The organism is Polaribacter porphyrae, assembly GCF_002954685.1.
GTDB classification, from domain to species: domain Bacteria; phylum Bacteroidota; class Bacteroidia; order Flavobacteriales; family Flavobacteriaceae; genus Polaribacter; species Polaribacter porphyrae.
This window is the reverse complement of record NZ_MSCN01000001.1, coordinates 3,522,071-3,579,741: the sequence shown is the minus strand read 5'-3', so window position 1 is coordinate 3,579,741 and position 57,671 is coordinate 3,522,071. Positions and strand designations below refer to the sequence as shown.

At 29.3% G+C, this 57,671-nt stretch carries 57 protein-coding genes (2 of these 57 running past the window's edge); 21 read left to right on the top strand and 36 right to left on the bottom strand.

Annotated elements, in window-relative coordinates:
• On the top strand, nt 1–1,593 hold the 3' portion of the coding sequence (dnaE, locus tag BTO18_RS16000) for a DNA polymerase III subunit alpha (RefSeq protein ID WP_105017195.1). The gene continues 2,748 nt to the left of window position 1, outside the view; the window shows 1,593 of its 4,341 coding nt (coding positions 2,749–4,341); its start codon lies off the left edge, out of view; the stop codon is at nt 1,591–1,593.
• Here dnaE and gldA read toward each other — a convergent pair.
• The 7 genes from gldA to BTO18_RS17740 all read right to left on the bottom strand — a co-directional run bounded on the left by gldA (nt 1,590) and on the right by BTO18_RS17740 (nt 8,404).
• On the bottom strand, nt 1,590–2,486 hold the full coding sequence (gene gldA / locus BTO18_RS15995; RefSeq protein WP_105017194.1) for a gliding motility-associated ABC transporter ATP-binding subunit GldA: 897 nt from the start codon (nt 2,484–2,486) through the stop codon (nt 1,590–1,592). The two genes, dnaE and gldA, sit on opposite strands and share 4 nt — an antisense overlap.
• A 90-nt stretch (nt 2,487–2,576) precedes the next feature.
• Nucleotides 2,577–3,338: a hypothetical protein gene (locus BTO18_RS15990; protein WP_105017193.1), complete on the bottom strand. Its 762-nt coding sequence runs from the start codon at nt 3,336–3,338 to the stop codon at nt 2,577–2,579.
• 76 nt (nt 3,339–3,414) lie between these two features.
• Nucleotides 3,415–6,186 (bottom strand): carboxypeptidase regulatory-like domain-containing protein, encoded by a 2,772-nt coding sequence (locus tag BTO18_RS15985; RefSeq protein ID WP_105017192.1) that lies wholly within the window; start codon nt 6,184–6,186, stop codon nt 3,415–3,417.
• A gap of 35 nt (nt 6,187–6,221) precedes the next feature.
• Complete coding sequence (locus BTO18_RS15980) at nt 6,222–7,100, bottom strand: GLPGLI family protein (protein ID WP_105017608.1); 879 nt, start codon at nt 7,098–7,100, stop codon at nt 6,222–6,224.
• Nucleotides 7,101–7,212: 112 nt separating this feature from the next.
• The gene (locus BTO18_RS15975; protein ID WP_105017191.1) at nt 7,213–8,058 is read right to left on the bottom strand and encodes a GLPGLI family protein; all 846 of its coding nucleotides are present in this window, start codon (nt 8,056–8,058) and stop codon (nt 7,213–7,215) included.
• Nucleotides 8,059–8,064: 6 nt separating this feature from the next.
• Nucleotides 8,065–8,217, bottom strand: coding sequence for a hypothetical protein (locus BTO18_RS17745; protein WP_170063297.1), 153 nt, complete (start codon nt 8,215–8,217; stop codon nt 8,065–8,067).
• A 10-nt stretch (nt 8,218–8,227) separates the two neighbouring features.
• Nucleotides 8,228–8,404 (bottom strand): hypothetical protein, encoded by a 177-nt coding sequence (locus tag BTO18_RS17740; protein WP_170063296.1) that lies wholly within the window; start codon nt 8,402–8,404, stop codon nt 8,228–8,230.
• Nucleotides 8,405–8,524: 120 nt separating this feature from the next.
• Between BTO18_RS17740 and BTO18_RS15965 the strand changes: the two genes are divergently transcribed.
• From BTO18_RS15965 to BTO18_RS15955, 3 genes are all read left to right on the top strand, one after another.
• Nucleotides 8,525–10,108, top strand: coding sequence for a sensor histidine kinase (locus tag BTO18_RS15965; protein WP_105017189.1), 1,584 nt, complete (start codon nt 8,525–8,527; stop codon nt 10,106–10,108).
• A complete protein-coding gene (locus BTO18_RS15960) occupies nt 10,095–10,772 on the top strand; it encodes a response regulator transcription factor (RefSeq protein ID WP_105017188.1) in 678 nt (225 codons plus the stop codon). The genes BTO18_RS15965 and BTO18_RS15960 overlap by 14 nt, the downstream gene beginning before the upstream one ends.
• A gap of 66 nt (nt 10,773–10,838) precedes the next feature.
• Entirely contained in the window at nt 10,839–11,453 is a 615-nt protein-coding gene (locus BTO18_RS15955; protein WP_105017187.1) for a deoxynucleoside kinase, read from the top strand.
• Between the two features lie 120 nt (nt 11,454–11,573).
• Here BTO18_RS15955 and BTO18_RS15950 read toward each other — a convergent pair whose 3' ends face one another.
• From BTO18_RS15950 to BTO18_RS15940, 3 genes are read right to left on the bottom strand one after another with little or no spacing between them, the layout of a single operon-like run.
• Nucleotides 11,574–12,407, bottom strand: a complete 834-nt coding sequence (locus BTO18_RS15950) for a mechanosensitive ion channel family protein (protein WP_105017186.1) — start codon at nt 12,405–12,407, stop codon at nt 11,574–11,576.
• A 12-nt stretch (nt 12,408–12,419) separates the two neighbouring features.
• Complete coding sequence (locus BTO18_RS15945) at nt 12,420–12,608, bottom strand: hypothetical protein (protein WP_105017185.1); 189 nt, start codon at nt 12,606–12,608, stop codon at nt 12,420–12,422.
• A 3-nt stretch (nt 12,609–12,611) separates the two neighbouring features.
• Nucleotides 12,612–13,181 carry an RNA polymerase sigma factor gene (locus tag BTO18_RS15940; RefSeq protein WP_211295617.1) on the bottom strand — a complete coding sequence of 190 codons (570 nt, stop codon included), beginning with the start codon at nt 13,179–13,181 and terminating at the stop codon, nt 12,612–12,614.
• Between the two features lie 191 nt (nt 13,182–13,372).
• Between BTO18_RS15940 and BTO18_RS15935 the strand changes: the two genes are divergently transcribed.
• Complete coding sequence (locus BTO18_RS15935) at nt 13,373–14,236, top strand: sigma-70 family RNA polymerase sigma factor (RefSeq protein ID WP_105017184.1); 864 nt, start codon at nt 13,373–13,375, stop codon at nt 14,234–14,236.
• An 83-nt stretch (nt 14,237–14,319) separates the two neighbouring features.
• Here BTO18_RS15935 and prfA read toward each other — a convergent pair whose 3' ends face one another.
• Nucleotides 14,320–15,396: a peptide chain release factor 1 gene (gene prfA / locus BTO18_RS15930; RefSeq protein ID WP_105017183.1), complete on the bottom strand. Its 1,077-nt coding sequence runs from the start codon at nt 15,394–15,396 to the stop codon at nt 14,320–14,322.
• Between the two features lie 68 nt (nt 15,397–15,464).
• Between prfA and BTO18_RS15925 the strand changes: the two genes are divergently transcribed.
• A complete protein-coding gene (locus BTO18_RS15925) occupies nt 15,465–15,899 on the top strand; it encodes a DUF6265 family protein (protein ID WP_105017182.1) in 435 nt (144 codons plus the stop codon).
• On the opposite strand, the gene BTO18_RS15920 is transcribed toward BTO18_RS15925, so the two are convergent.
• Entirely contained in the window at nt 15,896–17,197 is a 1,302-nt protein-coding gene (locus BTO18_RS15920; RefSeq protein WP_105017181.1) for a GAF domain-containing sensor histidine kinase, read from the bottom strand. The genes BTO18_RS15925 and BTO18_RS15920 overlap by 4 nt on opposite strands.
• A 225-nt stretch (nt 17,198–17,422) precedes the next feature.
• Here BTO18_RS15920 and BTO18_RS15915 point away from each other — a divergent pair, with 225 nt between their 5' ends.
• The 3 genes from BTO18_RS15915 to BTO18_RS15905 all read left to right on the top strand — a co-directional run bounded on the left by BTO18_RS15915 (nt 17,423) and on the right by BTO18_RS15905 (nt 20,183).
• Nucleotides 17,423–18,073: a T9SS type A sorting domain-containing protein gene (locus tag BTO18_RS15915; RefSeq protein WP_317197600.1), complete on the top strand. Its 651-nt coding sequence runs from the start codon at nt 17,423–17,425 to the stop codon at nt 18,071–18,073.
• Nucleotides 18,074–18,233: 160 nt separating this feature from the next.
• Nucleotides 18,234–18,845: a hypothetical protein gene (locus tag BTO18_RS15910; protein WP_105017179.1), complete on the top strand. Its 612-nt coding sequence runs from the start codon at nt 18,234–18,236 to the stop codon at nt 18,843–18,845.
• 441 nt (nt 18,846–19,286) lie between these two features.
• Nucleotides 19,287–20,183, top strand: coding sequence for a hypothetical protein (locus tag BTO18_RS15905; RefSeq protein ID WP_105017178.1), 897 nt, complete (start codon nt 19,287–19,289; stop codon nt 20,181–20,183).
• Here the strand turns inward: BTO18_RS15905 and BTO18_RS15900 are convergent.
• Together BTO18_RS15900 and BTO18_RS15895 are read right to left on the bottom strand one after the other, a co-directional pair.
• Nucleotides 20,180–21,358, bottom strand: a complete 1,179-nt coding sequence (locus tag BTO18_RS15900; RefSeq protein ID WP_105017177.1) for an AIR synthase related protein — start codon at nt 21,356–21,358, stop codon at nt 20,180–20,182. The genes BTO18_RS15905 and BTO18_RS15900 overlap by 4 nt on opposite strands.
• Nucleotides 21,359–21,427: 69 nt before the next feature.
• A complete protein-coding gene (locus tag BTO18_RS15895) occupies nt 21,428–23,611 on the bottom strand; it encodes a glutamine synthetase III family protein (RefSeq protein ID WP_105017176.1) in 2,184 nt (727 codons plus the stop codon).
• A gap of 166 nt (nt 23,612–23,777) precedes the next feature.
• Here BTO18_RS15895 and BTO18_RS15890 point away from each other — a divergent pair, with 166 nt between their 5' ends.
• Entirely contained in the window at nt 23,778–24,800 is a 1,023-nt protein-coding gene (locus BTO18_RS15890; RefSeq protein WP_105017175.1) for a glutamine synthetase beta-grasp domain-containing protein, read from the top strand.
• 87 nt (nt 24,801–24,887) lie between these two features.
• Here the strand turns inward: BTO18_RS15890 and ade are convergent, their stop codons facing one another.
• Nucleotides 24,888–26,510, bottom strand: coding sequence for an adenine deaminase (gene ade / locus BTO18_RS15885; protein ID WP_105017174.1), 1,623 nt, complete (start codon nt 26,508–26,510; stop codon nt 24,888–24,890).
• Between the two features lie 257 nt (nt 26,511–26,767).
• Between ade and BTO18_RS15880 the strand changes: the two genes are divergently transcribed.
• Complete coding sequence (locus BTO18_RS15880; protein ID WP_105017173.1) at nt 26,768–27,475, top strand: peptidoglycan DD-metalloendopeptidase family protein; 708 nt, start codon at nt 26,768–26,770, stop codon at nt 27,473–27,475.
• A gap of 138 nt (nt 27,476–27,613) precedes the next feature.
• Nucleotides 27,614–30,892: an amidohydrolase family protein gene (locus BTO18_RS15875; RefSeq protein ID WP_170063295.1), complete on the top strand. Its 3,279-nt coding sequence runs from the start codon at nt 27,614–27,616 to the stop codon at nt 30,890–30,892.
• Nucleotides 30,893–30,966: 74 nt separating this feature from the next.
• Here BTO18_RS15875 and BTO18_RS15870 read toward each other — a convergent pair whose 3' ends face one another.
• From BTO18_RS15870 to BTO18_RS15850, 5 genes are all read right to left on the bottom strand, one after another.
• The gene (locus BTO18_RS15870) at nt 30,967–31,545 is read right to left on the bottom strand and encodes a 5-formyltetrahydrofolate cyclo-ligase (RefSeq protein WP_105017171.1); all 579 of its coding nucleotides are present in this window, start codon (nt 31,543–31,545) and stop codon (nt 30,967–30,969) included.
• Between the two features lie 10 nt (nt 31,546–31,555).
• Complete coding sequence (locus BTO18_RS15865; protein ID WP_105017170.1) at nt 31,556–32,803, bottom strand: NAD(P)/FAD-dependent oxidoreductase; 1,248 nt, start codon at nt 32,801–32,803, stop codon at nt 31,556–31,558.
• 191 nt (nt 32,804–32,994) lie between these two features.
• A complete protein-coding gene (locus BTO18_RS15860; protein ID WP_105017169.1) occupies nt 32,995–34,005 on the bottom strand; it encodes a 4-hydroxyproline epimerase in 1,011 nt (336 codons plus the stop codon).
• Nucleotides 34,006–34,008: 3 nt separating this feature from the next.
• Nucleotides 34,009–35,592 carry an aldehyde dehydrogenase (NADP(+)) gene (locus BTO18_RS15855; protein ID WP_105017168.1) on the bottom strand — a complete coding sequence of 528 codons (1,584 nt, stop codon included), beginning with the start codon at nt 35,590–35,592 and terminating at the stop codon, nt 34,009–34,011.
• A 64-nt stretch (nt 35,593–35,656) separates the two neighbouring features.
• Nucleotides 35,657–36,613 carry a dihydrodipicolinate synthase family protein gene (locus BTO18_RS15850; RefSeq protein ID WP_105017167.1) on the bottom strand — a complete coding sequence of 319 codons (957 nt, stop codon included), beginning with the start codon at nt 36,611–36,613 and terminating at the stop codon, nt 35,657–35,659.
• Between the two features lie 239 nt (nt 36,614–36,852).
• On the opposite strand from BTO18_RS15850, the gene BTO18_RS15845 reads away from it, so the two are divergent.
• Entirely contained in the window at nt 36,853–37,692 is an 840-nt protein-coding gene (locus BTO18_RS15845) for an AraC family transcriptional regulator (RefSeq protein ID WP_105017166.1), read from the top strand.
• On the opposite strand, the gene BTO18_RS15840 is transcribed toward BTO18_RS15845, so the two are convergent.
• A complete protein-coding gene (locus tag BTO18_RS15840) occupies nt 37,687–38,055 on the bottom strand; it encodes an MmcQ/YjbR family DNA-binding protein (RefSeq protein WP_105017165.1) in 369 nt (122 codons plus the stop codon). The two genes, BTO18_RS15845 and BTO18_RS15840, sit on opposite strands and share 6 nt — an antisense overlap.
• A gap of 45 nt (nt 38,056–38,100) precedes the next feature.
• Between BTO18_RS15840 and BTO18_RS15835 the strand changes: the two genes are divergently transcribed.
• Nucleotides 38,101–39,081 carry a CorA family divalent cation transporter gene (locus BTO18_RS15835; protein WP_105017164.1) on the top strand — a complete coding sequence of 327 codons (981 nt, stop codon included), beginning with the start codon at nt 38,101–38,103 and terminating at the stop codon, nt 39,079–39,081.
• 23 nt (nt 39,082–39,104) lie between these two features.
• Here BTO18_RS15835 and BTO18_RS15830 read toward each other — a convergent pair whose 3' ends face one another.
• From BTO18_RS15830 to BTO18_RS15795, 8 genes are all read right to left on the bottom strand, one after another.
• Nucleotides 39,105–39,332 carry a hypothetical protein gene (locus BTO18_RS15830; protein ID WP_105017163.1) on the bottom strand — a complete coding sequence of 76 codons (228 nt, stop codon included), beginning with the start codon at nt 39,330–39,332 and terminating at the stop codon, nt 39,105–39,107.
• On the bottom strand, nt 39,329–40,270 hold the full coding sequence (locus BTO18_RS15825; protein WP_105017162.1) for an alpha/beta fold hydrolase: 942 nt from the start codon (nt 40,268–40,270) through the stop codon (nt 39,329–39,331). Before BTO18_RS15825 ends, BTO18_RS15830 begins: the two co-directional genes overlap by 4 nt.
• Nucleotides 40,271–41,023, bottom strand: a complete 753-nt coding sequence (locus BTO18_RS15820) for a cyclase family protein (protein ID WP_105017161.1) — start codon at nt 41,021–41,023, stop codon at nt 40,271–40,273.
• The gene (gene hemW, locus BTO18_RS15815; RefSeq protein ID WP_105017160.1) at nt 41,020–42,153 is read right to left on the bottom strand and encodes a radical SAM family heme chaperone HemW; all 1,134 of its coding nucleotides are present in this window, start codon (nt 42,151–42,153) and stop codon (nt 41,020–41,022) included. The genes BTO18_RS15820 and hemW overlap by 4 nt, the downstream gene beginning before the upstream one ends.
• A gap of 36 nt (nt 42,154–42,189) precedes the next feature.
• Nucleotides 42,190–42,555, bottom strand: a complete 366-nt coding sequence (locus BTO18_RS15810; protein ID WP_105017159.1) for a four helix bundle protein — start codon at nt 42,553–42,555, stop codon at nt 42,190–42,192.
• Between the two features lie 35 nt (nt 42,556–42,590).
• The gene (ruvC, locus tag BTO18_RS15805; protein ID WP_105017158.1) at nt 42,591–43,145 is read right to left on the bottom strand and encodes a crossover junction endodeoxyribonuclease RuvC; all 555 of its coding nucleotides are present in this window, start codon (nt 43,143–43,145) and stop codon (nt 42,591–42,593) included.
• 194 nt (nt 43,146–43,339) lie between these two features.
• Nucleotides 43,340–44,002, bottom strand: coding sequence for a tRNA (5-methylaminomethyl-2-thiouridine)(34)-methyltransferase MnmC2 (gene mnmC2 / locus BTO18_RS15800; protein WP_105017157.1), 663 nt, complete (start codon nt 44,000–44,002; stop codon nt 43,340–43,342).
• A 101-nt stretch (nt 44,003–44,103) separates the two neighbouring features.
• Nucleotides 44,104–44,610: a DUF4920 domain-containing protein gene (locus BTO18_RS15795; RefSeq protein WP_105017156.1), complete on the bottom strand. Its 507-nt coding sequence runs from the start codon at nt 44,608–44,610 to the stop codon at nt 44,104–44,106.
• A 119-nt stretch (nt 44,611–44,729) separates the two neighbouring features.
• Between BTO18_RS15795 and BTO18_RS15790 the strand changes: the two genes are divergently transcribed.
• The 6 genes from BTO18_RS15790 to BTO18_RS15765 all read left to right on the top strand — a co-directional run bounded on the left by BTO18_RS15790 (nt 44,730) and on the right by BTO18_RS15765 (nt 49,366).
• Nucleotides 44,730–45,785, top strand: a complete 1,056-nt coding sequence (locus BTO18_RS15790; RefSeq protein WP_105017155.1) for a branched-chain amino acid aminotransferase — start codon at nt 44,730–44,732, stop codon at nt 45,783–45,785.
• Between the two features lie 98 nt (nt 45,786–45,883).
• Entirely contained in the window at nt 45,884–46,084 is a 201-nt protein-coding gene (locus BTO18_RS15785) for a (4Fe-4S)-binding protein (protein ID WP_105017154.1), read from the top strand.
• Between the two features lie 11 nt (nt 46,085–46,095).
• Nucleotides 46,096–47,043 (top strand): MBL fold metallo-hydrolase, encoded by a 948-nt coding sequence (locus BTO18_RS15780; protein ID WP_105017153.1) that lies wholly within the window; start codon nt 46,096–46,098, stop codon nt 47,041–47,043.
• Nucleotides 47,037–47,498 (top strand): nuclear transport factor 2 family protein, encoded by a 462-nt coding sequence (locus BTO18_RS15775; protein ID WP_105017152.1) that lies wholly within the window; start codon nt 47,037–47,039, stop codon nt 47,496–47,498. Before BTO18_RS15780 ends, BTO18_RS15775 begins: the two co-directional genes overlap by 7 nt.
• Nucleotides 47,499–47,531: 33 nt before the next feature.
• A complete protein-coding gene (locus BTO18_RS15770) occupies nt 47,532–48,440 on the top strand; it encodes a helix-turn-helix domain-containing protein (RefSeq protein ID WP_146106966.1) in 909 nt (302 codons plus the stop codon).
• A 71-nt stretch (nt 48,441–48,511) separates the two neighbouring features.
• Entirely contained in the window at nt 48,512–49,366 is an 855-nt protein-coding gene (locus BTO18_RS15765; RefSeq protein WP_105017150.1) for a DUF5694 domain-containing protein, read from the top strand.
• A 128-nt stretch (nt 49,367–49,494) separates the two neighbouring features.
• Here BTO18_RS15765 and BTO18_RS15760 read toward each other — a convergent pair whose 3' ends face one another.
• A complete protein-coding gene (locus BTO18_RS15760) occupies nt 49,495–51,414 on the bottom strand; it encodes an ABC-F family ATP-binding cassette domain-containing protein (RefSeq protein WP_105017149.1) in 1,920 nt (639 codons plus the stop codon).
• A 50-nt stretch (nt 51,415–51,464) separates the two neighbouring features.
• On the opposite strand from BTO18_RS15760, the gene BTO18_RS15755 reads away from it, so the two are divergent.
• Entirely contained in the window at nt 51,465–51,860 is a 396-nt protein-coding gene (locus tag BTO18_RS15755) for a DUF983 domain-containing protein (protein ID WP_105017148.1), read from the top strand.
• A gap of 2 nt (nt 51,861–51,862) precedes the next feature.
• Here the strand turns inward: BTO18_RS15755 and BTO18_RS15750 are convergent, their stop codons facing one another.
• The 6 genes from BTO18_RS15750 to BTO18_RS15725 form a co-directional block, all read right to left on the bottom strand.
• Nucleotides 51,863–52,903 carry an NAD(P)/FAD-dependent oxidoreductase gene (locus BTO18_RS15750; RefSeq protein ID WP_105017147.1) on the bottom strand — a complete coding sequence of 347 codons (1,041 nt, stop codon included), beginning with the start codon at nt 52,901–52,903 and terminating at the stop codon, nt 51,863–51,865.
• Between the two features lie 104 nt (nt 52,904–53,007).
• Nucleotides 53,008–53,862 (bottom strand): type IX secretion system ring subunit PorN/GldN, encoded by an 855-nt coding sequence (gene porN, locus BTO18_RS15745; RefSeq protein ID WP_105017146.1) that lies wholly within the window; start codon nt 53,860–53,862, stop codon nt 53,008–53,010.
• Nucleotides 53,863–53,875: 13 nt separating this feature from the next.
• Nucleotides 53,876–55,411, bottom strand: coding sequence for a type IX secretion system motor protein PorM/GldM (gene porM, locus BTO18_RS15740; RefSeq protein WP_105017145.1), 1,536 nt, complete (start codon nt 55,409–55,411; stop codon nt 53,876–53,878).
• A 44-nt stretch (nt 55,412–55,455) separates the two neighbouring features.
• Complete coding sequence (gene porL / locus BTO18_RS15735; RefSeq protein ID WP_105017144.1) at nt 55,456–56,091, bottom strand: type IX secretion system motor protein PorL/GldL; 636 nt, start codon at nt 56,089–56,091, stop codon at nt 55,456–55,458.
• A gap of 25 nt (nt 56,092–56,116) precedes the next feature.
• The gene (porK, locus tag BTO18_RS15730) at nt 56,117–57,478 is read right to left on the bottom strand and encodes a T9SS ring complex lipoprotein PorK/GldK (RefSeq protein WP_105017143.1); all 1,362 of its coding nucleotides are present in this window, start codon (nt 57,476–57,478) and stop codon (nt 56,117–56,119) included.
• Between the two features lie 106 nt (nt 57,479–57,584).
• A protein-coding gene (locus BTO18_RS15725) for a formimidoylglutamase (RefSeq protein ID WP_105017142.1) crosses the window boundary here: on the bottom strand, nt 57,585–57,671 show its 3' end. 1,074 nt of this gene lie beyond the right edge of the window; the window shows 87 of its 1,161 coding nt (coding positions 1,075–1,161); its start codon lies off the right edge, out of view; the stop codon is at nt 57,585–57,587.

The window sequence follows — 57,671 nt, the reverse complement described above, 5'->3', positions numbered from 1 at the left end:
ATGAATGCTTTGTACAGACCTGGACCAATGGAATATATTCCGAGTTTTATCAACAGAAAACACGGAACAGAAGATATCGAATACGATCTACCAGCAATGGAAGAGTATTTGGCAGAAACTTACGGAATTACAGTCTATCAAGAGCAAGTGATGTTACTTTCACAAAAGCTGGCAGATTTTACCAAAGGTGAAGCAGATGTTTTACGAAAAGCAATGGGTAAAAAGCAGGCTGCAGTTTTGGCAAAAATGAAACCAAAATTTATTGAGCAAGCTGGTAAAAATGGTCATGATGAAGAAAAATTAGAAAAAATTTGGAAAGACTGGGAAGCCTTTGCAAGTTATGCTTTTAACAAAAGTCACTCTACTTGTTATGCTTGGATAGCATACCAAACAGCATACTTAAAAGCACATTATCCTGCAGAATACATGGCATCTGTACTTTCTAATAATATGAAAGATATTAAAGCTGTTTCCTTTTTTATGGAAGAATGTAAACGAATGGGATTAGAAGTTTTGGGACCAGATTTAAATGAATCTTATCTAAAATTTTCTGTAAATGATAAAGGTGCTGTTCGTTTTGGAATGGCTGCTGTAAAAGGTGTTGGAGCTGCTGCAGTGAGAGCAATAATTAAAGAAAGAAAAGAAAATGGAAACTACAGCTCTATTTTCGATTTGGCAAAACGAGTAGATTTAAGAGCTGCTAACAAAAAGTCTTTTGATAGTTTGGTAAAAGCTGGTGCATTCGATTCGTTTTCTGATACTCACAGAGCGCAATATTTTGCAGTAGATGAAAAAGGATTGACATTTTTAGAACGTGCTATGAAATTTGGTAGTAAGTATCAAGAAAATTTAAATTCTTCTCAAGTTTCTTTATTTGGCGAAGCTTCTACTGTTCAGTTTCCAGAGCCAGATATTCCAGAATGTGAAACTTGGGGAACTATGGAATTGTTATCTCAAGAAAAAGAAGTAATAGGTATTTATATTTCTGCACATCCTTTAGATGATTTTAAAAATGAAATGATTTTTTGTAACTCAAAACTTAAAAACTTTAAAAGTGATTTAAATAAAATTGTAGGAAATAATTTGTCTTTTGCAGGCATAGTTACAGATGTTCAGCATAGGGTTTCTAAAGCAGGTAAAGGTTGGGCTGCTTTTACCATAGAAGATTATGGAGATAGTCATGAATTTAGAATTTTTGGGGAAGAATATTTAAAAATGAAACACTTTTTAGTTCCTAATTCTTTCTTGTTTATTCGTGCAACAATTCAACCAGGTTGGATGAATAAAAATACTGGAATTATGGGTGAGCCACGTTTGAAGTTTACAGAAATGAAACTCTTACACGATATTATGGATGAGCTTTGTAAAAAAATCACTATAAAAATTCCTTTAGAAGAAATTAAAGAAAATACGATTTTAAATCTAGAAACTATCTTAAAGAATAATATTGGAAAACAAAACTTAAATTTTACAATTTGGGATGCTAAAGAAAAAATTGAAGTAAGTTTACCAAGTAGAAATACTAAAATTAAAGTATCAAATGAGTTGTTAGCTACTTTAGAGAGTCAACAAATTAATTTTAAGTTGAATTAATTAGAAGTTAATTCTGTAAACAAATTTTCTAGTGTTTTATTTTCTAAACTTAATTCTAAAATTTTAAAGTTGTTTTTTTGAGCAAAATCAAATACTTTAGAACGCATATCTTCATTAGTTTTAAAGGTAAGATACCACGAATTTTTATCTATTTTTTCTGATAAAATTAAATTTTCTAGTTGAAGAAATTGAGAGTTTTCTAATTCAACATTTAAAATAACTTTAATAATTTGTTGATTTTTATTTTGAAGTTCAGAAAGTTTTTTATCAATAATTATTTCGCCTTTTTTAATTATGATAACATGATCGCAAACCGCTTCTACTTCTTGCATAATATGTGTAGAAAATAACACTGTTTTATCTTTACCCAATTCTTTTATTAAAGCTCTTATTTCTACCAATTGATTTGGGTCTAAACCTGTTGTAGGTTCGTCTAAAATTAAAACTTTAGGATTGTGTAAAATTGCAGCTGCTATACCAACTCGTTGTTGATACCCTTTAGATAATTGATGAATCTTTTTATGAGCTTCAACTTCTAATCCTACTTTCTTAATGCATGTTTCTATCTCATTTTTATCAACCTTAAAAATAGCTGCTTGAAATTGGAGGTATTCTCGAATATACATATCATTATACAAAGGATTATGTTCTGGCAGGTATCCAATAACTTTTTGAGCTTCTAACGTATTTTGTAAAACATCAATATCATTAACAAATACTTTACCAGAGTTTGGTTTTATAAAACCTGTTAAGATTTTCATCATTGTAGATTTCCCTGCTCCATTTGGTCCTAAAAACCCAATAATTTGTCCTTTATCCGCAGAAAATGAAACTTCATTTAACGCTTTTTGAGTTTTATAAATTTTAGTTACTGATGTTACTTTTATAGACATTGGTTAACTTATATTTATATAAATTATTTGCGATATATCTTTTATCAAAATTACTCGAACTAATAATAAAATAACGAAAATACTATTTTTTTAGTTTACTAAATTTAATCTAATTTTTCTGATATTTTTCATTCTTTTCCAAGCTGTTTTATGAAACTGTTTATACATCCATAAAGTACCTAAATCTAACAAAAAGTAGAATAAACTAATGCCACTTGGTGGGTTATGACTTGGCAAAAATGGAATAATATTCCAAGCTGTTTTTGGCCACCACCAACATTGATAATTGGTACCAATTATTTCTAAACAAGCTACAGAAATGTACATGGTTAAGTAAAAAAGACGTTCTCTAGGTTTTTTCCTTAAAATTAAAAGTGTTGCAATTGTCATTACAAAACCAAATACATCATTCTTAAAAATTAAGAATATACTTGCGTAGATAAAAATGAAAATAATAAGGAATTTTTCAATTTTAATATGATGCTTTTTTATAGATGATGCTTTTGCAAAAAGTAAAACAGCTATATAAACAAATGCATGACCAAATGGAATATAATGAGGTACATTTTCTAATCTGTAAGTGTACATGCCTAATAAAACAGAAAACAAATATTCGCCAAAAAAGCCAATAAGTACAGCAAAAATCATTTGCTTTTTTAGCCTCAAATTCACATTTAAAATTGTAATTAAAAAAACTGTGAGCATTAATAAATTTGCATACAATTGAGCGTTATCAGTTATTGCAACCATGTAGAAACTATCTAAAAACAGACCAACAATAAAAAAAATATACAGTAGCCCTAAACTACGAAAAGTAGCATAAATTGAAGATTTTGTAGCAACAATACTCATAACACAAAAGTATAGAAACTAAATAAAAAATGGCTCATTTATAATGAGCCATTTTCATCTTAATTCAAATTCAACTTTACAATTGATAACGCACTCTAAATGTTATTAATCTAGGTAAAATAAAAGTTTCGTTTATTGAGTTAAATATATTTCCGTTACTTACATTAATATTAGATTCTGTTCCTAAAATATTGCTTGCTTCAAACTCATACTCCCATTTTGCGTCTCTATCTTTTCTATACGACATGGAAAAATTTAAAACATCAAATGAACTCTGCTTTTGCCCATCTTGCCTAACTTCTGTATAACTATAATCTGTTTTTACAGTTAAAGAATTCCAGATATAAGCGTCAAATTCAATAGAAGGAGCATGGGTTACTGTTTTAAAATTAAACATATCACTAGTACCCAATTCTTCTCTATCTTGATCATTAAATGTTGCCCTATATCTTAAATTTATATTAGGTGCTTTAGTAAAATTAGTTCTTATACTTGGCGATATATTATAAATTTTAGTATTTATTTTAGTTGTTGTTGCACCAAATAATTGATACGATTCTGATTGATTGTAAAGTGCGCCTAAACTTGTTCTAATTTTTCCAAATGTTTTGGTAATATTTCCAAAAGCAGAAAGCGATTCAATATCAAATGGTAAATTTAAATTTGTGCTTGTTGATACATTTAAACCAGGCACAAAACTTGCAATCGAAGCAATTTGTTCCATTGTTTTTGTGTAATTAATTCTAGCAAATACAAAGGTATTGTTAAATAAATTAAAACTTCTGTAATTTAAACTTGCATTATGTATTTGAGCATTCATTATATTATCACTTCCAAAAAAGAAAGAACTATAACTATTTGCTACTATACCTTCAGCAACTTGATTTATATCGGTAAAATTTATTTGTTGTCTATAATTAAATGTTAAGTTTTCACTTTTTTTAAACTGTGCTATAATATTTAGCTCTGGTAAAAATTTGGTAAATGTATCTTTAAACTCTGGTGTAACCCCAACTTGATTGTTGTTAACGTTATAAGAATGAAAAGTAAAACCTGGTCTAAAAGTAAAAATACCAGATTTTACTCGATAACGCATACCAGCATACAAGTCTGCAAAATTATATTCTACTTCATTCGTGGTTTGGGCATTTGCGACATTTGGAATGTTTAGAGATGGATTCAAAGTAGTACCATTATCTAATAATTGAAAAAATCTTGAGTCAAAATTTTGACGACTCAAAATAGTACCCCCAACAAAGTTAAAATTGCTCTTTTTATTTATAATATAATAATAATCTAATTTAGCATCTAGTTGGTTTGATTTGACTCTTCTATCTTGCTCTAAAAAGTAACGCTGCTGGGTTTTATCTATACCCAAAACATCTGCAACATCATCAAAACCATCTAGATTATTATTTGGGTCTCTATCAAAATTTTCAATTGAAGCAATATAAAAAGGGTCTTCATCTTGTATTGCGTGTTGCATCTCTAGAGCAAAAATATTTTTTTCGCTTGCTGTATAAAAATAGCTTAAATTTTGTGTAATTGTGAATGGAGTTGCATTTTCGTTTTCTAAAATTGGTGTAGTATTACCGATTACTTGAGAAAATCCGCTATCTGCTCTAAACTCATTTGTAAATCTACCATTTAAATCGTAATTCAATTGATTATCGATGTTCTTTTTATAGATAGCTTTAAAGTTAAACAAACCAGAATTACTTGTTTGATCTGTGGTGGTTTCTGTTATATCATCAGGGATTGAAGCATCATTATAGTCTAAAATATTTTTTCTTAATTGTCCATTGGAATTTCCAGACCAAATTAGGTATCCACTCAAATCTAATTTTTTGTTAGGTGAGTAGCTAAAGTTTAAGGCTGTTAATTTTGTTTCTATTCTATTTGCATTTCTTGCTGTTGCAGTTAAAAATCCAATACCTGCACTAGCTAAACTTATATTTGTTCCGTTAGCAGGACTTTGACTTCTAAAACCACCTCTTAAACCTCTAGCATCTCTTCTATCTAAAACTGCTTCACCTAAATTATTTATATCTCCTATAATATTAATAGTATATTTTGGTGTATAATAAAATAGTTTCGGCTGAAATAAATATAAGCCATCATTAGGTGATGCACCAGCTCCTGCATATATATCTCCAAACCAAAAATTCTTTTTACCTTCTTTCAGCTTAACATTTATCGCTACTCTATCTTGGTTGTCTTGTACACCACTTAATTGATTAACATCCCCATAATTTCTTAATACTTGAATTTTATCAACTGCATTTGAAGGTATATTTTTTAATGCCAATTTAGAGTCTCCACTAAAAAAATCTTTGCCATCAACAGTAATCTTTTCTACAACCTTACCCTCAACTTCAATTTGTCCTTGATCATTAATTTCTACACCTGGTAACTTTGCTACTACATCTTCTAACTTACGCTCCGTTCCATTTGTGAAGGAATCTGCGTTATAAATAATTGTATCACCTTTAATAGTAACTGGCATTTTAGAAACTATATTAATACCATCTAGCATGTTATCCTCATACATACTAAAATTTCTGGAAATATCTTTATCTGTAGTCTTAATAAATTGGCTTAACTCTTTAAAACCTACATAACTTATTTTTACATTGTAGGTTGTATTTTTCTTTAAATCTAATTTAAAGAAACCTTTAGCATCTGTAAAACCATAAGAGGCTATTCTTTTTGCAACTGTATCTAGTGCAATAACATTTGCCATTTCTAAAGGATTGCCTATAGAATCTTTAACTACGCCAGTAAGTTTAATTTGAGATGTAATTATCCCTGACACCATAAAAATGGTGATAATTAGTATTTTTTTCATCTTTGTTTGATTAATTATTTAGAAGTTAGTAATTATTAAAATCTTCTTCCTCTACCTCTTCTACCTCTACTTTCTCTAAATTGTTGCATTTTATCAGTGATTGTCTTATTGTATTCGGCTCTTGTTACTTCAGTACCTTTTGTTGGTTTTTTAATGTCAACTTTTTCAGAAGGATTCATTATGATTTCTGTACATAAAATTGTTGTTCTACCAGCATTTATTTCGAGTATTAAACCAGGTAAACCCCAATATTCTCCTGGGCCATTGCTTACAGGTATTTGAGGTGAGTACCATGCAGTAACTTCAATTTGTTTTGGCATTTCTATTTCATCAGAAATTTTACGAACATTACTACTGTCTTTTTTCGCTTCATCTTTTTTATTCTCATCTTTTTTTGTATTATTTTTTCTTCCTCTTCTTCTCATGTTTGTCCAATCTAAAGGATCCACGTCTTTCATCATAGTAGCTTTATAACACGTATAATTTCCTATTTTTTTAGATTCTGTAGAAAGCTCCCATTTAGGTTGTTCCATGCTATCAGAAATTAAAAAGTTTTTCCCAAAAAATTCTTTAGACTCTAATGCTACTCTGTCTTTAGTATTTTTATATTTTATTCCTCCACCAGAGAAACCTCCCCAACTTCTTCCACCTCCCATAGTTGGTGCAGCTAACTTTTCATCTTCTTTATATACAGACTCTAATTTATTAAAATTAAGAATGAATGTTTTTTCTAACATAGATTTCATTCTAGCAGCAATCTGCTTTTTTTGTGCTTCAGATAATTGTCCGTTTCTACCCCAAGAACTCATATCTACAGTAGATTTAGACATGTAAACTGCTTTTCCTTGAAAATCTTTTTGAGCAAATGTTGTTAAAGTTGCTATTAAAAAAATAGCAGAAAGTAATGATTTCATTATTCTTAATTTAAGTTTTTTCAAAATTAGTCTTATTATACCTGCGTAAGACATAAAAAAAACTTAAAAGTTTATTTAACTGTAAACCTAAAATAATGTATTTAACAAAACTTTAACCTCCCATTTTTATATTGATTCCATTTCCCATATCTACCCCGTTTCTACTTTTGAATTTCTCCATCAATTCTTTAGATTTTTTTTGTTGAATTTCATTAAACTTTTTTTCATTTACTAGTTTTCCTTTTTTTGGTTCATTTATAGCAAGCTTTTCAGATGGATTTAGAATAATTTCAGTACAAACAATAGTTCTTTTTCCATCATTAATTTCTAAAATTAAACCAGGTAAGCCTTGAAAATCATCTGGACCATTACTTATTGGTACTTGAGGTGTATACCAAGCAGTAGTAGTAACATTTTCTTTAGTTTCTACCTCTTTAGATTCTCCGTTTACAAAACTCATTTTTCTGCTTGTAACTTCTTTGGTGAAAGTAGCTTTATAGCAAGTATATTTTCCAATATTCTTTGTTTCTGTTGTCATTACCCAATCATAAACTGGTAAGGAATCTTTTACCAAAAAAGCTTTACCCATAATCTCTGTTTTATTTGCATACCTCTTTTCTTTAAGATTCTTGTAATAAATATTGTTTGCACCTCCAGATCCTCCAAAAGACATTACCATTACATTTGTGCCTCCTAATTTTGGTTTTGGTGCCTTTAATTCAATATCTTGTTTATATGTAGAAGTATTTTTATCAAAATTTAGAATAAATGTTTTTTGATTCATTTTTTGAAGACGCTTTTTTAATTCTTCCTGCATTTTATCTGTAACTCCTTGCTGGTTATCTCCAAAACTTATGTTCGATTTTCTACTGGTTTTATATACAGCTTTTCCTGTAAAATTTTGGGCTTGAATTGAGCATATTAGTAAAAAAGCTAGTGATGTAATAATAGTTTTCATGATATTCTAATTTTTGTATTTGTTTGATATTTTTATAATTGATTTAATCCCTTTTTTAGCTCTTATAATGAGAGAGTCTATATTTTTAGATTTTCCTCCAACTTTTATAGAACTTTTAATTTTATATTTTGAGTTAGGATAATCTAGTGCAAAATTCATTTCTATTACTTCATCTTCTTTTTTTTTTACTAAAAATTTCTTTAATCTCTTTCCAATCAATAGTATCAAATTCTTCTGAATTATTAACTGTGTAAGAAACAGATGTAATTTTTGCATCAATTCTTTTATCTTGAGAATAATTTATTAATGATAAGAATAAGAAAAGTAATGTTATATTTTTTTTCATATTTAAACTGGTTTTATTTTACATTACAAATATGCAAATGATAAACTCTTTTTTTGGTTAACGAGTGTTAACGAGTGTTAACCAACTCATTTTATATTTTTTACCTCCTATATTTGTAGCATGAATACCCAAAAATATAAATGGATTTTATACTTAATAACAGTAACTATTGTAGCTACAATTGGCGTTCAGTTTTATTGGAACTATAAAAACTATGAAGAAAATAAACAAAGAGTTGCTAATGAAATTCAATTGAGTTTTGATAATGCTGTCGAAGAATATTATTCAACATTAGCAAAAAATGATTTTTTAACAATAATCAATTCTGATAGTGAAAGTAAATCTATAAAACTTGTTAGTGATACCTCTGTAGATACAATTGTTAAAGGTTTAGACAAAAAATCTAAAGTCACTTTAAATAACATAAGAATTACTACAGATGATAATCTTTCTAAAGAAAAAATAGATTCGATAATGAAAGGTGCTGAAAAATTTGCCAAAGAATTTAACTTTAATAAAGCTAAAAAAAAGAGAAAAGCTTTTACTTCATTTACTAAATTTATTGATCACAAAAAAGGGATTCATGTTGATGAAAATGGTAAAAAATCTCCAGTTAAATACTTTAAAGGAAAGGCAGCTGCAGATAGTTTAAAAATGATTTATAATCTGAAACCCATATTTATTTCTTTTTTAGATCAATCAGTTAATTATGAAAAAATTGATTCTTTAATTCAAAAACAATTAAATAATAAAGGTATAAAAATAGAAAGCAGTTTTCATCATATAAAAAACGATAGTATTTTTAATAAAACTAAAGACACTTTATCTGCTAATAAAATTTTTACAATTTCATCAAAATCAACTTACGTTAAAAATGATGAAAAGTTTAAATTATTGTATTCTAACCCAAGTTTTGAAGCCTTAAAAAGAAGCTCTCTAGGTATTTTCTTATCATTTTTGTTATCTATCGCAGTAATTTCTAGTTTGTTTTATTTATTGAAAATCATTAATCAACAAAAAGAATTAGCTTCTATAAAAAACGATTTAATTAGTAATATTACTCACGAATTTAAGACACCAATTGCTACAGTTTCTACTGCTATAGAAGCTATTGAAAACTTTAACGTATTAGACGATAAAACAAAGACGCAAAAATACCTTTCATTGTCTTCTATCCAATTAAAAAAACTGCATCAAATGGTTGAAAAACTATTGGAAACAGCAACTTTAGACAGTGAACAACTTCTGCTCAAAAAAGAAACTATAGATGCTGTAGAAATTGTTGAAAAAATAGTACATAAACATCAATTACTTGCAAAAAATAAGGAAATTTTGTTTTCATCAAACTTAAAACCTATTTATTTATATGTTGATGTTTTTCACTTTGAAAATGTAGTTTCTAACTTAATTGATAATGCAGTAAAATATGGAGGAAACACTATAGAGGTTAATATAAATTCTATCTTAAATTCTACTGAAATAATGGTAGCTGATGATGGAGAAGGCATAGAAAAAAATCAGCAAGAAAAAGTTTTTGATCAATTTTATAGAGTTCCTAAAGGTAATACACATGATGTTAAAGGTTTTGGAATTGGGTTATATTATTGTAGAAAGATTATAGAAAAACATTTAGGAAACTTAACTTTATCATCTACAAAACAACAAACAATATTTAAAATTACGCTCCCCAATGAAAAAAGTTAAAGTACTATTAGCAGAAGATGAAGCTAGTTTAGGAATGATTGTAAGAGAGAGTTTAGAAACTAGAGATTTTATTGTTTTTCATGCAGAAAATGGTGAGGAGGCATTAGAACTTTATCGCCTTGAAAAACCAGATATTCTAGTATTAGATGTAATGATGCCAAAAAAGGATGGTTTTACATTAGCTAAAGAAGTAAGACAAGAAAATAAGAGAATTCCTATTATTTTTTTAACTGCAAAGTCACAAACCAGTGATGTTCTAGAAGGCTTTAATCATGGTGGAAATGATTATCTAAAAAAGCCTTTTTCTATGGAAGAACTAATTGTAAGAATTAAAGCTTTATTAGATAGGGTTGAACTGAAAACTAACCTAGAATCAATTAAAGTTGGTGAGTATTCTTTTAATCTTACCAAACAAACACTTACATATTTAGATAATATAGAGCAATTAACACACAGAGAAGCTCAACTACTTTTTTATCTTTTTGAAAAGAAAAACGAAGTATTAGATAGAACTTTTATTCTAAAAAAATTGTGGGGTAATGATGATTTTTTTAGTGCTAGAAGTATGGACGTCTTTATAAGTAAACTACGTAAAAAATTAAAAAAAGATACTGCTATCAAAATCCTAAATGTTAGAGGCTTTGGATATAAATTAATTTGTTAATAAAAGATAAGAGAGTTTTTTTATTACCTTTGAAAACTCTTTTTATAATCTTTTATAATAATAAATATGCACGTTGCAATTGCAGGTAATATTGGTGCTGGTAAAACCACACTAACCAAACTTTTAGCCAAACATTACAAATGGAAACCTCACTTTGAATCTGTTGATGAAAACCCATATTTAGATGATTTTTATGGAGAAATGGAACGCTGGTCTTTCAACCTACAGGTGTATTTTTTAAATAGTCGCTTCAGACAAATTTTAGAATTAAGAGAAACTGGTAAAAACATCATTCAAGATAGAACAATATATGAAGATGCTCATATTTTTGCTCCTAACCTACATGCAATGGGTTTAATGACCAATAGAGATTACAACAATTATAGCTCTCTTTTTGAGTTGATGGAAAATTTGGTTTCTCCACCAGATTTACTAATTTATTTAAGAGCAGATATCTCTACTTTAGTTGGACAAATTCATAAAAGAGGTAGAGAATACGAAAACTCTATTTCTATTGATTATTTAAGCAGATTGAATGAACGTTATGAAGCATGGATAACCAAATATACAAAGGGAAAACTACTTATTATTGATGTTGATAATTTAGATTTTGTTAAAAATCAAGAGGATTTAGGGTATATTATAGATAGAATAGATTCTCAAATAAATGGACTTTTTTAAACTAAAAATATCTATTATAAAAAAAAGTAAAGAGACCGTTTTAACGGTCTCTTTTTTTGTGATTTACATCACTCATGATAGATAGTCCCCCAACTTTCTATCAGATTGTAATTGAGTTTTTCAACTCAACACCTCTATATTGTTATCAACGATTTCTTTAATAGGGATAATTATCGTTTTATCTTTTGATGATAATACAACAGATATGTTATCAATTGAAGTTATAACTCCTTCAAACTTATCTGTTCTAATTTTGTTACCAACTTGAAGATTTTTTCTTGAATAGTAACCAAACAACAATCTCTTAATAATATCTCTAGATCCAAGCCCAAAAGATATGGTAAATGCTGCTAAAATTGATGCAAATATAATAGATAAATTGTTAGTAATCAAATCTGTATTTATACCTGCTTGATTTAACGCTGTAACACTTACTATTATTGTAATAATATAGAAAATTATATTACCAACAAGACCACCTCCTGTAAGCTCTAAAGAGGCAAACATACTTGTAATTGCCTTCTTTGCCATATTAGCAACATAAACTCCAACAGCAAAGATAACTAATGCACTTATAAGTTTTGGTAAGTATGTAATTAAGTTACTTAATTGTTCTGAAATCATTCGTAAACCCAATAATTCTGAAGCTACAATTACAAAAACAAATATTAAAATCCATTTTATGGTTGTAATTATAATTTTTGTTGGCTGAATTTTTATAGAGCTATTCCCAAAAATTTCATCAACATTTAATTTTTCTGGTAAACTGTCTATATTGGTTAAGCCCAATGCTTTTTTAATGATGTAAAGTATAAATTTTATAAATAACCATCCTATGATTAGAAAAGCCAATCCTTTTAATAATTGAGGTAAAAAATCTACGAAACTATGCCATAGATTTTGTAAAAAACTAAAATCAAAATCTGTTTGTTGTGCAATAAATAAAGAATTCATCTGTCTTATAATTTAGTTATTTTTTTCTTTTTTTAGGGTATTACTAGTTATGATATCGCCTACTGTATTTGGGTATTTTACCAAAAACAAATCAGCAACATCAATTGTGAGTCGTATCATATTAATATCATTCAGCACTTTATCTTTAAGTACTTCTGGCACCTCATGATGATGTAATATTTTCTTAAAAGGATTACTCATAGTTTATAGTTCTCCGTAAACGCTTATTACTTTTTGTTTTGCTCTTTTTATTCTCATTTTCACAGCACTTTCTCCAATATCTAAAGCTTCTTTAATTTCTTTGATACTCATATCATCTTGATATTTCATCAATAAAAGCATCTTATCTTTTGGATCTATTATTGCTAATGCTTTCGCTAATTTTTCTGATTTTAATTCAAATAGTTGAGCATCTTCAACTTCAACAGAATTATCATCTTCCTTAATTTGATCTGTAACAATGGTTACTTTTTCTTTCTTTTTATGCTGATTTCTTTGTACGTAATTCACACAAAAATTATAAGTAAAAGAATATAACCAAGTAGAAAATTTAGATTTACCTTTAAAACTTCTCAACTTTACAAATAATCTTACAAAAACATCGTGTGTTAAATCTTCTGCTTCTTCTTTACTTTTAGAAAAACCATAACATTTATTATACACCACTCTAGAATACCTATCATATAAAATAGCAAATAACTGCGAATTATTAGTTGCTACTATTTTAGCAACTAATTGTTCATCAGTTAGTTTATGTGTGGTACTAGTTTTCAATGGTTCTGTTATTTTAGACACAAAGAAAATTAATAAGTCACATCTTAATTCAAAAAAAAGTTAGAGTTCATTTTTTTATCGTTGAGTAACACTTTTAAAACTTTTTTTATTTTTTTGTAACAAAACTTGTAATTGTTGCGTATAATAAATTGTAGCATTAGTATTAATCCTTAAAAATGCAAAATATTTAGATGAGACAGCTTAAAATTACAAAGCAGGTTACTAACAGAGAAACTGCATCGTTAGACAAATACTTACAAGAAATTGGAAAGGTAGATTTAATTACTGCTGATGAAGAAGTAGAATTAGCACAGCTTATAAAAGCTGGTGACCAAAGAGCATTAGAAAAATTAACGAAAGCCAATTTAAGATTTGTTGTATCAGTTGCTAAACAGTACCAAAACCAAGGATTAACTTTACCAGACTTAATAAACGAAGGAAATTTAGGTTTAATCAAAGCAGCTAAACGTTTTGATGAAACTAGAGGTTTTAAATTTATCTCTTATGCTGTTTGGTGGATTCGTCAATCTATCTTACAAGCATTAGCAGAGCAATCTAGAATTGTACGTTTACCATTAAATAAAATTGGTTCTATTAACAAAATCAATAAAATGTATGCTTTTTTAGAGCAAGAAAATGAGCGCCCACCAAGTGCTGAAGAAATTGCTAAAAAGTTAGACATGACTGTAAATGATGTTAAAGAATCTATGAAAAATTCTGGACGTCATGTATCTATGGATGCTCCTTTAATAGAAGGTGAAGATTCTAATTTATATGATGTTTTAAATTCAGGAGAATCTCCAAACCCAGATAAAACTTTATTGCATGAGTCTTTACGAATTGAAATCAATAGAGCTCTAGAAACGCTTACTCCTAGAGAAGCTGATGTTGTAAAACTATATTTTGGTTTAGGTGAACACCAACCAATGACATTAGAAGAAATTGGTGAAACTTTCGATTTAACTAGAGAACGTGTTCGTCAAATTAAAGAAAAAGCAATAAGAAGATTAAAACATACATCTAGAAGTAAAATTTTAATGACTTATTTAGGATAATAATCCAAGTATGTACCAAACGAAAAACTCTCGAAATTTCGAGAGTTTTTTTATGCATTAAAACTTAAATTATAATATATAAATTAAATTCCGTCTCCTAATTCTTTAAGCTTTTCTGTATTTTCTGCTAACATTAATTCATCAATAATTTTCTGAATATCGCCATTTACAATATTCGATAAATCATACAATGTTAAATTTATTCTATGATCTGTTACACGACCTTGTGGGTAATTATAAGTTCTAATTTTTGCACTTCTATCTCCAGAAGTTACCATAGAACCACGCTTTAAAGCATCTTCTGCTTGTTTTTTAGCTAATTCTAAATCGTATAAACGAGAACGTAAAACTTTAAAAGCTTTTTCTTTGTTTTTATGCTGACTTTTTTGATCTTGACATTGTGCAACTAAACCTGTTGGAATATGTGTTAAACGAACAGCAGAATATGTTGTATTTACAGATTGACCTCCTGGACCTGAAGAGCAAAAAAAATCAATTCGAACATCTTTTGGGTTAATTTCTACATCAAACTCTTCTGCTTCTGGAAAAACCATGCAAGTAGCTGCTGATGTGTGCACTCTACCTTGAGTTTCTGTTTGTGGTACTCTTTGTACACGATGTACACCTGCTTCAAATTTTAGAGTTCCATAAACGTCGTCTCCATTTACCTCAAATTGAATTTCTTTAAAACCTCCATTAGTTCCTTCAGAATAATCTACAGTAGACACTTTCCAGCCTTTACTTTCACAATATTTTGTATACATTCTAAATAAATCTCCTGCAAAAATACTTGCTTCATCTCCACCTGTTCCTGCACGCAATTCAACAACAGCATTTTTAGAATCTTCTGGGTCTTTTGGTATCAACAAAAACTTTATTTCTTCTTCTAATTCTGGGATTCTAGCATTGGCTTCATCTATTTCCATTTTAGCCATTTCATTCATTTCTGCATCAGAACCATCAGAAAGAATTTCTTTAGCTTCTTCTATATTATTCATTAATGTATTATACTCATCACCTTTTTTAACAACACTTCCTAAATCTTTATATTCTTTCATTAATTGTGCATAGCGCTTCTGATCCATAATAATTTCTGGCTGAATTATTAAATCAGAAACCTCATCATAACGTTGTTTTACAATTCTTAATTTATCTAACATCTTACGTCTTTTCTTGGATTGCGAATTTACAATTTTTATAGGTATATTTGGAAAAATCAATCCTTTTTATGAAATCGTTACTAATATTTAGTCTTTGCTTTTTTTTAATTTCTTGCAATAAAAATAAAACAGAAATTAAAAAACCATCTTTCTTAATTGGTAATTGGAAAAGACTAAATGATAAACCTGGAAGCCAAACCTATGAAAATTGGAATGCTGATTATACTGGAATGGGATATACAAAAAAAGAAACTAAAACCACTTTTAAAGAAACTTTAAGTATTGTTTCTATTAATGACACACTGCATTTAAAAGTTGAAGGTGTTAATGAAAAACCAACTTTATTTAAGTTTACCAACCAAACTGATACTTCTTTTGTGTGTGAAAACCCTAAAAATGAGTTTCCTAAAAAAATTACCTATTTTAAAGATGGAAAACAACTAAAAGCCATAGTTGCAGCTGATGATTTTAGGATAGATTTTCTTTTTGAAAAAGGAAACTAAAAAATATGATGTTTTTTAGGAATCGTAAAATAAAAAGTAGTCCCAATTTTTTCTTTACTTTCTAGCCAAATTTTCCCTTCATAAAATTCAACAATCTTTTTTACAGTTGATAAGCCAATACCAGATGAAGAACTTGTACTCTCTAACTTTGTAAATACTTTAAATATTTTATCAAAATAAGTAGATTTTATACCAATTCCATTATCTTTTATAAAAAATTCTAAATGGTTTTCTTTTTCTAAAAAACCAACTTCAATACATCCATTTTCTTTATCATTATACTTTACAGCATTCTGAATTAAGTTCTGAAAAATTTGATTGAATCGCCATGTATTTCCATACAAAGTAGGTAAATTTTGTTGAACTATAATTTCTATATGATTAGGTACTAAAATTAGTTTTATAACATCTTTAATCAAAAAGTTTAAATCAATATTTCTATCTTTCGATTCTAGTCTATTTACTGTTGAGTAATCTAAAATTCCTTTAATTAGAAAATCCATTTTTTCAACATTAAATAATATATTGTTAAGATATTCAAATGAGTTTTTATCTAAAGAATCTCCATTATCATTTATAAACCAAGTAACTAGAGTATGAATATTGATTAATGGTGCTTTTAAATCATGAGAAACCATTTGTGCATACTCATTTAACTGTTCGTTTTGATGTGATAAAAACTTTAATAACTCCTCCTTTTTAGCTTCTTGCGTTTTAATGAGTTCTTCATGTTCTTTTCTTTGGATAACATTAACCAACATATTTGCAAAAACAAATAGGATATTTTTTTCGTTATCAGAATATTTATGAATCTTTTTAACCGAATCAAAACCGATAAAACCAATTAGTTCTTTATTTTTAATTTTCGGTATCGTAATTAAGCTCTGAATACCTTGAGGTTGTAAAATAGCACGCAAACCAAACTCACCATCATCAGGTAAAAGACTAACATCTTCAACATAAAAAGCTTTTCCTTTTCGATGGACTTTTAACCAATCTTTTAAAAACGCAATAGGTACATTTTGTAAATTTTGAATTTCTGGCTCTGTGCCTTCACTACACCATTCGTAAGTATTTGAGCACGTTTTATTGATAAAATCATACGAAAAAATATAGCTTCTATCTGCACCAACGAACTCGCCTATTCTCTTTAAAGATTTTTCAATAAGTTCATCTATATTAGATAAATCAGCATTAATATATTTTGTGGATATACTGATTAATAAGTCTTGAAAACGAAGATGATAATCAATAATATTATCGTTTTGATTTCTTTTTTTAGAGCTATTTTTTTTCAATTTTGGGGGAGGTTTAGGGTATGAAAATACAAAAAAATGTAACTAAAAATATAATTTTAAATACAAAAAAGTAAAATCAAAAATTTCTTAATAAAAGAAAACATCAAATCTCTCGATTATTTTAGCGTTAGTTTAATAACAAACTTTTCTAAAAAACTGGGTCTGAAAGAATAACTAACAAAATATTCTTGACATGAAATTAATTAAACTAACGCTTTTTTTTCAATAATTTTAATTTCCAAGCTTATTCTTGCACAAGAAACCACACAATTTGGACCAGATGGTTTTATAAAAATAGAAGAAGGTTCAGGAGGATTTTTCGCAGATTTAGATTCTGGAGACAGGTTTAGTAGAGATCATGACAAAGCAGGAGATATTGATGGAGATGGAATTGTAGATTTGGTTGTTGGTGCAAGGTCTGATGATGATTCTGCAACAGATGCTGGTGCTGCATATATTCTATTTATGAATGCTGATGGAACTGTAAAAGCAAATCAGAAAATATCTGCTTTATCAGGAGGTTTTAATGAAACGTTATTAGAAAAAAATTATTTTGGTTATGGTGTAGCTGGTATTGAAGATTATAACAATGACGACATTCCAGACATCGCAGTTTCTGCACCAAACTCTACAAATATTGCATTGTATATTATTCATTTAAATAGAGATGGAACTGTAAAAAGTTATGTAAAAAATACAAATTTTTCTTCAGATTATAAATTTCAGATTTACAACATTATAGGCAAACAGATTTACGAATCGCGAATAACATCTCAAGAAACAAATGTTGATATTTCGAATTATGCTAGTGGCTTATACTTTTTAGTAAGTAAAATGAATGAAGAAATAAAAACTTTTAAAATTGTAAAAGAGTAAATCTTATTATTGATAAACTAACAACTAATTCAGTTTGTTTCTAAATTCAAAAAATACTAACTTCGTTATCGTCTGATATAACGAATTAAAACTCGATATATCATTAAAGTTGGCAAACATAACCAATCACACTTTTAAAATTGAAAAAAAAAGGAAAAATATGACACATTTAGAAGAAATGGTATTTACATTTTTAAATGAGGACTCTGTTAATTTATCAAAAGAAATTCACGAAAATATTAGGCATATATCTTCGTTTGAAAAATTTGGAATGGATTTTCGTTTAATTAAAATGACTGATGAAAATATTAATTTTGAGATTATTTGTTTAGATAAAAATTTAGGATTTATCTACACAAAACCAATTGGAATTTATCATTCTAATGGAGAATTTACAATTTTAAAGGAATTTGAAGAATCATATCATAAATTACTTGAAAACGAACTAATTTCGAGAAATAAAAAAGTTAATTTCTTGACACTAACTGAAAATGCGATAATTGCTTCATTCTCTGTTGAAGCTATTTTTTATGCTATGAAAATGGAAGACGTTACTTTTTCTTCAAACGGTTTAGATATGGAAATATGGCTAACGAATGAAGGCGATTCTCAATCTTTTCTTGATGACAAATATGAGTTTAAAGGTTCTATAGCAGGTTATGATTTTAGAAATGGAAAGGAAAATGTTTGGTCTGTATTAAAATATAAAGAGATTTACGATTCACTTTTGAAAATGAAATTATTAACAATTTTTAATACAGTTCGAAAATAAAAAAATCTGAATAAAAATACGATTTGCCAACACCATATATAATTTATTGCTGGCTTTCTGCTTACTTGCGAAAATCCTCGCGGATTTTCTTTGTCAGTAATTATTTATTTAATTAATTGCATAAACATCGCAACAAACCATATATAAACACGATAACGAAAGTTTAAAATTGTTAATACAAACAAACCAAATTCACTTTTAATAGTGAGTTTTTTGCTTTCAGAAAGTTTCAACGCCACCAATAATTTTAGCATCTATATTATAAGATTTTGAAATCCAAATAATATCTTCTAGAATCAAAAACTTAATTTATATTTCTCTTCAATCAGTTTAAGTTTTCTATTAGCTAAATCTAATTAAGCTATTAAACAAATATTTTTGTTTTAAGGAATATGTTTAAAATTAATTTTTATATTTAAAAAACTTATTATTTCAAATTAAATGACTTCAAAATATTTAAAAAATAAATATCTATCAATTTTCATTTTACTTGTGTTTTTATCTTTAAAAGTTCAAACACAATCAAATAACTTTAAATCAGATAGAACAAAATTTGCAGCAATTAATGTTGGTTTAAATGGATTATTTGGAGGAGTAGGAAGTTTAATAAATAAAAAAGATAATAAAACTAATTTTAAAACTTTTTTAAACGGATTTTATAAAGGTGCCATTGGTGGTGCAGTTACACATATTGGTTTATCAATGTCTCATTTAATTGATAGTCAAAAAAACATTGCCTATGCTTGGCCTGCAAGATTTGTAAATTCTATGGGCAGTTCTATAATTCAAAATGCTGCAGATGGTGACAGAATGTTTGAAAGATTACATTTTAACCTTTTTATAAGCAGATTAGAGTATTACCCTTATCAGAAAAAATTTAGTGCTAGATTATTTACTTCTTCTCTATATGGAATTGCTGTAGTTGGTAGTGGAAATCGTTTTGATTTGGGAAAATCTCTAAAATCTGGTGTACTTTTCTTTGAATCTGATGGAAGGTTTGAAAACTCACTTGGTTCAGGAAGAGCAACAGGCCAAGTAAGTTCTGTAGGAATGAGATCAGATATTACTGGTGATGCATTTTACGATATTTTTGCAGAAGAAATTGCACATATTCAGCAATATGATAGAAAAGTAGTGGGAAATTCTTTTGTTTCTAAATTAGATAGTAAGTGGAAAAATAATTCAAGGTTTTATAAAAAAATGTCAAAGTATATTTATTTTGATTTAAATGGACCACTATTCTGGATGGCTTACAAGATTGCAGATTCTGGCAAGTGTAATTATTTTGAACAAGAAGCTGTTAACTATTCCAATAGAAGAATAAATCCTTGTAATTAATACTCAAAAACACCAAACTTACTTTTAATAGTCAGTTTCTTTTTATCAGAAGCTTCAACTCTACCCACAATTTTAGCATCCACATTATAAGATTTTGAAATCGAAATTATGTCTTCTGCAATTTCTGGAGAAACGTAAATTTCCATTCTGTGACCGCAATTAAAAACTTGATACATTTCTTTCCAATCTGTTTTAGATTGTTCTTGTATCAATTTAAATAAAGGTGGAATTGGAAATAGATTATCTTTTACAATATGTAAATTATCTACAAAGTGTAAAATTTTCGTTTGTGCACCTCCAGAACAATGAATCATTCCATGAACCTTATCAGCATTAAATTTTGATAAAATTTCTTTAATAATTGGTGCATACGTTCTTGTTGGAGATAATACTAATTTACCAGCATCAATAGGAGAATTTTCTACTTCGTCTGTTAATTTTGTGTTTCCAGAATACACTAATTCTTCAGGAACAGCAGCATCAAAACTTTCTGGGTATTGTTCTGCTAAATATTTATGAAAAACATCGTGTCTTGCAGAAGTTAATCCATTAGAACCCATTCCTCCATTATATTCAGTTTCGTAAGTTGCTTGTCCAAAAGATGCTAAACCAACTATTACATCATCTGCTTTTATATTGGCATTATCAATTACATTAGTACGTTTCATACGTGCAGTAACAGTGGAATCTACAATTATGGTTCTTACCAAATCACCAACATCAGCAGTTTCGCCTCCTGTTGAATGAATCGTTACTCCAAAACCTTTTAAATCTTCAATCAGTTCTTCTGTTCCGTTTATAATTGCTGATAAAACTTCACCTGGAATTTTACTTTTATTACGTCCAATTGTAGAAGATAACATAATATTATCAGTTGCACCTACACATAATAAATCATCAATATTCATAATTAAAGCATCTTGTGCAATGCCTTTCCATACAGAAATATCTCCAGTTTCTTTCCAATACATATAAGCTAAAGAAGATTTTGTACCTGCTCCATCTGCGTGCATTATCAAACAATAATCATCTTCGTTTGTTAAATAATCTGGCACAATTTTACAGAATGCTTTTGGAAATAATCCTTTATCGATGTTCTTAATAGCATTGTGTACATCTTCTTTTGATGCTGAAACTCCTCTTTGTGCATAACGTTTAGAAACCTCTTGACTCATATTGTTGTATTGAGTTGCAAATTTAATCTTTTACAAAAAAAATCCTATTGAAAAGTAGGATGTTTTATTTTATCTTGTAAACAATAACTCTCTGTATTTAGTTAATGGCCACAAATTATCATCAACCATAGTTTCTAATTTATCACAGTGGTATCTAATTTCTTCAAAAAATGGTTTTACCTTTTTGCAGTAAGCTTCCGCAGATTTTATGCCAGAGTATTTATTAGCTTTTCTACGTTCATCTATCATTTTTAAAGTCAATGCATTTATTTCTGTAATATGATTAGAAATTACCATAATCAATTCAATTTGCTCTCTTGCAATGTTTTTAAAATCGTCTCCAAAAATTTCTTTTAAGTTCTTGGTGTTTTCTAACAATGTATTTTGATAATTAATTGCTGTTGGTACAATATGATTTCTTGCTATATCACCTAAAACTCTACTCTCTATTTGAATTCGTTTTGTATACTCTTCTAAATCAATTTCATAACGTGCTTCTAGTTCAACTTTATTCAGCACGTTCATTTCTTCGAATAAAGCAACAGTGCCTTTAGCAATCTTCACTTTTAAAGCTTCTGGTGTGGTTTTATTATTACTCAAGCCACGTTTTTTTGCTTCCTTTTCCCAAGCCTCTCCATAACCATCTCCTTCAAAACGTATTTTTTTAGAATCTTTAATATATTCTCTTAATACGTTAAAGATAGCTTCATCTTTTTTTAGATTTTTATTATCTACTAAAGTATCTACCTCTATTTTAAATTCTTTTAATTGCTTGGCAACAATTGTATTCAAAACTGTCATTGGTATCGCACAGTTTGCCCAAGAACCAACAGCTCTAAATTCGAACTTATTCCCTGTAAATGCAAAAGGAGATGTTCTATTTCTATCGGTATTATCAAGTAAAATCTCTGGAATCTTACCAATAATATTCAATTTTAAATCTGTTTTCTCTTGTGGAGAAAGTTTTCCTTTTGTTACGTTTTCTAGTTCATCTAATACTTTAGAAAGTTGGCTACCAATAAATACAGATATTATTGCAGGTGGAGCTTCATTTGCACCTAATCTATGATTGTTGCTGGCTGATGCTATTGATGCTCTTAACAATTCTTCATATCTATGAACAGCTTTAATGGTATTCACGAAAAAAGTTAAGAATTGTAAATTTTTCATCGGTGTTTTACCTGGACTCAACAAATTGGTTCCGTCTGCAGTTGATAATGACCAATTATTATGCTTCCCAGAACCGTTAATAGAGGCAAAAGGTTTCTCGTGAAAAAGAACTTTAAAACGATGCTTTCTAGCAACTTTACCCATAATATCCATCAATAAAGAATTATGATCAACTGCTAAATTTGCTTCTTCAAAAATTGGTGCTAATTCAAATTGATTTGGAGCTACTTCATTATGCCTAGTTTTTAACGGAATACCTAACAACATACATTCTTGCTCTAAATCTTGCATAAAACCCATGGCTCTTGTTGGGATGCTACCAAAATAATGATCATCTAATTGTTGCCCTTTTGCAGGGATGTGTCCTAGTAAAGTTCTACCCGTTATTAAAATATCTGGTCTTGAGGTAGCTAATGCATCATCAATTAAAAAATACTCTTGCTCCCAACCCAAAGTAGCATTTACTTTAGATACATTTTTATCAAAATATTTACAAATAGCTGTTGCATGAGTATCTATAGCCTGTAAAGCTCTTAACAATGGTGTTTTATTATCTAAAGCTTCACCTGTATAAGCCACAAAAATTGTTGGAATACACAAAGTAGTATCATATACAAAAGCAGGTGATGTTGGATCCCAAGCAGTATAACCTCTGGCCTCAAAAGTATTTCTAATGCCCCCATTAGGAAAACTTGAAGCATCTGGCTCTTGTTGTACAAGTTGCTCACCATCAAATTTTTCCATTGCTAAACTACCATTTATAGATTCAAAAAAAGCATCATGTTTTTCTGCTGTTGCTCCTGTAAGTGGCTGAAACCAATGTGTATAATGAGTTGCTCCTTTAGAAATTGCCCAATCTTTCATACTTACTGCAACTTGATCCGCTATTTTGCGATCAATTTTGGTTCCTTTTTCAATAGCATTCATTACACTTTCGTAAGCAGCTCTTGTTAAATACTGCTGCATAGCGTGTTTATTAAAAACATGTTGCCCAAAAAGAGACGATCTTTTTACATTTTCTTTAACCTTTATAGGTTCTCTTTGCAATGTTTCCTTTAAAGCTTCAAATCTAATTGTTGCCATAATAATGAATTTTTGATTGATTTTTTATTTTTTCAACAAATATACCCTATAAAAATTAGGGATAAAATTATTTTTGTTTGATTATTAAATTTTAACCCCTCATTTTTTTGATATGTAACTAAAATATTTGATTTTTGCGTAATTAACATCACAATAATTATTTATTATGGCAAAAATTAAATTAGAATACATTTGGTTGGATGGATATTTTCCAACTCAAAACATGAGAAGCAAGACTAAAGTAGAAGAGCATGAAAACTTCCAAGGAACGATAGAAGAGCTAGGGATGTGGTCTTTTGATGGTTCATCTACTAAACAAGCTTCAGGAGGTTCTTCTGACTGCTTACTAAAACCAGTTGCTATCTATCCAGATCCTGCAAGAATAAACGGTTATTTAGTAATGACAGAAGTTTTAAACGCAGACGGAACTCCACACGTTTCTAATGGTAGAGCTACTATAGAAGATGAAGACAATGATTTTTGGTTTGGTTTTGAGCAAGAATATTTTATTATGGATACTAAAACTCAATTACCTTTAGGTTTCCCTATTGGTGGTTATCCTGCTCCACAAGGTATGTATTACTGTTCTGTTGGTGGTAAAAATACTCATGGTAGATTGTTAGTTGAGAAGCACGCTGATTTATGTATTGATGCTGGTTTAAATTTTGAAGGGATAAATCAAGAAGTTGCTTCTGGACAGTGGGAATTTCAATTGTTTGCAAAAGGAGCAAAACAAGCAGGAGATGAAATTTGGATTGCACGTTATTTACTAGATAGATTAACAGAGCAATATGGTTACTATATTGATTATCATCCAAAACCATTAGGTAAAGATATGGATTGGAATGGATCTGGTATGCACGCTAATTTCTCTAACACAACCTTAAGAACTTGTGGTTCTCAAGAAGTTTATGAGAAAATATGTGAAGCTTTTAGACCTGTTGTAAAAGAGCATATTGCTGTTTATGGTGAATTTAATGACCAACGTTTAACTGGTGACCATGAAACTGCTTCTATTAATGATTTCTCTTATGGGGTTTCAGATAGAGGAGCTTCTATTCGTATTCCAATTATTACTGTAGAGAAAGGTTGGAAAGGTTGGCTAGAAGATAGAAGACCAGCTTCTAATGGTGATCCTTATAAAATTGCTGGTAGAATTATTAAAACAGTAAAATCAGCTGACTTATAATATAGTGAGATTTTGAATATATAAAAACTCCAAAAGCATTGTGTTTTTGGAGTTTTTTTTATTTTCAATTAACTTTTAAAACTAAAACTACTTTATCTCTAAAGAAGTAAATTTAAATGAATTTCCATCAAATAAACCTTTATCAGAGAGTTTTAAAGATGGAATTACTAATAGTGCCATAAAAGACAAACTCATATAAGGTGCTTTTAAAGTGCTACCCATTTCTTTTGCCATTTTATCTAATTCAGCATAAGCTTTCCCAATTTCTTTGGCTGGTTTATCAGACATAATTCCTGCTACTGGTAAAGGCACAATTTTTTCTTTGGATGCATTTACTGCACAAACTCCTCCTCTATTTTCGATGATTAAATTAACTGCTTTACAAATCATTTCATCAGAAATACCAACAGCAATAATATTATGAGAATCATGACCAACTGAACTTGCTATTGCACCTTCTTTTAATCCAAAATTTTTGATGAATGCAATAGCAGGTTCACTATTTTGATAACGGTTTACAACTGTCATTTTTAAAACATCTGTTTCTGTATTAGAAACTAAATTACCATCAACTATTAAAGAATCTGCTTCAATTTTATTGGTTACTAATTCTCCATCTAAAACCTCAATTACATTTATTTTTTCTGATGATGAATAAAATTCAAAATCTGAAATCTTCTTTTTATTAGTATTAAAATTATTTAGCACTTCAAAATCAACTGATTTTACAAAACTCTTTCCATTTTTTGCAACCAATTCTCCATTAATATAGGTTTCCAAAACGTTGAATTTCTTTAAATTATCAACAACTATAAAATCAGCAAAATCTTCTTTTTGTAATAAACCCACTTCCAGATTATAATGTTTAACAGGATTTACACAAGCTGCTTGCAACACTTTAAAAACATCAATTCCTTTAGCGACTGCTCTTTCACATAACTGGTTAATATGACCTAACAACAAATCATCTGGGTGTTTGTCATCAGAACAAAACATCATATTTTCAAAATGTTCTGACAATAAATCAATTAAAGCTTCAAAGTTTTTTGCAGCAGAACCTTCTCTGATAATTACTTTCATTCCTTTTTGTAATTTTTCTAAAGCTTCATCATAGGTAAAACATTCATGATCTGTAGAAATTCCTGCTGAAATATATTTGGTAATATCATCACCTATTAAACCTGGAGCATGACCATCTATGGGCTTGTTATTATTTTTAGCATGCTGAATCTTTTTTAAAACCTCTTCATCATCAAACAAAACACCTGGATAATTCATCATTTCTGCTAGATATTTAATATCTGGATTTTCCATCATCAACTTAATATCTTCAGCATCAATAATTGCTCCTGCACTTTCAAAAGAAGTTGCTGGCACACAACTTGGTGCACCAAAATTGAATTTTAATGGAACTTTCTTTCCATTTTCAATCATAAAATCGACACCTTTTACACCTAAAACATTGGCTATTTCATGAGGATCAGAAATAGTTGCTACAGTTCCGTGAATTACTGCAATTTTAGCAAATTCTGATGGCATCAACATTGAACTTTCTATGTGAATATGTGCATCTACAAAACCAGGTAAAATATAGTTTTCTATTGTATGATTTGCTTCTCTAACTTCTAGAATTTTATCATTTTCTACAACAACTTCTCCTTTAAAAATTCTTTTATTTTGTATATCAACAATTTTTCCTTGTACTATCATTTTTAATGCTTTTACACAAAACTACAAATAATAAAAAGTGTTGACTCTAATATTGATTTAAAATAATCACCAAGTATTCGCGAATAAAATTTATAAGAATTATTTAAAGATGAATACCTTTTCAACTTTTTGTAGAAACCTACTTTACAACTCTTAAAATAAGATTTTCAGTTACACTTCGTTTCTATTCGAAATGACAGAAAATTTAATTTAAGATTTTCCTATTAAATTCCAATTCAATTATTTTATTTTTGAATATGGATAAAAAGACACATTTCAATAAATTTAAAACTTGGGCTACAAATCAAAATTTTTCTTTGGTTGATTTATTCCCAACAATTCAAAGAAAAGACATTTATCCAATTGATTTGAGTATTAATAATACCACTGTAAGAACTGAAGCTGAATTTAATAATCCTCATTTTTTCAGTAAACAATTGCATAAAATTCAAAAGAAAAATCCCACTAAAATTATTTCTGGAGGTTATTTAGAAAAACGTGCTTTATATACTTCTGATTTATACCATTCAGAAATATCAACAGAAAAAAGAAATATACATTTAGGATTAGATTTCTGGCTCCCAGAAAACACACCAATACATGCAATTTTTGATGGCGAAATTATTTGTGCTATTCATCAAAAAGAATTAAAAGGTTATGGTGGTTTCGTCATTTTAAGACATCAAGAAAATAATATTACTTTTTATACTCTATATGGTCATTTATCAGAAAAAAGTATTGAAAAATATGTGGTTGGAAATAAAATCAATAAAAAAGAACAAATAGGTGTTTTAGGAAATTATGAAGAAAATGGAGAATGGGTTCCGCATTTACATTTTCAAATAATGTTGTCTTTATTAGATTATAAAAATGATTTTCCTGGAGTTGTTTTAGAAAGTGAAATCGATTTTTGGAAAATGATTTGTCCTAATCCTAATTTGTTATTTAAGCTTTCTTTATCCTAAAAATATTAGACAAAGATTTCACTAATTTACACGGATTATATAGTAGCCAAATAAGAAATTCTCTTATCTGTGAAAATCTATATAATACGTGTCAAAAGAAAATCTTACATTTATAACATATAATTCTCAATAAAATACATGATGTCTAAAAAACTAGTTGTACTATTTATATTCTTTATTTCAATACAAATCAACTCACAAGAAAAAAAAGAAAAACCAAAAAAATGGGATGTCAATAAACCTCATGAAACTTGGTTATACAACTCATTTCAATTGAATACAGATGAAGGAACTTGGATGAATTTAGATGTTTCTCCTGATGGAAAAACCATCGTTTTTGATTTGTTAGGTAATATTTACAAAATGTCTATTTCTGGTGGAACAACTACTGTTTTACGTTCAGGTCTGGCTTATGAAGTGCAACCTAGGTTTAGCCCAAATGGAAAATATATTTCTTTTACCAGTGATGCTGAAGGTGGTAATAATATTTGGGTGATGACTGCTGATGGAAAAAATGCTAAATCCATCACTAAAGAAAAAATGAGATTGTTAAACAATGCTGTTTGGACACCAGATGGAAAATCTTTAGTAGCAAGAAAACATTATACTTCACAAAGATCTGTTGGTGCAGGAGAAATGTGGCAATATCCACTTTCTGGAGCTGCTGGTTTGCGATTAACCAAAAGAAAAAATGATCAACAAGATGTAAATGATCCTTCAATTTCTGCTGATGGAAAGTATTTGTATTATGCAGAAGATATGTATCCAGGAGGATTTTTTCAATATAATAAAGACCCAAACAAACAAATTTATGTCATCAATCAATATAATTTTGAAACTGGAAAAACAGAACGAATTACTGGTGGTCCAGGAGGAGCTGCAAGACCTGTAATTTCTAGAGATGGTAAATTATTGGCATTTGTAAAACGTGTAAGAACAAAATCGGTTTTATACATTCACGAGTTAGAAACTGGGAAAGAATATCCCATTTATGAGAACTTAAGCAAAGACCAAAGTGAAGCTTGGGCTGTTTTTGGAGTGTATCCTCATTTTGCTTGGATGCCAGACAGCAAAGACATTATTATTTGGGCGCAAGGAAAAATCAATAGAATTAATGTTGATACAAAGCAAATTCAAAATATTCCTTTTCAAATAAATCAAGAAATCAAATTAGCAAAAACCCATCGTGTAAAACGTAAAGTTTTTGAGGAAACATTTACGTCTAAAATGATTAAAAATGCGCAAACTTCCCCTAACGATTCCACAATCATTTTTACATCTTTAGGACATATTTATAAGAAAAAATTGCCTAATGGCACTCCTCAAAGAATTACAACATTATCAGATTTTGAAGCTGAACCTAGTTTTTCTTCGGATGGAAAATCTCTCATATTTGTTACTTGGAATGATGAAAATTTAGGTGCGATTTATAAGGTAAATTTAGATGGAACTGGTTTGACAAAAATCACCAAAGAAAAAGGAATTTATAGAACTCCTACTTTTAATAGTGATGATTCAAAAATTGTCTACAGAAAAGAATCTGGTAATGGAGACCAAGGTTTTGATTACACCAAAAAAACTGGAATTTATTTAGCTAACGCTGATGGAACAAACGCAAAAAGAGTTTCTAAAACTGGAGAATTCCCAACTTTTTCTGCTGATGATTCTCGTATTTTCTTTCAAACAGGAGGTTCGTTTTTTGGTGGTTTAACTAAAAAACTGAAAAGTGTCGATTTAAATGGAAAGGAAGAACGCAGTCATTTTTCATCTAAATTAGCGAATCGATTAGTGCCTAGTAATGACAATAAATTCATAGCATTTATTCACTTACACAAACTATTTGTAGCGCCATTTGTAATGAATGGAAGTGAAATCAATTTAGACCAAAACACAAAATCTTTTAAAGTTGAAAGTTTGTCTAAAAATGCAGGAATCAATTTACATTGGGCTGCAAACAACCAAAAAGTACATTGGACTTTAGGAGATGAATATCACTCTAAATCAATTGTAAATAATACTACAGATCCTTTTGCTAAAACGAATTTAGCGAAAGAAGAAACAGCTGGAATTAAAATTAATCTAAAAACAAAATCTGATATTCCTGAAGGTAGAATTGCTTTTAAAAATGCAAGGATTATTACCATGAAAGGCAATGAAGTAATTGAAGATGGTACTATTGTCATCAACAAAAATAAGATTGAAAAAATTGGAAGAACCAGAGATATTACTATTCCATCTAATGCCAAAGTCTATAAAATGAATGGCAAAACTATTATGCCTGGTTTGGTTGATGTTCATGCACATGTTGGTGCTTTCAGAAGTGGTTTAAGTACGCAAAAACACTGGCAGTTTTATGCAAATTTAGCTTTTGGAGTTACTACCTCTCATGATCCTTCAGTTCATACAGCAGCAGCATTTACCCTAGAAGAATTGCAAAGAAGTGGGCATTTAGTAGGCCCAAGAATGTTTTCTACAGGATTTATTTTATATGGTGCAGAAGGCGATTTTAAAGCGGTTGTAAACAATTTAGATGATGCACGTTTTGCAATTGCAAGAACAAAAGCTTTTGGGGCAAAGTCGATTAAAAGTTACAATCAACCTAGAAGAGAACAGCGTCAACAAATTATGCAAGCTGCAAGAGAATTGAGTGTAAATGTAGTGCCAGAAGGTGGTTCTAATTTCTACTCAAATATGTCTATGATTTTTGATGGACATACAGGAATTGAGCATAATATTCCTGTAAATCCTGTTTATAAAGATGTGTTATCACTTTGGAAAAACAGTAAAACTGGTTATACTCCTACGCTTATTGTAAATTATGGAGGAATGAATGGCGAGTTTGAATGGTATCAAAAAATGAATGTTTGGGAAAACAAAACTTTACTAAAATACACACCAAGATATGTGGTTGATACACGTTCTAGACACAGAACCATGGTGCCTGAAGAAGAATATAAAAACGGCCATATTTTAACTTCTGAAACTGTGACAGCATTAGCCAAAGAAGGTGTAAAAGTGAATTTAGGTGCTCATGGACAATTGCAAGGTTTAGGCGCACATTGGGAATTGTGGATGTTGCAACAAGGTGGTTTATCCAATCACGAAACTTTAAAGGCTGCTACCATAAATGGAGCAGATTATATTGGTGCAGCTGATGAAATTGGTTCTTTAGAAAAAGGGAAATTAGCAGATTTAATTATCTTGGATAAAAATCCTTTAGAAAACATAAAAAACTCAAATTCGGTAATTTATACAATGATTAACGGACGTTTATATGATGTAGACACAATGAATGAAATTGGAAATTACGATAAAAAAAGAAGTAAGTTCTATTTTGAAATGGATGGTTACAATCAAGGAGTGCCTGTAAATTTAAAAACAAATAGTTTTTTAACTCCAAATTGTAGTTGTCATTAGTAGGTAATATGTCATTCCCTTGAAAAAGGTTATCCATATTAAGAATTATCCAAACAATTAAAATAGATTCCCAATCAAGTTGGGAATGACAGCTTACTTAATAATAAACTTGGATAAATCACATCATCCAAAGCAACATCAAATTCATTAATATCAGAAATTTTTGAAATAGGTTTAAAGAAATTTAAACCTATTTTTTTGCAATCTTTTCTACAGTTGGCTAAAAATCGATCGTAAAAACCTTTTCCATAACCTACTCTGTAGTGTTTTTCATCAGAAATTAAAAGTGGTACAAAAACCAAATCTAAAGCTTTTTCTAAAGCTTTTTTGGCGTTTTTAGGTTCTGGAATTCCGTATTTGTTGAGTGCTATTTCTGTGTCCTTTCCTAAATAAAAATGGGTTAATGTATTTTTTGAAAAATCGCTTTTTGAAACTACAATTCTTTTGTTTTGACTTCTAAAATAATCGATAATAGGTTGTGTATCGATTTCTTTAAACTTTTCTAACGTCAAGAACAAATGAACTGTTTTGATTTGAGAAATATCCAAATCATAGATTTGTTGGTAGATATTTTCTTGCAACTTTTGAATTTCTTCAAAAGTTAAATCGTTTCGCTTTTGTTTGTAAATTTTTCTTAATTCTGATTTTAGCATCAATTCAAAATTAAGAAAAACGATCGACTGCAAAAGGGTACATATTCAAGGAATATTTTTTATCAGAAATAATTTCTGAAACCAGTTTACCTGTTGCTGGTCCTAAACTCCAACCCATCATTGCATGACCAGTTGCAAAAGTTACGTTTTTGCACTTGGAAGATTTTCCAATATATGGCAATCCATCAGGAGAAAGAGGACGCAATCCACATTGTGCAGCTTCTTTTTCTTTGGATTCAATTTTTAAATTGTGATAGTATTTTTCAGCAGCATTTGCAATTGCTTGTACTCTATTTTTATTAATTTTATGATTTATACCTCCAATTTCCATAGTTCCTGCAAAACGTGTAAATCCATCCATAGGTGTTACAGCTACTTTTGCTTCCATTAAAATAGCAGGAATCTTAATATTGGTCTCTTTTTGCACGTTAATACTGTATCCTTTTCCTGCTTGAATTGTAATTTTAATTCCCAGTTTTTTAGCAAAATTTTGAGACCAAGCACCTGTTGCAATTACAAATTCATCTGATTTTATAGCTAAATTTGTGGTTTTAATTGAAGTTACTTTATTGTCAGAAATATGTACATCAATAACTTCTTCGTTTCCTAAAATACTGACTCCATTTTGCTTTAAATAGACTTTTAATTGCTCCATAAAATTGTTGGGAGTCATGTGTGCATCAGAATGATAATACACAGCTCCTTTTACATCTAAACCTGAGTTTGGTTCTAACTTTTGTACTTGTTCTTTAGATAAATTTTCAACTTTTAAGCCTTCTGTAATCGCTCTTTGCCCTACTTTCCACTCTTCTTCTCCAGCTTTTTCAGTTTGATAACACATTAATAAACCTTTGTGTTGATGAAAAAAATCAAATTCTTGAGAACTTTTCATTTCTTGATACAATTCCCTACTCAACAAATTAATGTCTTTAATAACAGGAATTGCTTTTTCCACTTTTTGGGATGTGGCCGATCTTTTAAAAGCTAAACTCCATTTTAAGAAATCGTAATTCAATCGTGGTTTTACATAAAAAGGACTTGAAGAATTGAACATCCATTTAATACCTTTATTAATCATTCCTGGAGCTGCTAAAGAAATAATATGACTGGGTGTAATATAACCAGCGTTTACATAAGATGCTCCAGAAGAATAATCAGACTTATCTATAACTGTAACTTTATGCCCTTCTTTTTGTAAATAATACGCAGAGCATAACCCTATAATTCCACCACCAATGATGATAACACTTTTTGCCATTTAAAAGTTTACTTTTTTAATATTTCTTTTTTTGATAAAATTATGTCAATTCGAAAGGATTTTACGATTGAAATGAATAGAAATTGTATCAAGAATAAGAATTTTACATTTTAAAATAGTTCTCGATATAATTTTTCGTTCCTCAAAATCACTCGAACTAACACTCTGTTTTTTATTTCTGAATCCAATCCTTAAATCACAGAAAACCCATAAGCATAAGGATCATCTTCAGTATCAATAGTTATTGTGTTTTGTCCAAAAATTTTTGCCCAACCTTTAATACTTGGTACAATTGCTTTTTGATTTCCAATAAAAGTTTCCTTTTCAACTTTACCTATAAAAGTACTCCCTATAAAACTTTCATGAATAAATTCTTGTCCAACTTTTAGTTTACCTTTTGCGTATAATTGTGCCAATCTTGCTGATGTTCCTGTTCCACAAGGACTTCTATCAATAGCTTTATCTCCATAAAAAACGGCATTTCTACCATCTGAATTTGAATGAATAGTATCTCCTGTCCACAACAAATGGGTTATGTTTTTAATCGATTCATTTTCTGGATGCACAAATTTGTTTGGATATTTCTCATTAATTCTTTCTCTAATAATCTGTGAATATTGAATGATTTTTGCTGCTGTAAAATCTTGAATTCCACTAAAATTTTTCTGTGGATCTACAATTGCATAAAAATTTCCTCCATAAGCAATATCAAAAGTAAGTTCACCTAATTCAGGGCAATTTACTTTTAAGTTTTCTGCTGCTAAATAGCTTTTTACGTTAGTCAATTTTACCCATTCTACTTTATTATTTTTTTCAGAATATTCTATTTCAACTAAACCTGCAGGTGCTTCCATTTTTATTTTTCCTGATACTTTTGGTTGCACTAAACCTTCTTCGATAGCAATCGTAATTGTACCAATTGTTCCATGTCCACACATAGGTAAACAACCCGAAGTTTCTAGAAATAAAATGGCAAAATCATTCTCTGAATTGTGAGGTGGATATAAAATTGAACCACTCATCATATCATGACCTCTAGGTTCAAACATCAAACCTTTTCTGATCCAATCGTATTCTTTTAAGAAATGTAAACGTTTTTCATTCATGGTTTTTCCAGTCAATTCTGGGCCACCTTTTTTAATGACTCTTACTGGATTACCACACGTATGTGCATCAATACAAACAAATGTATGTTTATTCATTTTTTAGATTTCATCTTTTGTTCTTATTCCATCAATAGTTCTAAAAATATCTAAAGGATTTTCGTTTTGTAATTCTTGTGGCAGTAAAGAATTTGGCCAATCTTGATAACTAAAAGGGCGTACCCAACGTTTTATAGAATTGACACCAACTGCTGTAAATCTACTATCTGTGGATGCTGGATAAGGACCTCCGTGAACCATAGATTCGCAAACTTCTACTCCTGTTGGAACTCCGTTAAAAATAATTCTTCCTACTCTATTTTGTAGTGCAGCAATTATAGATTGATAACTGCTAATTTCATTATCATCAGAAATTATAGTTCCTGTTAATTGCCCTTCTAAATTAGAAATTACGGTTTGTAATTCTTCTTCATTTTCACATTGTACTACCATAGAAAATGGTCCAAAAACTTCTAAATGTAAGGTTGAATTCTCTAGAAAATCTTTTCCACCAACAGTAACAACTGCTTGTTGTGCGTAATTTTTATGTACGTCTGAAGTGTAATTTGCTTCCACAGAAACATTGTCTTGAGCAACTACTTTTTCTTTGTTTTTTTCATATCCTTTTTTGATGTTGGGATGCAACATACAAGATGGACTTATCTTCTCAATTTCATCAGATAAATTATTGATGAAACTGGTTAAATCATCACTTTTAATTCCTAATAATAAACCTGGATTTGTACAAAACTGACCTGTACCTAAAGTGATAGAACTTGCATAGGTTTTTGCAATTTCTTGATGTCTGTTTTCTAGCGCTTTTGGTAAAATAACCACAGGATTTATACTTCCCATTTCTGCAAATACAGGAATTGGTTCTTCTCTTTTCGCAGCTAAATCTAATAAAGCTCTACCTCCTTTTATACTTCCTGTAAAACCAACTGCTTTTACTTTTTGATTAGAAACTAATTGTTGCCCAACTTCGATACCGCTTGAATTTAAATTAGAAAAAACGCCATTTGGCATTCCTGTTTTTTCGGCTGCTTTTACTATTGCTGATGCTACCAATTCTCCTGTACCTGAATGCATAGGGTGCGATTTTACAATTACAGGACAACCTGAAGCTAAAGCTGCTGCTGTATCTCCACCTGCTGTAGAATACGCTAAAGGAAAATTACTTGCTCCAAAAACCACAACTGGTCCTAATGGAATTAGCATTTTTCTGATATCTGATTTTGGTTGTGGTTCTCTTTCTGGCTGTGCAAAATCTATGGTTGCTTCTACCCAAGAACCTTCTGCAACTAAATTTGCAAAACCTCTTAACTGCCCAATTGTTCTACCTCTTTCTCCTTTTGCTCTTCCTTCTGGTAAACCTGTTTCTGAACAATAAGTTTCTATTAATTCGTTATCTAATGCTAAAATTTCATCAGCTATTGTGTTTAGAAATTCGGCTTTTTTTACTCCTGAAATGATTCTAAATTCCTCAAAAGCTTGTGAAGCTAAATTAACAGCCTCTTGAATTTCTTCTGATGTTGCTTCAGTAAAAGTTGTATCGTTTTCTTCATTCAATTCTGGATTGAACGTTTTGTATGTTTTGTTTCCTTTGGCTGATAATTGATTGCCTATGTAGTTTTTTCCTGTAATCATTATTACTTATTTTTAAAATATTTTTTTTCAAATTTACTAGTTTGTATGCTACTTTTTTGATGGATTAACTTATTAAGTCCAGCACTTTAAGTCTCTCTTTTGCCAAAATATATCTTGCATGGACATCATCAATTTGCTGTTGAGTTAATTTTTTACCAAAGGTGCGCAGCCCTCCAGCAACATCATTATGATGAATTCCCATTGCAAACTTTAGATATTCCAAAAGCAATGGCTGAGCATCTAGATATGATAAAGAATTTAAAGCCTGTGAAATTTTATTTGCCTTATTCCATTCTCCATTTACAACATATTCCTGCATGGTAACACTTGCTTTTGGAAAAATACAACCAACACCTGTAATTCCTCCACATGCACCTGCAAGTCCTGCATGAACAGTTACTGTATCTACTCCAGCTAAAATTTTTAAATCTTTATTTTCTAATATCAATGTTTCAATAATTGATACATCTATAGTCGATATTTTAAGAGCAGTTACTTTAGGCAGAACAGAAAGCCTTAAAAGAAGGTCAGTTGAAAGCGCATGATAACCAGCTGCATCAGGATTGTTATAAGGCATAATTGTTACACCTACTTCTTTTGCAGTTGCTTCAGAAAGTGCATAGTACTCATACATTTCTTTATCAGAAGGAATAGCCTTTGTTTTTGGTGGCATAACCATTATTGTATTCACTCCAACTTTTACAAGACCTTCAATGATTTTAGAAAGTTCTTCCTTGGTTTCTGCTGAAGCTCCACTTATTAATGGAACATTGTATTCTTGAGCAACTTCAGAAAGGGATTTAAGTAATAAAAGACGCTGTTTGGTGCTTAAGTAACTATTCTCACCCAAAGTACCAGAACCAACAAGTCCACTCATGCTGCTTCCACCCTTTCCTTGAGTTTTTAAAATACCTGCAGCTTGTTTTTGTGTCTCATCAAAATCAATTTCTAAAGTACCAGATTTTGATTCTTTTAGCCATGTAAACACTGCTGGCATTACTCCATCCCAATTGCATTTCATTTTAATCTAATTTATTTGATATAAAATTATGAATCCTTACTCTTTTAAAATAGGTGGAAATTATTCATTTTTAATATTATATTATCCATTATTGTATACATATAATTAATTTTGAATATTTTTGTATTATATATAAATTAAGAATCTTTTGAGTAAATGAAAAGTGTTTTTAGTTTATAAATTAGTTCTCGATACAATTTTTCGTACCTCAAAATCACTCGAACTGACATTTAAAAAAAGTGAAAGTATATCCTTTTAAAATACCAAAACCAGAAAACAATGCATTGATTTATCAAGAAGACATAGAACTTATTTTTTATGATAAATTACATCAACATGATGAAATTCAAATAAGTTTTATTGAAAAAGGAAATGGTACTTTACTAATGGGTGATAGCATTTTTAGCTACGAAAAAAATGATATTTTCGTTATTGGAAGCAATTTGCCTCATGCTTTTAAGAGTGATAAAAATGTTGCTACAAACTCTAAAATGTTAAGTCTCTTTTTTACGGAGACTTCTTTTGGGGATGATTTTTTTAAGTTGAGTGAGTTTACTGAGCTCGACCGATTTTTTAAAAAATCTTACCAAGGTTTGATTGTTCAAAACAAGAAGAAAGAAATTATAGAAATCTTTAAAAAACTTAAAAATGCTACAAAATTAGAACGTTTTATTTTGTTTTTAGAGATTTTAAAATTGATTTCTAAAGCGAATACAAAACCTCTTTCTAATTTTATTTACACCAAACAATACTCTGATTTGGAGGGAAAAAAGATGCGAAATGTATTCGATTTTACGATTGAAAATGCGCATCAAACTATTTATTTAAAAGATGTTGCTAACGTTGCTAATATGACAAAAAATGCCTTTTGTAAATATTTTAAAAGAAGAACCAACAAGACTTATATTAGTTTTTTAACTGAACTACGCATTGAAAATGCGTGTAAATTGATACAAACTAAAGAAGAAATATCTATTGCTGAAATTGCTTATAAGGTTGGTTTTCAAAATATATCCAATTTCAACAGGAAATTTAAAGAGCTAAAAAAAATTACTCCTTTAAAATACAAAAATCTATAACTCTTCCAATTCTCTTTGTGCTTTTTTAGTCAAACCACTTACCACCAAATCGTAAGAATGATTGATAAGTTCTCTAACTAAATCATCTGAAACATCACTTGTGTTTATAGTGATTGTATTCCAGTGTTTTTTACTCATATGAAAACCAGGATTGATGCCTTCATATTCTCCACGTAATTCTTCCGATTTTTCAGGATCACATTTTAAGTTGATACTCTCTTCTCCTCTTTCCCATCTATCTAAACCAGATAATGCAAACATTTTATTCATCACTTTAAAAACCAGAGTAACATCATCAAAAGGAAAATGTTCTGTAACACCTTTTTTGGTAATGCAAAAATCTCGTAATTGCTCAATATTCATTTTTAAAAAGTATCTTTATAAACCAAATCTACAATTAATTTTAATATGGAAAAGGAATTTCTAGAACGTACTTCGTTGATTACCTATTCTGCTGAAAATTATCAGAAAAATGATTATGATACTATTTCTGAAATCATTTTAACTAACAAAACGCAAACTATTGAATGGTTGAACACATATGGAAATAAATTCACAGAAATTTTTAAAACCATAGTTTCTAACAACAAGTTAGATGATTTCTTGATGAAATTATTTATGAATCAAGAGCATTCTAACAAAGTAATTTTATTAGATGATTTGGTTTTTATTTCTACTCGTGTTTTAATTACTAAAAGTGAAGTTTTAGATTCTGAACAAATGCTTTTTGTAGTTTCTTCTAGTTATTTGTGGAGTATTCAAGAAAAAGATGGTGATTATTTTGATTGGATTCGCGAGCGTTTGGAAGGTAATAAGGGAATTGTGAGACGTAAAAAAACAGATTATTTACTGTTTTTACTATTAGAATCTATAGTAGATAATTACCAAGAAACGTATCAAAGAAATGCTGAATTAAGTGCTGACAAATTAAATTCCACGCAAATAAAACCAACTCCAGAATTTACATCATTAGTAGAAAAACGCAAGCAAGAATTATTCAATTTTAAAAAAGCAACATTAAGTTTACGAGATACAATCATTAAATTAGAAAAAATAGAAATTGATAATTTTGATGTGAAATATTTTAGCGAGTTAAAAGAACAAACCAACAATTTAATTTCTAATATCGATTTTGAATTACAAGAATTAGAGAGTAAAATTAACTTGATTTTTAGCATTCAAGGTCATCGTTTAAATGAGGTGATGAAAACCTTGACCATTCTTTCTGTCATTTTTATTCCCCTTACTTTTTTAGCTGGAATCTATGGTATGAATTTCGAAAATATACCCGAGCTAAAATTTAAATATGGCTATTTTATTTTATTAGGGATTATGATTTTAATAACTATTATTTCTGTTTGGTATTTTAAACGTAAGAAATGGTTTTGAAGTTAGTAGTTGGTTGATAGTTTTTAGTCCTTGGTTTTAATTAAATAATATAGAAACATTAGAATTCCCAGTGTTCCAAAAAGTAGTAAAAACCAACCACCAATTTTTATTAATATGTAATATCCTATTGCATAAGTTGAATTAGCTTTTTCTAATTTTTGTAAAAGTCCATCAAATAAAGGTGATTTATCAAATAGAAAATAAATTCCTAAAGCTGTCAAAGAGTAAAAAAGAAGTTTCCAATTTTTCATTTCTTTAAAAACTCAAGTAACAATTGTAAACTCTCTTCAGGATTCTCTTCCATGGGTACATGACCCGAATTTTCTAAAACTACCAGTTTCGAATTTTGCATTACACTATCCATTCGTATTCCATTATCTAAAGGAATCCAACTATCTTGTGCTCCCCAAAGTAATAATGTTAGTGTTTTTACACTTTTTAACTTTTCTAAATTTGCTTTTGAACCCATTTTAAAATCCATTCTAGCTCTATCAATAAACGCTTGTCTGTTACCTACTCTTAAAGCCATTTTATGATACCTATTTATTAAATCATCTGTTATTTTAGAATCGTCTGCATACACTTCTTTCATATTCTTTTTAATGAAAAACTTTGGTGTTACATACAAAAACAAATCACTTAAAATTGGAGTTTTCGCCATTTTAAAAACGGCAGGTTGTGGTTTATTTGTGGGCAAACCACTTGCATCTACTAAAATGAGTTTTTCAACTTTATTAGGATATTCTGCTGCATAATTCCAGGCAATGTTTCCTCCTAAAGAGTTTCCTGCCAAATGGAATTTATCCACTTTTACTTTCTCTAAAAATTGATGTAAAAAATTCGTATAGCTTTTTATAGAATAATCAGCAGTTGTATTTGGTCCTGTAAGTCCGAATGCAGGCAAATCCATTCTAATAATTCTATTGGTTTTTGTGAGTTCAGTTGTCCAAGCATCCCAAGTGTGTAAAGAAGATGCAGTACCGTGAATTAAAATAATAGGAAAACCTTTTCCTTCATCTCTATAATGCACTTGCATACCGTCAATTTCTATAAATTTAGAATACTTATTTGCATATTCCATTTTTAAATCTTCCACAGAAATATCAGAATATACAACACTTTTTATCAATAAAATTAAGACTATTAAAATTGCATAAAAAGTATATTTTTTTTTGGAAGTTTTACTCATCTAATCTTTGATAATTTTATACAAAACAGGTTTACTTGGTGTTGCATCATTCTCGAAAGGTGCAATCATTAAATTCAATAAATATTCACCATCTTCTATATCATTAGGTACATAAATAAACTCTGTTATTGTAGCATCCATTCGTATTTCTCCAGCTGTATTCCAAAAAGCATTGTGTGATAACAATTTGCCATCATCCTTTTCTTTATCAACTGAAGGTAAATCAATTAATAAATGTTTAATTCCTTTTTCTCTTAAATAAATGGCGGCTTTTTCAGATAGATAAGTAGGATTAGTGTTAGAATATCTCATACTCTTTTTATCCTCTAAATTAGGTAACGTACGAATTACAATAGCATCACGTTTCTTATTTCGCAAAGCTGTTCTCAATTGTTTTACCCCAATCAAAAAATCGCCATTATGAAACAAAGGAGCTATAGTAACCACTTCTGCTAAAAAAATAAAATATTTCAAATTTTGATTTACAGAATGTACTTCTTTAGTAATATGACCCACACATTCTGTGTGCGTTATGTGAGAATGAGGATTAAAACTGATGTTATTGAAATTAACTACAGCTCCATTAGCAACACTAATTTCATAGCCATCTTGTGTTTCTGCAGATATTTTCGGGTCGTCTATATACCAAGCATTTACATTCTCTTTTGATGTGTCAATTGGAATAGAAATATCAATTGGATTCGAAATATCTACTTCTATTTTTCTTGAATTATATTCTATTGTTACTTTCAATTTAAGTTCAGTTTAAATAAGTCAGAGGCAATCCCATCAGAAAGAAATTTACCTTTTTTTGTGGTTTTTAAAATATCGTTTTCAATATACAATAATTCTTTTTCAATAAACTTTTTAGATTGCATCTTTAAGTATTTGGCATAATTTTCGCCAAAATCATTTTTAATTTTTATAAGCGAAACTCCCCAAATTGTGCGCAAACCTGTCATTACATATTCATTATATCTGTCTGTAATAGACAAGGTTTCTCTTTGAATTGGTAATTCGTTTTGGTTTATTTTTTTGATGTAAATAGCATTATTTTGCACATTCCAACTGCGTTGTTCTCCATCAAAAGAATGTGCTGCTGGGCCAATACCTAAATATGATTTTCCTAACCAATAAGAAGAATTGTTTTTACTAAAAAAGCCTTCTTTACCAAAATTAGACAATTCGTAATGAATAAAACCTGCTTTGTTTAATTCTTCTGTTAGAATTACAAATTGTTCTTCAGCTTTGTCATCATCTACATTTTTGATGATTCCTTTTCTGATAAAGCTTTCTAAAGCAGTTTCTGGTTCTACAGTTAATGCGTAACTCGAAATATGTGGCACTCCAAAACTCAAAGCAGTTTGGATATTTTCTCTCCATTGTTCATTCGTACAATCTGGAATTCCGTAAATTAAATCCACAGAAATATTATTAAAATATTGAGTTGCAATTTCTAAACATTTTTTAGCTTCTGATGAATTGTGAGCTCTGTTCATCAACTTTAAATCGTACTCAAAAAAAGATTGAATTCCAATACTTAATCTATTAATTGGTGATTTTGAAAGCTCAATAATTTTTTCTTCTGATAAATCATCAGGATTTGCTTCTAACGTAATTTCAGGATTATCTATTACTTTAAAATTATTATAAACTGCATCAATTAACTTTTGAATTTCTGAAGTTGATAATATAGATGGTGTTCCTCCTCCAAAATAAATAGTTTCTATAACATTAATTTCAATTTCATTTTTTCTTAATTCAATTTCTTTTACCAAACAATTTAACAACTCATCTTTCTTTTTTAATGATGTTGAGAAATAGAAGTTACAATAATAACAAGCTTGTTTGCAAAATGGTATGTGAATGTAAATTCCTGACAAAATAGTTTTCAGTTTACAGTTTCAGTTGGCAATTTGTTACTTTACACCAAATTTACTAGAGTTATTAATCATGTAATTTATCAATCTACCTACATCTAAATTGTCTTTTCGTAAATCTTCAAATTTTAGTTTGTCAATATATTTACATTCTAAAGCAAATAATAACCAAGTATAAGTTTCTGAATTTTCGGCATCAGAGTCACTTAATTTACTTACAAAATGTTTTGGATATTGCCTTTTTCTATAAGCTTCAGAAATATTAGCAGAAACACTTCTAGAAGATCTTCTTATTTGATCTGTAAGAGAATATTTTTCTTCTTTTGGAAAACTTTTTGAAACTTCAAAAATTTTCATTGCCAAAGAAAATGATTTTTTAAATGCTAATAAATCTGTGAAACTCATAATTATTATTTTTTGAAAACTGGAACTGCAACTGCCTACTTATCAACTCTTTTTTCATTCTGCTTTACAAAAGAAGCCCAACCAGTATAATTCTTTCCTCCAACAACTTTTCCTGAATTGTAAAAATGACAAACTGCAGCTGCTAAACCATCTGTAGCATCTAAATTTTTTGGTAAGGTTTTTAAGTTTAAAAGTGATTTTAGCATCAATGCTACTTGCTCTTTACTAGCATTTCCATTGCCAGTAATTGCCATTTTAATTTTTTTAGGCAAGTATTCTGTAATGGGAATTTCTCTTGATAAACCTGCTGCCATTGCAACACCTTGAGCTCTACCCAATTTTAACATTGATTGTACATTCTTACCAAAAAAAGGAGCTTCAATAGCAATTTCATCTGGATTGTAAGTATCAATTAACTGAATGGTTCTTTCAAAAATGAGTTTTAATTTTAAGTAATGATCGTTATATTTTTTAAGTTGAAGCTCATTCATTTGAATAAACTCCATCTTCTTACCAACAATTTTTATGATTCCAAAACCCATAATTGTTGTTCCAGGGTCTATACCTAAAATTATTTTTTCTGTAGCCAAAAATTGATTTTAAAAAAATGCATTCATCAACGATTCTGCATTAAACCATAAATATAAGGCTACTATCAATAACAAAATTAAAAACAATCCTTTTTTAGGTTTTGATTTTCTTTGTTTGCCAAATTTCCTTTTAAATTCCATGTAAACTTGTTTATATTTATAAAATTAAAGATATAAACTGAACTATACTAATTTTAAGTTTTAATAGCTCTTAACATTTCTCTTTTTCCTGGAGGCCCAGGTAAACGTTCTACACTAAAACCAACAGCTTGCATAGCTCTTCTAACACTGCCTTTTGCAGAATAGGTTACTAAAACTCCATTAATTTTTAAAGCTTTATACATTCTTTTAAAAATAGATTCAGTCCATAATTCAGGTTGAACTCTAGCTCCAAAAGCATCAAAATAAATTAAATTAAAGGCATTTTCATCGTTAATATTCTTAAAGAGTTGTTGCCTCTTTGTGAGTAAAAAATCTTCAGAAATTGTATGTTTCTCTTCCCAAGGAGTAGTATGAATTTTATCAAAAATAGATTGAAAATCACTCGCTTCTAATTCAATTACATAATTGAGTTTCTGTATTTCATTATCATCAACAGGATATGCTTCAATACCAACATAATCAATTTTATGATTGTTCTTTTTACCTTCTAAAAAAGTGATAAAAGCATTTAAACCCGTGCCAAAACCTATTTCTAAAATAGAAATTTTGTTCTTTTTTACATACTCTAAACCGCTTTTTATAAAAACATGATAAGCTTCTTGTATTGCTCCGTGTTTAGAATGATATTGCTCATTCCAATCTGGTAAATGAATGGTTGTAGAACCATCAGAAGTAATAATAATTTCGCGTTTCAAAAGTGATTTAGATTATTAGAGTACGAGATTTTTAGCTTGTTGGATTTTTATTTTTTAAGAATATCTAATAATCTTAACATCCAAAAATCTAATAATCCAAACTATTTTTTCATCAAAACACCATTCGCTTCAAAAGCATATTCTATTTTTGGTTCAGTAATTTTTGCAATTTCTTCCTTGCTTTTACCTGCATCTTCAGCATAATGCTTTAATTCATCAACAGGAGTTTCTTTAACAAATGCTTTACCTTCTACAATTACCTCTTTGTCTTTAGAATCTAAAGGCATAAAAAAACCATAATCTTTAAAACGTACCATAGTTTCAGTTTCACCAACTGGTAACTTCATCCAACATCCTTTTTTAGAACATACCTCATTTATTTTTGATGAAAATTTTACATTAACAGTATCACCAACTTTCATTGTTTTGAATTTCGCATACATTTCTGAAGCAGAAAGTGAGTTTTCTTCTGATATTTTATCTCCATAAGAATTAAAACTTGCCAACTCTTTAGTGGTTTCTTTTTTAGACACTTCTTGCTTTTTATCATTTTTACATGATGCGAAAACCAATAACGCTACCAAACAATATTTAATTAAATTTTTCATATTCATAATTTTAAACAAATTCTTTGCAAAAGTAATAAAATTAACAAGAAAATGGAGGTTTTCCTTACATAATGAATAAATAAATTATGTACATTTGTAGCTCTTAATTTATCATTAAAATGACAACAAGTATAGCAATTGAACGTGTTGAAACATCAAAAATAACTGCTGTTGATTTTGATAATTTACCTTTTGGAAGTGTATATTCAGATCACATGCTTACCTGTGATTTTGTAAACGGAAAATGGCAGGCTCCTAAAATTGAGCCATTTGCACCAATTTCGTTAGCTCCTTCTGCAAAGATTTTTCATTATGGCCAATCTATTTTTGAAGGAATGAAAGCTTACAAAGATGCTGATAATAACATCATGTTATTTAGACCTTTAGACAACTGCAAACGTTTAAATAAGTCTGCTCAACGTTTGGTCATTCCTGAAATTCCTGAAGAAATTTTTATGGATGGCTTAAAAGCTTTATTAGAAGTTGACAGTGATTGGATTCCTACAAATGATGGAAGTTCTTTATACATAAGACCTTTTATGTTTGCTTCTGGAAACGGTTTTCATGCATCACCTGCAGATGCTTATAAATTTATCATTTGCACAGCACCTTCTGGAGCTTATTTTGGAGGAAAGGTAAAAGTTTTGATTGAGGAAAAATACGCAAGAGCTGCTAATGGTGGAGTTGGTTATGCAAAAGCTGGTGGTAACTATGCTGCACAGTTTTACCCAACACAATTAGCTATAGAAAAAGGTTTTAATCAAGTTATTTGGACAGATGATAACACACACCAATTTATTGAAGAAGCTGGTGCAATGAATATTTTTGTTAGAATTAACGATACCTTAATTACAAGCCCAACAAGCGATCGTATTTTAGATGGAATTACGCGTAAAAGTATTTTACAAATCGCTGAAGATAATGGTATTGAAACTGAAGTTCGTAAAATTTCTGTTGGTGAAGTTGTAGAAGCTGCAAAAAACGGAAGTTTAAAAGAAATGTTTGGTGCTGGTACAGCAGCAGTAATATCACCAATTGCTGGTTTTGGTCACAAAGAAGATGAATTTGAATTACCAGTTTTAGAAAAGCCTTATGCTACCATATTAAAGAAAATGATTACAGACATACAGACGAACAAAGCAGAAGATCCTTATGGTTGGAGAGTTTTTGTATAATAACAAATCATAAATATTTTATAAAAGCATCAAATTAATTTGATGCTTTTTTTGTGTTATAGTTTTTCTTACCTTTAAAGAAACTAATTACTAATATTATGAAAACTTACCCAAAAGAAGATATAAAAATAGGTTGGGAATCAGAAAAATGTATTCACGCTGCATTTTGTGCTAAAGGATTACCAAAAGTTTTTAAACCTAGAGACAGACCTTGGATTCAAGCAGAAAATGCAACCAAGCAAGAAATTATAGACCAGGTTGCAAAATGCCCTTCTGGTGCTTTATCTATTATTCACTAGTTTTTTTTTGAATGAAATATTTTATTTCTTCGCTATTGATTTTCCTTTTTCTTTCGTGTGATAAAAAGCAAGAAAACAAAGAAAATTTACCTAAAAAATTTGAACAATACATTACAGTTTTAGGAATTGCACAAGATGGAGGTTATCCTCATATTGGTTGCCAAAAAGAATGTTGTAATGCTATATATCAAAATAAACGAAAAAGAAAAAGTGTAGTGGCTTTGGGTTTGGTTGATACAAAAAATAAACAAAAATGGTTGTTTGAAGCTACACCAGATATGCATACGCAATTGGCTACTTTAGAAAATAATCATTTAAAAACTAACTCAATTATTGATGGTGTTTTCTTAACTCATGCACATATTGGGCATTACACAGGGTTAATGTATTTTGGTAGAGAAGCTTATGGAAAGCAAAATATTCCCGTTTTTGCAATGCCAAAAATGAGAAATTATTTGACTACAAATGGTCCTTGGAGCCAATTGGTTTCTTTACAAAACATCAAACTAAAAAAACTACAACACGATTCTACAATTGTGTTGAATAATCAATTAAAAGTAACTCCTTTTTTGGTGCCTCACAGAGATGAATTTACTGAAACAGTTGGTTACAAAATTCAAGGAAAACACAAAACTGCACTATTCATTCCTGATATTGATAAATGGCAGAAATGGAAACGTTCTATTATTGAAGAAGTTAAAAAAGTAGATTACGCGTTTTTAGATGCAACTTTTTTGAATCAAAAAGAAGTAAAAAGAGCCATGACAGAAGTGCCTCATCCTTTTATAGAAGAAACTGTACAATTATTTAAAGATGAGATTATTATTGTTAGAGATAAAATTATTTTTATTCATTTTAACCATACAAACCCAGCCTTGCAAAAAGATAGTAAAGAACGAAAAGCGATAGAAAAGTTAGGCTTTAACTTTGCAAATGAAGGCGATAATTTTGAATTATAATATTTATAAAAAGACAACTTTATATTTTTTTATTTTTTATCTCCTTTTCTATAACAAGTCAAGAGAAAACGACTACTGTAGCTAATATTTCTAAAACTATTCAAAATTATTATGATGGTTATATACACAGAGATTTAGAAAAACTAGAAAAAGCATTTGATTTAGAACATGGCACCATGAAAGTGCCTATTGTAAAAGACAACAAAGTAATCGGTTTTAAAAATCGATATTTTAAAGAAGTCGTCCCAAAATGGGGAAATAGAAAAAAATTACCCAAAACGACTTTAGAAAACTGTGCTTTACATATACTGAATATAGATATTGTAGATAATACTATTGCAAGTGCTAAAATAAGTATGAAAGTAGATACTATAATTTATATTGATATTTTATCGCTTAATAAAATTAAAGGTTTATGGAAGATTACTAATAAAATATACACAGTTAGAAAATAATTTATCTTGATTCTAAAAGAATAAAAAAATAACTTGGCTAACTTTGAATATAAGTCATTAAAACGACGCATATTCGAAATTACGTTGGCAAAAACCTTCAGAATTCAAAAATCAATGCAGATTGAAATGTTTAAACCACAAAACAAAGAACTTGAGAGATACATTGAAAGTTTTTATATTTTGAAACATTCCCGAAAGGAAAATAAAATAAGTTATTTAACCTTTCCTTCTATTTTCTCAACTATAGCAGTAGTTAACAATGCAGAAAATATTATCACGACTAAAAATATCACTACCAAATTTTCTGAATCAAAATCATTAGAGACAAGTTTAGTCTGTAAATTCAACAGACCGATTTGTTTTAAATACCAAGGAGATATTAAGGAAATTTGCATTTATTTTAAACCACTAGGGCTTAACGCATTTCTAAAAAAACAATTAGCAAGTTATAGTCACAGCAACTTTGACCCTTTTGTACCATTTTCTGATTATGAAAATGAAATGAAAAAAATTTTAGAAACTGAAAATAAAACTCTATTAATAGCGAGTTTGGAAAAGTATTGGATTAGTAAAATAATTGGGTTTTACCATCCATTTTTAAGCAGTGCTATTTCAAAAATAGAAGAAAACCCCAAAATAACGACTTTAGAATTAGCTAATGAATTTAATGTCAGTCAAAAGACATTAATCGCACAGTTTAAAAAACACTTATGCAAAACACCTTCTGAATATAAAAAAATACTTCGTTTCAGAAAAGCTTTAAAAGAAATGCAAGAGTCTAACAAAAAGACAAAATTAACTGAATTATCTTATATAGTAGATTTCTTTGATCAATCACATATGGTTTCCAACTTTAAATCATTGACTGGATATACTCCAAAAACCTTTTTCAAAAACCTTTCAACCATAGATAAAAGTACTATTCAATGGATATTTAATTAAAGTAAATCTTTTACAATTTAATTTGAGATTGATTTCTCAAATTTGTGTTTTATTAAGAAAAGCATATTTCAATGAAGAATAGCATTTTTATATTCGTACTCTCGTTTCTAGTTTTAGCATGTAACCAAGAGCAAAAGAAAACGAAAAAAATTGAAACTTCAAAAGCACGAGAAGTTTTACTTATTGGAACATTTCATTACAATAATCCTGGTAAAGATGTAACTAAAACAAAGTCTTTTGATATTTTAAAAGAAAAATACCAACTTGAATTGCAACAAATTTCATCCAATATTAAAAAATACAATCCGACTAAAATTTTCGTAGAATGGCCTTATGATGAACAAAATGAATTGGATTCATTATTTAAACAATATACAAATGGAGAATATTTTAATAATGATAGTCTTTCAGATTTTTATATGAAGAATGAAATATTTCAATTGGCATTTAAAGTAGCAAAAGATAATAGCTTGCAAAAAGTTTATGGAATTGATTATTCTACAGAGTTTCCTTTTGAGGAAGTAATGAGTGATATTGAAAATTCAAAGCAATCAAAACTTCAAGCTCAAATTCAAGAGATTTTTAACTGGGCTAAAAAAATTGACAATAAAATAGAAGCTGGAATTTCTCTTACAGAACTTACTTATTATATAAATAGTAAAGAGTTTCGAAGTTATTCAAACAATTGGCATAATAATTTAATGTTATTAGCAGGCAAACCTAATGATTTTTCAGGACCTTATTTAACATCTGAATGGTATAAACGGAACTTATATATGTGGTCGTTAATCCAAAAAAATAGCATTGATTCTGATGAAAAGATAATGGTTTTGCTTGGTGGCAGTCATGCTGCAATGATTGAGTTGTTTATAAAAGGAAATAGTGGTTGGAAAGTGAAAGAATTAGAACAAATTATGGAAAAATAACTATAGCTAAAACGTTAATTATAATTTAAAAAAATCAAACTGAATTTAAAGTTTTTACCAAAAATTGGTGTATAAAAATACATCTAAATCCAAGGAAATTATTTTGATCAATATTAGTCATTAATTAATCAAGAGAAATTTGAAACCTGTTCTTCTACCTTTTCCCATTCTTCCATTAATGCATCTACTTTTGCCTTTTTAGATTTGTATTTTTCAAAGAAGTTAGGTTTAGCTGAAACTTCATCATAATTATTAGCTAATTCTAAATCAATTTTTTCAATTTCTGTTTCTAAATCAGCAATTTCAGTTTCAATTTTAGAAAGTTTGTTGTTTAGTTTTTTTAACTCTTTTTCTTGCTCTCTTGATAATTGATATACTTCTTTTTTAGAAGTATCTTTAACTGCTTTAACCACAGTTTTCTTTTCTGCTTCACGTAAACTTTCCATTTTGTGCTGTTCCAAGAAATAATCGATATCGCCCAAATATTCTTTAATTACCTTGTCTTTAAACCCGTAAACAGTAGTGGTTAATCCTTGTAAAAACTCTCTATCGTGAGAAACCACGATTAAAGTTCCATTAAAATTGTTCAACGCTTCTTTTAAAACCGTTTTTGAGGCAATATCTAAATGGTTTGTTGGCTCATCCATTATCAATACATTAAATGGCTGTAACAATAATTTACACAAAGCCAAACGATTTCTCTCTCCTCCAGAGAGTACTTTTGCTTTTTTATCAACTGCATCACCACCAAACAAGAAAGAACCTAACATATCTCTAACTCGCATTCTGTTAGAATCTGTGGCAGCATCTTCCATAATTTCTAAAACCGTTTTTTCTGGTGGTAAATATTCTGATTGATTTTGTGCAAAATATCCAACTTCAACATTATGTCCCAATTTTAAATGTCCTTCAAAAGGAATTTCGCCCACCATCATTTTTGCTAAAGTAGATTTACCTTGTCCATTTTGCCCAACAAAAGCAATTTTACTATTTCTTTCAATCAATAAATCTACACCTTCTAAAACGTGCTTATCTCCATAACTTTTAGATAAATTTTCAGCTTCTAGAATAATTTTACCAGGTTCTTTAGATATTGCAAAACGAACATTCATGGCAGCATTATCATCTTGATCTACTTCAATCAACTCCACTTTATCTAACTGTTTCATTAAAGATTGTGCCATAGAAGCTTTACTAGCTTTTGCTTTAAACTTGTTAATTAAGTGCTGTTTTTGCTTAATTTCTTTCTCTTGATTTTTCTGTGCTTGTAATTGTTTTTCTTTAATTTCTGCTCTTAATAATAAGAATTGAGAATATGGTTTTTTGTAATCATAAATCTGACCTAAAGAAATTTCTATGGTTCTGTTTGTTACATTATCTAAAAACATTTTATCGTGAGAAACCAACACAATTGCACCTGCATAGTTTTTCAAAAACTGCTCTAACCAAATAATAGATTCTATATCTAAATGGTTTGTTGGCTCATCTAACAGTAATATATCGTTATTTTGTAACAATAGTTTTGCCAATTCTATACGCATTCTCCATCCACCAGAAAAAGTATCTGTCAATTTATCAAAATCTTCTCTTTGAAATCCTAATCCTTGTAAAATCTTTTCTGTATCTCCTTGATAATTGTATCCTCCAAGTAACTCGTAACGTTCTTGTTTGTCTGTTAAATCTTGAATTAATTGAGTATAAGCATCACTTTCGTAATCTGTTCTTGTAGTTAATTGATGATTGATGTGTTCTAATTCAGACTCAATTTCTTTAATCTCTTCAAATGCTTGGTAGGCTTCCTCTAAAATGGTTCTTCCTTGTACAAAATCTATATCTTGTCTTAAGAAACCAATTTTTACATCTTTATCAAATGCCATTGTACCTCCACTACTTTCTATATCTCTAGAAAGCACCTTTAGCAAAGTAGATTTTCCTGCACCGTTTTTACCAATCAAGCCTATTCTATCTCCTTTATTCAATTTAAAAGTGATACCAGAAAACAAATCTGTTCCCATAAAGGAAACCGTTAAATTATGTACGTTTAACATATAAATGATGTAAATTTGTAGTGTGCAAAACTAACTAAAAAGCGTGTATCATGTTTAAAAAAGGGACAAAAATATATAGTGTTGTAAATGGCAAGTGTCCTAAATGTCATCAAGGAGATTTTTTTAAATATAGATTTACATTTAATCCTTCAAAAATTACTAAACTTCATGATAATTGTTCAAACTGTGATTTAAAATTTATGCTAGAACCCTCTTTCTTTTACGGAGCTATGTATGTAAATTATGGGATTACTGTAGCTATTTCAATTGTTGTTTTTTTAATTACAAAATTGGGTTTTGAATTTAATTTATTACAGTCTTTTTTAGCTGTTATAGTTGCACTTTTTATTTTGGCACCAGTTAACTTAAGGTTATCTAGAATTCTTTGGATAAATATGTTTGTGAGTTATGAACATAGAGTTGAAAGTAAAAAGTTGGATGCTTGATGTTACTCAAATCTTTTAATATCTGAAACTTTATCTAACTCCTCTCCATTCTCTAAATGTTGAAAGAGTTGATTTGCTAATGCTGGTGCTATCATTACACCTCTTGTACCTAAACCATTAAGAATAGCCAAATTAGGATAAGCTGGATGTTTACCAACTAAAGGTCTTCTATCTCTAACAGTTGGTCTCACTCCTGCATTTTGATCTATAATTTTATAGTCGACATCAATTACCTTTTTAAGCTTTTCTACTAATTCTTCTTTACCTTCTTCAGATATATTTGAGGTTTTATCTTTCCAGTTAAAAGTAGCACCAATTTTGTAATTATCATTTCCTAAAGGAAGCACAAATAATGTTGATTTCAATAAAAAATTGATGTTTAAATTTGGTGCATGAATGGTAATTAACTCGCCTTTTACTTCATTTAGAGGTAAGTAATTGAAGAAAAGGTTTTTTGTCATCCCAAAACCTTCACAAAAAATAATTCTATTTGTGGTAATGTCTTTATACACTAATTGATTCTCATTGAACTTTATTTTTTGATGTTCGAATTTCTCAAACTTTATTTTGTCTTCTTTCTTCAAAAAAGTTCTGTACGTTTTTACCAATTTTTTAGTATCAATTCTACCAGCTTCATTTACATTTCCAAAGCCAAAATCAGCCAAAATCCCTTCTCTTTTAATGCTTTCTATTTTAGGATCTATATAATCTTTTAACAACGGCTTATCTGATGCTTCAAACCAATTGTTTTGATCTTCTATAGATTTAAAAACTTTTTTTATAATAAATTTTTGATCAAATTTTAAATCAAATTTTCGTTCTAAACTTTCATAAAAAGGCATTGCAATTTCTAGTTGTTGTTTTGCATTCCAAACTGGTGTAAATCGTTTTAAAATTACTGGGTTATAAACTCCACCAGCCACTAATGATGATGTTTGAGAATCATCTTCAAAAACCAAAAAAGTTTTATTGGCATTGATTAACTCTTCTACAAAAGCCAATCCTGCTAATCCTAAACCAACGATGATGTAATCTACTTTCACTTGATAAAAATACTTTTATTTAATGATTTATATTTTAAAAACGTATCAAAATAAAAAACGCCCCAAAAGTTTGGAACGTTTCTAATATTATTTTAATAGTGGGATTAGTAGTTCCACATATCAATCTCTCGATTTCGAATTTCTTCTTTAATTTTATTTGCTTCTAGTAATTGAAACAAAGAATTGCCACGAACATATTCTGAAATTGCTCTATTACCATATATATTTTCTTCTCTTACAATTACTGCACTAAATCTTCTCGCATTTAATAAATGATCATAAGAAATAGGATGTGAAGCATTCATTGGGTTAAACACTTTAGATTCATGCAATACTTCTCTTGCATTTGGGAAGAATACCCAGAACAGTTCATATAAGTTTTCATCGTCTATTTCTTGTACTCCTAAAGTTTGTACATCTTTACCCATTGGTGCTAAAGCTAATAATCTGTACTTCATTTCACCTTGACGCTTATCAAAATACCACATTCCTTTTAGCATATACCCTTCTACATCTTGGGTTTGTATTCTAAACGTATCTCTATAGCCATCTTCTTCTCTTACATTTACCAAACGAGTGTCAATCTCATCTTGTGTAATTTTAGAAGTAAAGAAAGAATCTGAATAAGCTTCTTTAATTTTACCTTGTCTAATTCCTTTTACTAGTGTATCAAATAAAGATCTTCTATCTGAAGAAATGTTAGTAGTATCAATAGGAAAATAATAAGGTAAATTTATTTTTTGATTTAAATCTACAAATTCCCAAACCACTTTAGACCACATTACATCTCTATCATCTACATAACCATAAGGTATAGGACCATCGTTACTAGCTTCTAATTGCTGCTCGTTTTTCTTTCCTATTTGATCTGCAGATTTTGCGTTTAGTATATTTGCTTGCGCATTTACTAAACTTGTAGATAAACAAAGAATAAATATTAATAAACTATTTTTTATCATACTCAAATTTTTATTAGTTAGATACCTCTATAGTTAAAGGTAATACTTTCTTTAACTTATACGATGAGTTACCAACTATGGTTGCATTTATATCAAAAATAGTGACTTGATCACCTCTTTTAACTTTAGATAATGCTCTTTTTGCTGCAGCATTAAATGTTGTACCACTAACTAAAACAGTAACTTGCCCAGGAGCTTTTACTTTAAAGCTATTTACTTTTAATTTTAAATCGAAAACAAAATCTGGTAAACCAGCACCGATAGTTAATCTAGGTAAACTAGATTTTGGCACTCTTACTACACCAAATTGATTTCTTGTAGTTCCCATTGCTGCAGGAATATCTTTAATTCGATAAGTTACAGGTGTATTAATAGGTTTGCCATCTGGCAATTTACCAGATACATTAATTGTAACTGAATTACCTCCTCTAGGGCTTAACATATAACTACTCCCTTTAACTTGTCTTAAACCAGGAGCAGTTGCTTTTACTTTATTTGCAGGGATACCAGGTATTGAGATAGTTAATGGGTTCTGGACACCTCTGTAAACTACATTCATTTTATCCGCAGATACAACAGCATCATTTGGTTTGGAAATCACTGAATATGTACTTTCAAAAGGTACTGGTATTTCTTTTCCATTTTCCATAAAATATATTGTACCTTTTATGGTTTTATCTCCAACATTGCCTGCTCTTAAATCTAAATTTACAGCTCCATTACTAAAATTATCATAAGGGCTACCATTTAAAACTACTCTACTAGGCTTCAAGTTTGGGTCTTCTCTACCTAAAACTACAGAACCTGTAACTTTATCTCCAGGATAAAAAGCATTTTTATCTAGTTTAACTAAACCATTATAGTTAGACATGGATACTTGGCTTTCTAATTGACCGCTTAACAATTTATTAACAATATCTGCTTCTGTATTTCTAACATCAGCTTGCATTTGAGTAATGTTTGTTAAAGATGATACTAAAGGAAACCCTTCATATCTTGCTTTAAGCCATTCTACTGTTTTTTCACTCTTACTATTTACAACTGGTGCTGTAGAAAACCTTGCTTCTACTTGTGGTTTTAATTCACTTTTATCTCCAATAGTATTTAAAACACTTGTTCTATAAGAATTTATTTTATCAATAAACTCTTGCCCTTTTTCAGTGTAACCATCCCCTTTAAAGAAGTAGGTGTCTAAAAAATCTGTTTTATCCATTGATTCGTAATCTTTTTTATCTTCCAAATCTTTTGTGATTACGGATTTAAGATTATCTAAATATGCATAAAATTCTGACGAAACCTCTTTAATACTCTGTGCTTTTTGATTCTGCTTACCATAAATACCTTTTTGTTCAGAAGCTTTTTTTGCTAAATTTTCATATGCTTGATTATTCTTTTCAGTTGTAGAAGTATTGTTAGCCTCTAACTTTTCATTCATAAAGCCAAAAGCAGATAAAACTTCCTTATCCATCTGCATTGCTAACATTGCAATGAAAACAAGATACATCAGGTTTATCATTTTTTGTCTTGCGGACATTTTTCCTCCTGCCATTTCTTAATTAGTTTTTTAAGTTATTATTCATTTAATTGAACTAATTATTTGCTAGACATTGCAGATAACATACCACCATAAACACCATTTAAAGAAGATAAGTTTTTTGCTAAAGAATCCATTTGTTCTTTTAATCTTTCCGTATTTTCTACAACAGCTGTATTTAATTCAGCTTGCTTGCTAGTATTTTCTACTTGTATTTTATATAAGCCATTTAGAGATTCCATTTGAACAGCAGCTAAAGAAACTTGCTCATTATATTTATTGGTAGATGCCACAGATTCTGATGCAGCAGACAATCCTTCAGCCGCATTTTGAAAGTTTTTCATACTACTTCCTAAACTTTCCATTAATGATGAATCTATTTTAGCTTCTTGTAATAAGTTATCTAATTTTTGAGATAATAAACCTTCAGCTCCAATTTTTTCTTCTACTTGAAAACCATCTTGACCAAGTTCTGGATATACTTTGGTCCAGTCTAAATCTTCTTCTGGGTTATCGAAAGCAGAAATAAAGAAAATAAGTGCTTCTGTTATTAAACCAACAGCTAATACATTTGCTCCATTAAACCAACCATAGCTAATATGATTTAATTTAAATAAAGCCCCTAGAATTACAATTGAAGCCCCAAAGCTATATGCCATGTTAAAAAATTTCTTTCTCGATTTTGACTGTGCCATTTTAATATTTTTTAATTAAGTGTTTTTATTTATTTGTTGTACCAATATAGTTCTGAACGGTTCTAAAACCAATATAACTTCTTGCTGTATCTGCATACTCATAATCTCTAGAAGCAACTTCTAGATAATAGGCTACATCTTTCCAAGAACCCCCTCTAATTATTTTTCTTTTATTTTTTCTATCTTCTACATTAGGGTTCATAGTAGAAGCCATATAGTATGATGATAAATTGTATGCAGTATTTGTCCATTCAGATACATTACCAGCCATGTTATATAAACCATAATCATTTGCGTTAAACGATTTTGCTTCCATAGTATATAAAGCACCATCTACAGAATAGTTACCTCTTACTGGTTTAAAGTTGGCTAAAAAACAACCTCTATCACTAGTTGTGCCTCCTGTTCCCCAAGGATATGTTGCAAATTCTAAACCTCCTCTTGCAGCATACTCCCATTCTGCTTCTGTAGGTAATCTAAAATCTGGAACTAAAGTTGCATTTTTTCTACTTTTCTGATATCTGTTTTTCTTTTTTGTTCTCCAATTACAAAATGCATTTGCTTGGCTCCAAGTAACACCAACTACAGGATAGTCTCCATAAGATTGATGATAGAAGTAATCTTGATGCATAGGGTCATTGTAAGAATAATTGAAATCTTTTACCCAAACAGTAGTATCTGGATATACATTCAATACTTCAGTTTGCACAAAATCTTTACGATCTCCACCTTTTCTGGCAGCTGCATCTCTATCAAACCAAGAATACTTAAAGTTTAAATATTTGGTATTGAATGTTCTGATTCCATCAACAGCATCTTCTCTACTTATATACAATGAATCCATAACTTCTACATAATCAACGTCTGGATATTCATCTTTTTGCCAGATTAAGTCTGGATCCCAATTTAATGGTTGAATGGTATCAAAACTGTAATAGTTCTCATACATGTATTTGTCATAAGGAGATAAATCTGTTGTGTCAGCAGTTCTAAAAGCGTACTGTTGAATACCATTTTTAGAGTTTTTTGCATTAGGATCTGGATTGGAACCTAAAGAAGCAAACTCTGCTTGGTAGGCTAATTTTGTTCTTACTACAGAATCTCTTACCCAAAAAACGAATTCTTTGTACTCGTTATTGGTAATTTCTGTTTCATCCATATAATAAGGTCTAACAGTAACTGTTTTTGTAGGAGTGTTCATAGTTCCTAAAATATCCTGATCTTGCTTACCCATTGTAAACGATCCTCCAGGAATCAAAGCCATTCCATAAGGCTTTTCTGAAAACCATTTCTTTTTAGTTTTTATACCCACTAATTCTCCTCTATCATTAGAGCCACAACTATAAAAAACGGTTATTAAAAGTGCAATTATTGCTGCTTTTTTCATAATTTTATTATGTCTTTACTAAAAAGTTCGTAAACCTATTATTTTTTTTGCTAAAATACAATGTAGAAATTGTTTTTAACGAACAAAAATCTACTAATATTTTTGATTACATCATTTTTTTCATTGCCTTGTACCATCTTTCTGGTATATTCTGCTTTGTTGCCTCTGTGTAATCTTTGTATGTACATGGTAT

Excerpts from the sequence above, each read along its gene's own strand:
- BTO18_RS15975 (WP_105017191.1), bottom strand. The coding sequence starts at position 8,058 with ATGAAAACTATTATTACATCACTAGCTTTTTTACTAATATGCTCAATT.
- BTO18_RS15765 (WP_105017150.1), top strand. The coding sequence starts at position 48,512 with ATGAAGAATAGCATTTTTATATTCGTACTCTCGTTTCTAGTTTTAGCA.
- BTO18_RS15925 (WP_105017182.1), top strand. The coding sequence starts at position 15,465 with ATGAAATCGTTACTAATATTTAGTCTTTGCTTTTTTTTAATTTCTTGC.
- BTO18_RS15855 (WP_105017168.1), bottom strand. The coding sequence starts at position 35,592 with ATGATTACAGGAAAAAACTACATAGGCAATCAATTATCAGCCAAAGGA.
- BTO18_RS15985 (WP_105017192.1), bottom strand. The coding sequence starts at position 6,186 with ATGAAAAAAATACTAATTATCACCATTTTTATGGTGTCAGGGATAATT.
- BTO18_RS15870 (WP_105017171.1), bottom strand. The coding sequence starts at position 31,545 with ATGCTAAAATCAGAATTAAGAAAAATTTACAAACAAAAGCGAAACGAT.
- BTO18_RS15895 (WP_105017176.1), bottom strand. The coding sequence starts at position 23,611 with ATGGCAACAATTAGATTTGAAGCTTTAAAGGAAACATTGCAAAGAGAA.
- BTO18_RS15900 (WP_105017177.1), bottom strand. The coding sequence starts at position 21,358 with ATGAGTCAAGAGGTTTCTAAACGTTATGCACAAAGAGGAGTTTCAGCA.
- BTO18_RS15965 (WP_105017189.1), top strand. The coding sequence starts at position 8,525 with ATGAATACCCAAAAATATAAATGGATTTTATACTTAATAACAGTAACT.
- BTO18_RS15910 (WP_105017179.1), top strand. The coding sequence starts at position 18,234 with ATGACACATTTAGAAGAAATGGTATTTACATTTTTAAATGAGGACTCT.
- porL (WP_105017144.1), bottom strand. The coding sequence starts at position 56,091 with ATGGCACAGTCAAAATCGAGAAAGAAATTTTTTAACATGGCATATAGC.
- BTO18_RS15825 (WP_105017162.1), bottom strand. The coding sequence starts at position 40,270 with ATGAGTAAAACTTCCAAAAAAAAATATACTTTTTATGCAATTTTAATA.
- BTO18_RS15945 (WP_105017185.1), bottom strand. The coding sequence starts at position 12,608 with ATGAGTAATCCTTTTAAGAAAATATTACATCATCATGAGGTGCCAGAA.
- BTO18_RS15990 (WP_105017193.1), bottom strand. The coding sequence starts at position 3,338 with ATGAGTATTGTTGCTACAAAATCTTCAATTTATGCTACTTTTCGTAGT.
- porK (WP_105017143.1), bottom strand. The coding sequence starts at position 57,478 with ATGAAAAAAGCAGCAATAATTGCACTTTTAATAACCGTTTTTTATAGT.
- BTO18_RS15790 (WP_105017155.1), top strand. The coding sequence starts at position 44,730 with ATGACAACAAGTATAGCAATTGAACGTGTTGAAACATCAAAAATAACT.
- BTO18_RS15810 (WP_105017159.1), bottom strand. The coding sequence starts at position 42,555 with ATGAGTTTCACAGATTTATTAGCATTTAAAAAATCATTTTCTTTGGCA.
- BTO18_RS15875 (WP_170063295.1), top strand. The coding sequence starts at position 27,614 with ATGATGTCTAAAAAACTAGTTGTACTATTTATATTCTTTATTTCAATA.
- prfA (WP_105017183.1), bottom strand. The coding sequence starts at position 15,396 with ATGTTAGATAAATTAAGAATTGTAAAACAACGTTATGATGAGGTTTCT.
- BTO18_RS15955 (WP_105017187.1), top strand. The coding sequence starts at position 10,839 with ATGCACGTTGCAATTGCAGGTAATATTGGTGCTGGTAAAACCACACTA.
- gldA (WP_105017194.1), bottom strand. The coding sequence starts at position 2,486 with ATGTCTATAAAAGTAACATCAGTAACTAAAATTTATAAAACTCAAAAA.
- BTO18_RS15865 (WP_105017170.1), bottom strand. The coding sequence starts at position 32,803 with ATGGCAAAAAGTGTTATCATCATTGGTGGTGGAATTATAGGGTTATGC.
- BTO18_RS15935 (WP_105017184.1), top strand. The coding sequence starts at position 13,373 with ATGAGACAGCTTAAAATTACAAAGCAGGTTACTAACAGAGAAACTGCA.
- BTO18_RS15860 (WP_105017169.1), bottom strand. The coding sequence starts at position 34,005 with ATGAATAAACATACATTTGTTTGTATTGATGCACATACGTGTGGTAAT.
- BTO18_RS17745 (WP_170063297.1), bottom strand. The coding sequence starts at position 8,217 with ATGAATTTTGCACTAGATTATCCTAACTCAAAATATAAAATTAAAAGT.
- BTO18_RS15840 (WP_105017165.1), bottom strand. The coding sequence starts at position 38,055 with ATGAATATTGAGCAATTACGAGATTTTTGCATTACCAAAAAAGGTGTT.
- porM (WP_105017145.1), bottom strand. The coding sequence starts at position 55,411 with ATGGCAGGAGGAAAAATGTCCGCAAGACAAAAAATGATAAACCTGATG.
- BTO18_RS15850 (WP_105017167.1), bottom strand. The coding sequence starts at position 36,613 with ATGAAATGCAATTGGGATGGAGTAATGCCAGCAGTGTTTACATGGCTA.
- BTO18_RS17740 (WP_170063296.1), bottom strand. The coding sequence starts at position 8,404 with ATGAAAAAAAATATAACATTACTTTTCTTATTCTTATCATTAATAAAT.
- BTO18_RS15980 (WP_105017608.1), bottom strand. The coding sequence starts at position 7,100 with ATGAAATCATTACTTTCTGCTATTTTTTTAATAGCAACTTTAACAACA.
- BTO18_RS15785 (WP_105017154.1), top strand. The coding sequence starts at position 45,884 with ATGAAAACTTACCCAAAAGAAGATATAAAAATAGGTTGGGAATCAGAA.
- BTO18_RS15950 (WP_105017186.1), bottom strand. The coding sequence starts at position 12,407 with ATGAATTCTTTATTTATTGCACAACAAACAGATTTTGATTTTAGTTTT.
- BTO18_RS15880 (WP_105017173.1), top strand. The coding sequence starts at position 26,768 with ATGGATAAAAAGACACATTTCAATAAATTTAAAACTTGGGCTACAAAT.
- BTO18_RS15960 (WP_105017188.1), top strand. The coding sequence starts at position 10,095 with ATGAAAAAAGTTAAAGTACTATTAGCAGAAGATGAAGCTAGTTTAGGA.
- BTO18_RS15760 (WP_105017149.1), bottom strand. The coding sequence starts at position 51,414 with ATGTTAAACGTACATAATTTAACGGTTTCCTTTATGGGAACAGATTTG.
- BTO18_RS15755 (WP_105017148.1), top strand. The coding sequence starts at position 51,465 with ATGTTTAAAAAAGGGACAAAAATATATAGTGTTGTAAATGGCAAGTGT.
- BTO18_RS15890 (WP_105017175.1), top strand. The coding sequence starts at position 23,778 with ATGGCAAAAATTAAATTAGAATACATTTGGTTGGATGGATATTTTCCA.
- BTO18_RS15835 (WP_105017164.1), top strand. The coding sequence starts at position 38,101 with ATGGAAAAGGAATTTCTAGAACGTACTTCGTTGATTACCTATTCTGCT.
- ade (WP_105017174.1), bottom strand. The coding sequence starts at position 26,510 with ATGATAGTACAAGGAAAAATTGTTGATATACAAAATAAAAGAATTTTT.
- BTO18_RS15795 (WP_105017156.1), bottom strand. The coding sequence starts at position 44,610 with ATGAAAAATTTAATTAAATATTGTTTGGTAGCGTTATTGGTTTTCGCA.
- BTO18_RS15830 (WP_105017163.1), bottom strand. The coding sequence starts at position 39,332 with ATGAAAAATTGGAAACTTCTTTTTTACTCTTTGACAGCTTTAGGAATT.
- BTO18_RS15780 (WP_105017153.1), top strand. The coding sequence starts at position 46,096 with ATGAAATATTTTATTTCTTCGCTATTGATTTTCCTTTTTCTTTCGTGT.
- BTO18_RS15905 (WP_105017178.1), top strand. The coding sequence starts at position 19,287 with ATGACTTCAAAATATTTAAAAAATAAATATCTATCAATTTTCATTTTA.
- porN (WP_105017146.1), bottom strand. The coding sequence starts at position 53,862 with ATGATAAAAAATAGTTTATTAATATTTATTCTTTGTTTATCTACAAGT.